Raw genomic sequence first — 50480 nt, 5'->3', positions numbered from 1 at the left:
CTGGTGATCGATTGAACGCTTGGCCCCCGTCGTGCGAACTACAGAGTGGCCAGGGCGGCAACGCCCAACACAGGCCGGATATACGAATGCAACCGCACTGACGACAGGGCTGGAAAAGCTATTGCTCACTGCTTGTGGGGAGAGTCCATATACCAATTGTTATACGGAAATCACTCGGGGTCTTTGGCGGTCGTTGATGCTTCTTGCTCTTGAAGTGGCATTTCCATTTGAGGCGTTTTGCTATCTTCGTAATTAGAGCTGTGCCAGTGATTATGGAGCTCAAGCTCAAGCCAGTCTGATATTTGAAGACACTGTTCATATGACTCCAAAAAATACTGAATGTCGGCTGGCAAGCTAACTCCCGATCTGGCTCTTGCATGGCTACCTGCCTTCCGAATGTAAACATCATTTGCCACGCCCTGATTGTGTATGAAGATATCTCGTGTGGCTTTTATTTCCATGTATCTATGGAATGCAGGGCATTCTAATAGATTTACTGACAGCAATTGATTCATTGCCTCTGAGAACTCTGCGGGTGACTTATAGGCAAGTTCATTCAGCAAGGTGTCTGTTGCTCGAAGATGAACTTCTTCTAGCGTAGTTAATTCTAGAACGGCTTGGATTGAAATGTTTCGTTTGCTACCTAGCTTTTGAGGGTAGCGAGCGACAACCGCACGTATAATATCGCCAAGCATGGTTTCGGTGATCGTTACTAGTTGAACGATGGCATTAATGCTTAGCTGGTGAAAGGCAAGAAATTGGTATTTCGATAGAAGCTGCTCTTTACGGTATTTTCGAGTGGTCTGCATCGCAGTTTTATCTGGATTGTAGCCAATCGGGAATACGACCTCTATTTCCTCTTGCTCCATGTTTTGCATGCTGGTGGCAGCAATATCAAAAGCCCCATATGTCAATTGAGCAAGCTCGCCCTGATCAAACATTCCCGCCCTTGCCATTCGGACAATTTGGTTAAGCTGATTTCCAAGGTTTGCGCTGCTCATTTTGTGCTTCCGTATAACTATAAATAGACACCAAATGGTGCGTTTAAACGCACCATTTGGTGCATAACATTCCCTGTCGCCTGGGGCGTTCCCCGTCTATCTCAAGGGTTCCAGCCAAAGGCTGGAGCTTTTCGGAGAGTTTTGCACCATGGACGGCAGGCCTTGAGGGCGAGTTCGCGCCCGGCCTTTTGCCGACCGACGCTACTGTTTTGCCATGATCCTGTCCAGCGACTGCTGCCGCTGGCTAGTCGCCTCAGCTGCTCGCGAATATCGGCCCATCAAAGCTGATCGGGCCCACACGCGCGGATCATCGGCGCCCTGCCCTAATGCTGGGCCGCTCGTTTCAGACGCCGCGCCAGCAGCACCAGGGTGAGCAGGAACAGCGGCGCCAGCAGGGCGAACAGCACCTTGCTGGAGAACGGCGAGCCGAGCGCCGACAAACCCTCGAGGGTCATCTTCAGCAGGCCGAGCAGGTAGTAGCTGATGGCGATCAGGGAGAAACCCTCCACCGCTTTCTGGATCTTCAGCTGGGCGCTGCTGCGCGCATTGAGGCTCTCGAGGATCTTCGAGTTCTGCTCCTCCACCTCGACCTGGGCCTTGGCCTGCAGCAGCTCGCCCAGGTTGGCGATGCCGGCCGCCAGGCGGTCGAGGCGCTGCTCGGTGGCCGCGCAGTAGCGCACGCTGGGCTTGAAGCGGCGCTCGATGAACACGCCCAGGCGCTGGTGGCCGTCGGCATGGCTTTCGCGCAGTTCGGCGATGCGCTCGAAGACGATCTGGGCGTAGGCCGCGGTGGCGCTGAAGCGCTGCCGGCAGCCGGCCGAGCAGCGCATCAGGCGGGCCGATAGCGAAGTCAGGCCGTCGAGCAGGGCCTTGGCCTGGCTGTTGTCGGACGCGGCGTTGCGTTCGGCCAGGCCGATCAGCTCGCGATCGAGCTCCTGCAGGGTGTTGCTCAGCTGCTGAGCGGCGGGTAGGCCCAGGGAGGCGAGCATGCGGTAGGTCTCGATTTCCACCAGGCGGCGGATCATCCGCCCCAGCCGGTAGGCGTTGAGGCCGCGGTTGACCAGCAGCAGGCGGTTGAAGCCCTGCGCCGACAGGCGAAAGTCGCCCCAGACCGTGGCGTCGCCGCCGCCGAGCTGGGAGCCGGCCGGGTCCTTGAAGCCGTAGCTGGACGGCTGGGCATCGGCGTCCTGCTCGTCCTCCACCAGGATCACCAGGGCGTTGATGATCAGTTCGCGGTGCTCGTCCATCAGGCCGCGCAGCGGCTGCGGAAGCTCGGCCCAGCGCGGGTCTTCGGCCTGGCGCGGCACCACCCAGGTCAGCGAGAGGAATTCGCTGTGGCGTTCCCACTTGAAGCCGCCGCCAGCGATGCGCAGCAATCCGTGACGCTGCACGCCGCGCCCCGGGTTGTCCGCCAGCTCATCGAGGCGACGGACGATGCCGTCGAGGGACTTGCCGTCGTCTAGCAGGGCGAAGTGGTAGACATGGGCCGGACCGTTGAAATAGATCGACGGACGCGCGTGCAGCTCATCGTGCAGGCTTTCTCTCAGCGGGTGCATCAAGGCTCTCCTGAAAACTCACCGGCAGGCCTATGCAAAAGCCCTGCCCCGAGTTTTCTAGACTGCCCTCGGCGCGGCGGGGGCACATCCCCCCGCCCTGCCCGGCTCAGGCCAACTCGGCCAGGCAGCGCTCGAGGATGTCGAAGCCCTCCTCCAGGCGCTGCACCTCGCAAGTCAGGGGCGCCAGCAGGCGGATGATGTGGCGCGCCTTGCCGCTGGGCATCAGCAGCAGGCCCTGCTCGCGGGCGCTGGCCAGCAGCGCGGCCAGGCGTTCGCTGCCTGGCCCGCCCGCGGCGCTGCGCAGCTCGATGCCGCGCATGGCGCCGACCCCGGTCAGGCGACCGAGCAGCGGCGCCCAGGCCTGCCCTTGCCAGTGCTGGTAGCGCGCCTCGATGGTGCTTTGCTGCAACTCGCCCCAGGTTGCCAGGTTGGCATCGCTCATCTCCGCCAGGCTGGCCAGGGCCGCCGCGCAGGCCAACGGATTGCCCGAATAGGTGCCGCCCAAGCCGCCCTTGGGCAGTGCGTCCATCAGCTCGCGGCGGCCAACCACCGCGCCCAGCGGCAGGCCGCCGGCGATGCTCTTGCCGAGCAGCAGCAGGTCCGGCTCGATGCCCAGGCGGCTGAAGGCGAAGCGCTGGCCGCTGCGGCCGAAGCCGGACTGGATCTCGTCGATGATCAGGACGATGCCGTGGGCATCGCAGAAACGCCGCAGGTCCTGGGCGAAGGCCGCGTCCAGGGCCTGGAAGCCGCCCTCGCCCTGGATCGGCTCGACGATGAAGCAGGCCACTTCTTCGCGGTCGATCTCCACGCTGAACAGCCGCTCCATGGCCGCCAGCGCCTGTTCGCGGCTGACGCCGTTGTCGGCGCTGGGGTACGGCAGGTGATAGACCGGCCCCGGCAGAACGCCGACCTTCTGTTTGTAGGGCGCCACCTTGCCGTTGAGGTTGAGGGTGGCCAGGGTGCGGCCGTGGAAGCCACCATCGAAGGCGATCACCGCGCTGCGCCCGGTGGCGGCGCGGACACACTTCAGGGCGTTCTCCGCCGCCTCGGCGCCGCTGTTGGTGAGCATGCCGGCCAGCGGATAGCTCACCGGCACGAAGCGCGCCAGCGCCTCCATCAGCTGGCCGTAGCCTTCATGGGGCACGGCATTGAACGCCGAATGGGTCAGGCGGCCGGCCTGTTCGCGCACCGCCTCGACGATGCGCGGGTGGCAGTGGCCGAGGTTGAGCACGCCGATACCGCCGACGAAGTCGATATAGCGCTTGCCCGCGGTATCCCAGACCTCGGCGTTACGCCCGTGGCTGAGGCTGATCGGATGGACGATGGCCAGGGAGTTGCTGATCGACGCGTGGCTCATGGGCGGGTCCTCGGGGCCTGGTGGAATAGGCCGCTATGAAAGCGAGAGAGCAACCCGGCGCACAAACGAAAAAAAGCGCGGCTGTTATTCCTTAATTTCCGAGATGACCGCCCTCAGCGCCCCGACTCGAGCCTGACCTGCTCCTCGATCCACCTGACGAAACTGCGAATCTTCGGCACCTCCGCGGCATGCTCGGCGTAGGCCAGGAAGTGCGCGCCCTTGCTGACCACCGGATGATTCCAGGGAACCACCAGCTTGCCCTCGGCCAGTTCGTCCTCGACCAGGAAACGCGGCACCAGCGCCACCCCGCAACCGGACTGGGCGGCGCGGATGCACATATAGAAGGTCTCGAAGCGCGGGCCGTGGTAGCTGTGCTCGGTCTGCAGGTCCTGGCCCTGGAACCACTCATGCCAGGCCTCGGGGCGCGAGGCGCATTGCAGCAGGAGCATCTCGGTCAGCTGCAACGGGCTGTCCAGCGGTGCATCCGGGAGGATGTCCGGCGCGCAGACTGGCACCACCTCCTCGCCGAACAGTTCGATGCACTCGGCCCCCGGCCAGGTGCCCTGGCCGAAGAAGAACACCACATCGGCGCGCGACTGCAGCAGGTCGAAGGGTTCCAGTTCGTTGCAGATGTCCAGGTGGATACCCGGGTTGGCCGCACCGAATCCCTTGAGGTGGGGGATCAGCCAGCGCGCGCCGAAGGTCGGCTGGGTCGCCACCTTGAGCACCTCGGTCTCGCCACCGTAGGAGAGGATGTAGCGGGTCGACATCTCCACCTGCTTGAGGATCTTGTTGACCTCGGTGAGGTAGAGCGCGCCGGCCGGGGTCAGCTGCAGGCGGCGGCGGATGCGGCGAAACAGCAGGTGCTGGAGCATTTCCTCCAGCTGGGCGACCTGCTTGCTCACCGCGCTCTGGGTCAGGAACAGCTCCTCGGCGGCACGGGTGAAGCTGAGATGCCGGGCCACGGCCTCGAAACACTGCAGGGCGGCCATCGACGGCATCAGGCGTTTGGACATGGAGTACTCGCGTAGGCCCATAGGGGCAAATAAATGAATCCTAGGAATGACATGGCGAATAATGGTCGCTTGTTGTCTTCCAGCCGGAAGATTAATACTGACCCGGATCGCAATTTTCAACCACCCGCATTAACAGGAGATAGCCATGGTTGACGGACTTCTGAGCCGCCTCGGGGTTAGCGCCCACGCAGTCGAGAATGGCAACCACCCGGTCTACACCCCCATCGATGGCAGCCAGATCGGTTCGGTCAGCCTCGAGGACCGCGCCGCGGTGCTGGCCAAGATCGAGCGCGCCGAGCAGGCCTTCCAGGCCTGGCGCACCGTGCCCGCCCCGCGCCGCGGCGAGCTGATCCGCCTGTTCGGCGAGGTGCTGCGCAAGCACAAGGCCGATCTCGGCGAGCTGGTCTCCTGGGAAGCCGGCAAGATCACCCAGGAAGGCCTGGGCGAAGTGCAGGAAATGATCGACATCTGCGACTTCGCCGTCGGCCTGTCGCGGCAGATCTACGGCCTGACCATCGCCTCCGAGCGCCCGGGCCACCACATGCGCGAGACCTGGCAGCCGCTCGGCGTGGTCGGGGTGATCAGCGCCTTCAACTTCCCGGTCGCGGTCTGGGCCTGGAACACCACACTGGCCCTGGTCTGCGGCGACTCGGTGATCTGGAAACCGTCGGAAAAGACCCCGCTGACCGCCCTCGCCTGTCAGGCCCTGTTCGAGCAGGCCCTGGCCGCCTTCGGCGACGCCCCGGAAGGCCTCAGCCAGCTGGTCATCGGTGACCGCGAGGCTGGCGAAGCCCTGGTAGAGGACCCGCGCGTGGCCCTGATCAGCGCCACCGGCAGCACCCGCATGGGCCGCGAGGTGGCGCCCAAGGTGGCCGCCCGCTTCGGCCGGACCATTCTGGAACTGGGCGGCAACAACGCCATGATCCTGGCCCCGAGTGCCGACCTGGACATGGCCGTGCGCGCCATCCTGTTCGGCGCCGTGGGCACCGCCGGCCAGCGCTGCACCACCCTGCGCCGGCTGATCGCCCACGAATCGGTCAAGGATGAGATCGTTGCCCGCCTCAAGGTGGCCTACGCCAAGGTACGCATCGGCAACCCGCTTGAAGGCAACCTGGTCGGCCCGCTGATCGACAAGGGCAGCTATGAGGCCATGCAGGCCGCACTGAACCAGGCGCGCGAGGAAGGCGGCCAGGTATTCGGTGGCGAGCGCCAGCTGGCCGAGCAGTTCCCCAATGCCTACTACGTGGCCCCGGCCATCGTCGAGATGCCGGGCCAGAGCGCGGTGGTGCGCCACGAGACCTTCGCGCCGATCCTCTACGTGATGACCTACAGCGACTTCGATGAGGCGCTGCGCCTGAACAACGAGGTGCCGCAGGGCTTGTCGTCGTGCATCTTCACCACCGACCTGCGCGAGGCCGAGCAGTTCCAGAGCGCCGCCGGCAGCGATTGCGGTATCGCCAACGTCAACATCGGCACCAGCGGTGCGGAAATCGGCGGCGCCTTCGGCGGCGAGAAGGAAACCGGCGGCGGTCGCGAGTCCGGCTCCGACTCCTGGAAGGCCTACATGCGCCGCCAGACCAACACGGTCAACTACTCCCGCGAGTTGCCGCTGGCCCAGGGTATCGTCTTCGACTGATACCCTGCTGCAACGAAAAAGCCCCGAGGCCTTGCGGTCTCGGGGCTTTTTCTATTGGAGAAGCCGTACAGGCAACCTTCTACGGCTACTGCGCCGGACCACCCTGCCACTCTCGGCGGCGCGCAGGCTTCAGCTGTCCGACTGCTCCATCTGCACCCACAGCGGCGGCGCGCCGGCGGACTTCTCGATCACCGCCAGGCGCGTGGCATGGGCGGCCAGTTCCTCGGCGCTGGCCTGGATGATCCGGGTCAGCGGCCGGTCGGCGGCCAGCCGGCGGATCGGGCTGGGCTGCTGGCGACCGCTGCTGTCACCCTCCGAGCCATCGCCGGCGAGCGACAGGTGGGTCTGCCCGCCGGTCATGGTCAGGTAGACGTCGGCGAGGATCTCGGCATCGAGCAAGGCGCCGTGCAGGTCGCGCCCGGAGTTGTCGACACCATAGCGTTTGCACAGCGCATCGAGGTTGTTGCGCTGCCCCGGATGACGCTCTCGGGCCATCGCCAGGGTGTCGAGGATCGAACAATGTTCGCTGATGTCGGCGCGGTCGGTCTGGCCGATCAGGGCGAACTCATTGTTGATGAAGCCCACGTCGAACGCCGCGTTGTGGATGATCAGCTGGGCGTCCTTGATGAACTCGAAGAACTCCTCGGCGACCTCCTTGAAGCGCGGTTTGTCCTGGACGAATTCGTTGGTGATGCCGTGCACCGCGATGGCGCCTTCATCGATCTCGCGATCCGGCTGCAGGTAGACATGAAAGTGGCGCCCGGTCAGGCGCCGGCCCATCAACTCGACGCAACCGATCTCGATGATCCGGTGGCCATCGGTGACCGGCATGCCGGTGGTTTCGGTATCCAGTACGACGCTACGCACGCTTCGATCCTCTCACTTCCTCGACGCCCCGATTGGCCAGCAGGTCGGCGCGCTCGTTGCCCGGATGACCGGTATGGCCACGCACCCATTGCCAGGTGACGTTGTGCCGGTTGACCTGCTCGTCCAGCTCGCGCCACAGATCGGCATTCTTCACCGGCTGCTTGGAGGCGGTTTTCCAGCCACGCTTCTTCCAGTTGGGCATCCAGTCCTGGATACCCTGCATGACGTACTGGGAGTCGGTGACCAGACGCACATCGCAGGCGCGCTTGAGCTCGGCCAGGCCACGAATCGCCGCGGTCAGCTCCATGCGGTTGTTGGTGGTCTCCGCCTCGCCGCCCCAGAGTTCTTTCTCCGCGCCCTTGAACACCAGCAACGCGCCCCAACCACCGATGCCGGGATTGCCCTTGCAGGCGCCATCGGTGTAAATCTCAACTTGATCACTCATGCAAAGCCTGTCTCTCAATATATTACGGCTGGCAGGCTCTATAACCGCTCGGAATTGCGCCGGCTGACCTTGGCCACCGGCATCGGCACCAGTTTGCCCATGGGTGCGCGCTGCGTCTGGCGCAGCGGGCGCAGCCCGACCACCAGCTTGCGTGCCACCAGCAGATAGAAGCCGCCGCCCGGCGATTGCCAGGCACCACCCCAGGTTTCCAGGGGGGCCAGACGGGCCTGCCAGGCACTCGAGGCAAGCGGCGGACGATAGCATCCGAAGCGACGTTTCTCCAGCGCGAAGCCGAGCAGGTGCAGCCAGTCGCTGACCCGACTGGGCGCAATGCAACGCGCCTGGCGCAAGCCGTCACGGGCGAACAGGCGACGAGCGCCCCAGGTGCTCACGGGGTTGATACCGACCACCAGCAGATGGCCGCCGGGCCGCACGCTACGCGCCGCCTCGCGCAGCAGGCCATGGGGCGACAGGCTGAAGTCCAGGCCATGCTGCAACAGCACCAGGTCGGCGGCGTGTTCGCCGAGTGGCCAGGCCTGCTCCTCGCAAACGATCTCCACCCCGCTGAACGGGGCGCCGACGCGCACGCTGCGCTGGATCTGCACGGCGCTCGGCACCTGCTGCGCCGAGGGCCCGTAGTGCACCAGGTAGCCGCCGAAGTAACGTGCCAGTTCATCTTCCAGCAGGCCCCGCTCCTGCTCCAGCAGCAAGCGACCGTGCGGGCCCTCGAACCAGCGGCGGGCCGTGGCGATCAGCTCGAGCCAATCGGCGTCGGCCTGGGCAAAGGGACGATCTGACATAAGGGTTACCTGCATAGCCAATGAGTCCTAAGATGCACCTTTAAGAACCGTTTGGCGACCCAGCACATGATAAAGATAGACGCGCTTCCGGCCTTCTCCGACAACTATATCTGGTTGCTGCAGGACCTCGACGCCCGCCGCTGCGCGGTGGTCGATCCGGGGGATGCGGCCCCGGTTCTGGCCTGGCTGGAGTCGAATCCCGGCTGGCAGCTGAGCGACATTCTGGTCACCCACCACCACCACGATCATGTCGGCGGCATCGCGCGCCTGAAGGCCGCGAGCGGCGCGCGCGTTCTCGGCCCCGCTCGGGAACAGATACCCCAGCGCGACCTGGCACTGAGCGAGGGCGATCGGGTTGAGGTGCTCGGCCACGACTTCGAGGTCTTCGAGGTTCCCGGACATACCCTCGGCCATATCGCCTACTACCAGCCCGAGCATCACTGGCTGTTCTGTGGCGACACCCTGTTCGCCGCCGGTTGTGGCCGGCTGTTCGAGGGCAGCCCGGAACAGATGCACCGCTCGCTCAGCCGTCTGGCCGCCCTGCCGTCGCAGACCCAGGTGTATTGCACCCACGAGTACACCCTGAGCAACCTGCGCTTCGCCCTGGCGGTCGAGCCGGGCAACCCTCAGCTTGCCGAGCGTTTCCAGCAGGTCAGCGCCTGGCGCAGCGAGGGACGGATCAGCCTGCCGTCCAATCTGGCCCTGGAGCGCGCCACCAACCCGTTCCTGCGGGTCGAGCAGCCCTCGGTCAGGGCCGCGCTCGACGCCCGAAGCGGTCAGGCCGAGCGCTCGCCGAGCGAGGTGTTTGCGCAGCTGCGTGCCTGGAAAGACAACTTCTGAAAAGGTCGACAGGGCCGCAAAAGCCTGGTTAAAACTTGACCATGCGGACATCGGTTCCTAGAATCGCCCGACCTTTTGCCCGCGAAGAACCCGCCAACCAATGCCTTCAGATCAACGTAACACATTGAATTTAAAGGCATTGGCGCAAGGCGCCCAAATACTCCTGGTGGTCCTGGGAGCCGCCCTGAGCGGCTGTCAAAGCCTCGACAACAGGGCCGCCAGCGACAGGGCGCGCGATACCGACCTGGCCCTGGGCCTTGAGCGCGAGCCGGTATGGTTGACCGACAGCGTCACGCCGGACAGTCACGAAGACATCTGGGAACGGATTCGCGCCGGCTATCAGTTACAGGATGCCATCGGCATCAACCCCCGCATCGAGCAGCAACGCCTGCGCTTCGTCAGCAACCCCTCCTTCGTCGAGAAGGCCGGCGAACGCAGCAGCCCCTATATCCACTACATCGTCGAGCGTCTGGAAGAGCGGGACATGCCCTCCGAGCTGGCGCTGCTGCCGATGATCGAAAGCGCCTACAACCCCTTCGCCTATTCCCACGCCAATGCCGTCGGCCTCTGGCAGTTCATTCCTTCCACCGGGCGCCATTTCAATCTGCGCCAGACCAGCTGGTACGACGGTCGCCGCGACGTCTTGGCCTCGACCCAGGCGGCGATGAACTACCTGTCGCGCCTGCACCAGATGTTCAACGGTGACTGGCTGCTCGCCCTGGCCGCCTACAATGCCGGCGAGGGTCGCGTCAGTCGGGCGATCGAGCGCAACCAGGCGCTGGGCCTGCCCACCGACTACTGGAACCTGACGCTGCCCAAGGAGACCCAGGACTACGTGCCCAGGCTGCTGGCCCTGTCGCAGGTGATCCTCTCACCCGAAGCCTACGGCGTCAGCCTCGCGCCTATCGCCAACGAGCCTTACTTCGAACAGGTCAAGCTCAAACAGCACATGGACCTGTCCCGTGTCGCCGCCATGGCCGACCTGGACGAGGACGAGCTGTATCAGCTGAATCCGGCTTTCAAGAAGCGCATCACCCTCGACGGCCCGCAGCGCTTGTTGGTGCCGACCGACAAGGCCGAGTTGCTCGCGGCCAACCTGGCACTGATGAAACCTCAGGATATGGTCGACTGGCAGCAGTACCGGGTGCGTGCCGGCGACAGCCTGAATGCCATCGCCAACCGCTATCACCTCACGGTCGCCACCCTCAAGGACATCAATCGGCTCAGCGGCAACCATCTGAGCATCGGCCAAGTGCTGAGCATACCGGCGCAGCCAGGGAAGCAGGCGCAGGAGCCACTGTTTCAGCGGCTCGCTGGCGCCGAGGCGACGCCACGCCGCTATAGGGTCAAGCATGGCGACAACCTCTGGCAGATCGCCAAGGCCCATCGGGTGTCGGTCAAGGATGTGCGGCGCTGGAACGGCCTCAAGGGCAACACCCTGCGTGTAGGCCAAACCCTCGCCCTGCATGATGTTCAGGGCTCCACGACCAAGGCGCGCGGTGATGTCACCTACTACAAGGTACGCAAGGGCGACTCGCTGTATATGATCGCCAAGCGCTTCAACGTGAAGATGAAGCACCTGCAGAACTGGAACCCGCGCAGCGGCAAGACGCTCAAGCCAGGGCAGACCCTGACCCTGCGCCTGGAGCGCTGATCAGCCGCGCTTGCTCAGTGCCTCCAGGCAGCGCCGGGTGAGCTGGCCGAAGCGCTGGAAGGCGACGAATTGCTCATGCTTGAGCGCCCGGCCAGAAATTCGATTATCGGCATAGATCACCCCGATCTCGCGATTGCCGGCCAGCAGCGGCGCAATGAAGAACATGCCCTGGCCGAGGCGCTGGCGAATCGGCTGGGTCACCAGCTCATTGAGGTTGTAGCTGGCAGGTACACCCATCCACAGCGCTTCCTTGTTGCGCAGCACGTAGCTGAAGATATGCGCCTGTTCGCGTGCCTCGACGGGCAGCAGGAAGTCCTCCATCCAGCCTTCGGTACCCTCGCCGATGACCCGCTTGGCACGAAAGCAGCTTTGCCCGTCGGCCAGCACCGCCAGCATGACCCGCTCCAGACCCGCGCCCTGGTGCAGGCCATGCAGCAGCTTGTCGAGAATCAGACCGAGATCGCCGCGGCGCGTCGCCAGCAGGCCGAGGTCTTGCAGCGCTTCCTGCAGCAGCAGCAGGTTGGGCTGCAACAGCCGCGCCTTGCGCTGCTCCTGCTGCCGGCGGATTTGCTCGGGGTCGGTATTGGGAATCCAGCTGGTCAGCTTGCTGGCGCCAAAGGTCGCGGCGACCTTGACCGCTTCATCGGCGCTGGCCAGCACCTGCTGCAAGGCTTCCTCGGGCGTCACCCCGATAAACTCGGCCATCTGCACAACCACGGCCTCCAGTGCCGGCGAGTCCCAGCCTTGCAGTGCGGCCTCGCTGATACGGGTGCCCAGGTGGACGGCGAACACGGCCGGGTCGTTGTGGCTGGCGCTGTTGTGCGCCAGGCTGGCCAGCTCGCCGATATTCCAGCTCTTCACCAGCCCCTGGGTCAGCTGACGAAAGCTGGTGCCGAGCACCGTGCGCACCGCGTCCTCCACCTCGACCCCCGGTTGCGCCAGGGCGCTGGCCAGCTCATCGGCCTGTTCGCCACCACAGCCCCAGAACGCCAGTTCGCCCAGGTGGTGAAGCAAGGCGGCGATGAACACCTCTTCCTCATGCCTGGAAATGACGTAGCCGGCGATATTGCGCGCCTGCACGGCGGCGTGGAAGGAGCGTGCCAGCAGTTCCTGCAACTGCTCACGCGGAGCGCGGGTGAGCAGGCCGTCGATCAGGCTGACCGACAGGCCGATCAGGCGCACGTTATCGAAGCCGATCAGGACGATGGCCCGCGAGATGGTTCGGATGGTTTCCTGCGACGGGTTGTAATAGGCGCTGTTGCCCACGCGCAGCACCTTGGAGGTCAAGGAGGCGTCGCGCAGCAGCACCTCGGCCAGCTCGCGCACCGATGACGATTCCTGCTGCGCCAGACGCTGCAGATCCTGCACCACAGAGGCCAGGGCCGGTAACTCGGCTTGGTTCAGGCGATCAATCCACGACTGCAGACCATGGCTACGTGTATCCAAAATCGAGGCCTCTCTGTGATTTGCGCCAGTATACCCAGGGGACGCCAAGTCTCGCCCACAGGCTTGGCCTTTTTCCAGCGGATACAAGCTGTTACTGTACCGGACACGCAGCCTATAAGCCGTCCCGGATCGGATATTTCACTTGATACGTCCCCTCCTTTCGCTATTGCTCAGTTTGGCCATCGGCTTTCCCGCCTGGGCGACCATTCGCGAGAGCCACGGCTATGCCCAGTTCGGCAGCCTCAAGTATCCCGCCAGCTTCTCCCACTTCGACTGGGTCAACCCGGATGCGCCCAAGGGCGGCACCGTGCGGATCATGGGCGCCGGCACCTTCGACACCCTCAATGCCTACACCCTGAAGGGTTCCAGCCCTATCGCCACGGCCAACTTCCTGCAATACGGCGTCACCGGGCTGAACGAAACCCTGATGGCCGGCACCGGCTCCTACGACCCCTCCGGCGACGAGCCGACCTCCAGCTACGGGCTGATCGCCAAGACCATCGAGTACAGCGATGACCGCAGCTGGGTGGTGTTCAACCTGCGTCCGCAGGCGCGCTTTCATGACGGCAAGCCGATCACCGCCTATGACGTGGCGTACTCCTACCGCCTGCTGCTCAAGCAAGGTCACCCGCAGTACCGAACCAGCCTGCAGGAGGTCAAGCGGGTCGACATCCTCAACCGCCACCGCATTCGCTTCGTGTTCAAGCGCGCCGGCAACCCCTTGCTGATTCTGCGTCTCGGTGAGCTGCCGGTGCTGCCGCAGCATTACTGGAAGGATCGTGACTTCAAGGCCACCACCTTCGAGCCGCCGCTGGGCAGCGGTCCCTACCGGATCGTCAAGGTCAGTCCTGGTCGCAGCCTGGTGTTCGAACGGGTGAACAACTGGTGGGGGGAAAAGCTGCCGGTCAATCGCGGCAAGTACAACTTCGACCGGGTCGAGGTGGAGTTCTATCGCGACAGCCACGTGGCCTTCGAGGCCTTCAAGGCCGGCGAATTCGATTTCTATATCGAGCAGCAGGCGAAGAACTGGGCCAACGGCTATAACTTTCCGGGGGTGGCCCGTGGCGAGGTGGTCCGCGCCGAGATTCCCCACCAGATTCCGACCCAGACCCAGGCCCTGTTCCTCAACAGCCGCCGCGCGGCATTCGCCGACCGCAGGGTGCGTGAAGCCCTGGGCATGATGTTCGATTTCGAGTGGACCAATCGCACCCTGTTCAACTCCTCCTACACCCGGGCCAAGAGCTTCTACCCGAACAGCGAGTTTTCCGCCGTCGGCAAGCCCGAGGGCGCCGAGTGGCTGCTGCTCTCGCCCTACCGCAAACAACTGCCGCCCGGGCTGTTCAGCGAGCCGGTGCAGATACCGCAGACCGATGGCCGTGGCATACCCCGAGCGACCCTGCGGCGCGCCCTGGGTCTGCTCGCCGAGGCGGGCTGGAAGCCCTCGGGACAGTACCTGCTGAACGGCCAGGGCCAGCCGCTGCAGTTCGAGATTCTGCTGGTCAATCCGAATCTGGAGCGCATTCTTCAGCCCTACACCGAGAACCTCGCGCGCATCGGCATCCAGGCCAATCTGCGCACAGTGGATCGCGCCCAGTACAAGCAGCGCCTGGATCAGTTCGATTTCGACATGATCCTGCTGACGCTGCCGCAGACCCTGAGCCCGGGCCTCGAGCAATGGCAGTACTTCCACTCCAGCCAGGCCAGTCTCAAGGGCAGCAAGAACTATGCGGGCATCGATCATCCGGTGGTCGATGCCATGCTCGAGAAGCTGCTCTCGGCCAAGACCCGCGGTGAGCAGGTCGCCGCCACCCGCGCCCTGGACCGGGTGCTGCTGTGGGAGCACTACACCATTCCCAACTGGTACATCGACTATCATCGCGTGGCCTACCGCAATCGGTTCGGCTTCGTTACCACGCCGCCCTACACCCTGGGCCTGCGCACCTGGTGGCTGAAATCCATGGAGAATCGCCAATGACGCATCGACTGCGCTCATTTCTGCTGCACGGTAGCGGCATCCTGCTGCTGGGTCTGGCCAGCCTGGTTCAGGCCGCGCCCAAGCACGCCCTGACCCTCTATGGCGAGGCGCCCAAGTACCCGGCCAATTTCCAGTATTTCGACTACGTCAATCCGCACGCGCCCAAGGGCGGAACCTTGCGCCAGGCCGGATTCGGCGGCTTCGACAGCCTCAACCCCTTTATCAACAAGGGCGTGGCGGTGGACGATATCGGCCTGATCTACGACACCCTGACCCGCCATAGCCTGGATGAGCCCTTCACCGAGTACGGCCTGCTCGCCGGCAAGATCGAGAAGGCCGCCGACAACGCCTGGGTGCGCTTCTACCTGCGCCCGGAGGCACGCTTCCATGACGGCCAGCCGGTCACCGCCGAAGACGTCAAGTTCAGCTTCGAGACCCTGATGAACCAGGGCGCCCCGCTTTATCGCGCCTACTACGGCGATGTCGAGCGGGTCGAGGTCGAGGGCCCGCGCCAGGTGCGCTTCCTGTTCAAGACCACCGGCAATCGCGAACTGCCGTTGATTCTCGGCCAGTTGCCGGTGCTGCCCAAGCACTGGTGGGCTGAGCGCGACTTCAGCAAGAGCAATCTGGAGATCCCCCTGGGCAGCGGCCCCTATCGGGTCAGCGACGTGCAGGCCGGTCGCTCGATTCGCTACGAGCGGGTCAAGGACTGGTGGGGCAAGGACCTGCCGGTCAATCGTGGTTTCTACAACTTCGACAACATGCAGATCGACTACTACCGCGACAACACCGTGGCCCTGGAGGCCCTCAAGGCCGGGCAATTCGATTACTGGCTGGAAACCAGCGCGAAGAACTGGGCGACCGCCTATGATGCCCCCGCCGTGGCCAGCGGCGAGCTGATCAAGGAAGAGATCGCCAACCACAACCCCACCGGCATGCAGGGCTTCATCTTCAATATCCGTCGGCCGCTGTTCCAGGACCGCCGGGTGCGTGAGGCACTCGGGCTGCTGTTCGACTTCGAGTGGACCAATCGACAGCTGTTCAACGGGGCCTACACGCGCACCACCAGCTATTTCGACAACTCCGAACTGGCCTCCAGCGGCCTGCCGGACGCCGCAGAACTGAAGCTGCTCGAGCCGCTACGCGACCAGGTGCCGCCGGAAGTGTTCGGCGACGAGTTCCAGGTGCCGGTCACCGATGGCAGTGGCATCATCCGCGAGCAGCAACGCCGCGCCTATCAATTGCTGCAGCAGGCCGGCTGGCGCATCGAAGGCGACCACATGCTCGACGCCACCGGCCAGCCGGTCAGTTTCGAGTTCCTCCTGGCCCAGACCGAGTTCGAACGCGTGCTGCTGCCATTCAAGCGCAACCTGGCGGACCTGGGCATGGAGCTGGTGATCCGCCGGGTCGATGTCTCCCAATACATCAATCGCTTGCGCTCGCGAGATTTCGACCTGATCGTCAGCGGCTTCGGCCAATCCAACTCGCCGGGCAACGAGCAGCGCGAGTACTGGCACTCCAGCAGCGCCGACAATCCCGGCAGCCGCAACTACATCGGCCTCAAGGACCCGGCGATCGACCGCCTGGTCGAGGGCCTGATCAAGGCCGACTCCCGCCAGAGCCTGATCACCCATACCCGCGCACTCGACCGGGTGCTGCTATGGGGCCACTACGTGATCCCCAACTGGCACATCAAGACCTGGCGCGTGGCCTACTGGCACAAGCTGCAGCACCCGAAGACCACCCCGCTGTACGACATCGGCCTGAACACCTGGTGGGTGCGCTCGCAGCCGACCACCGATGGCGCCGATTCGGCGAGTGCGGGGAACTGAGATGCTGGCGTATATCGTCCGTCGTCTGCTGCTGATCATCCCCACCCTGTTCGGCATCCTGCTGATCAACTTCATCATCATTCAGGCCGCCCCGGGCGGGCCCGTGGAGCAGATGATCGCCAAGCTGGAGGGCTTCGAGGGCGCCACCAGCCGCATCGCCGGTGGCGGCGCCGAAGTCGCCGTGGCCGGCGCCAACTACCGCGGCGCCCAGGGCCTCGACCCCGAGCTGATCGCCGAGATCGAGCGCCTCTACGGCTTCGACAAGCCGGCGCCGGAACGCTTCTGGATCATGCTGAAGAACTACGTCCACCTGGATTTCGGCGAGAGCTTCTTCCGCGATGCCAAGGTCATCGACCTGATTGTCGAAAAGATGCCGGTGTCGATCTCCCTGGGCCTGTGGAGCACCCTGATCATGTACTTGGTCTCGATCCCCCTGGGCATCGCCAAGGCGACGCGCCATGGCAGCGCCTTCGATGTCTGGACCAGCTCGGCGATCATCGTCGGCTACGCGATCCCGGCCTTCCTGTTCGCCATCCTGCTGATCGTGGTCTTCGCCGGCGGCAGCTACCTGGACTGGTTTCCGCTGCGCGGTCTGACCTCGAACAATTTCGACGAACTCAGCCTCAGCGGTAAGATTCTCGACTACTTCTGGCACCTGGCTCTGCCGATCACCGCCCTGGTGATCGGCAACTTCGCCACCCTGACCCTGCTGACCAAGAACAGCTTTCTCGACGAGATCAACAAGCAGTATGTGGTCACCGCCCGCGCCAAAGGGCTGAGCAACAACCGCGTGCTCTACGGCCACGTGTTCCGCAATGCCATGCTGCTGATCATCGCCGGCTTTCCCTCGGCGCTCATGGGCATCTTCTTCACCGGATCCCTGCTGGTCGAGGTGATCTTCTCCCTCGACGGCCTCGGCCTGATGAGTTTCGAGGCGGCAATCAACCGCGACTACCCGGTGGTGTTCGGCACCCTGTTCATCTTCACCCTGCTGGGACTGGCCGTGAAACTGATCGGCGACATCACCTATACCCTGGTCGATCCGCGTATCGACTTCGAAAGTCGGGAGGCTTGAGATGGCCCTTTCCCCGATCAATCAGCGGCGATTCGAGCGTTTCAAGGCACACAAGCGCGGCTGGTGGTCGCTATGGATCTTCCTCGTGCTGTTCACCCTCAGCCTGGGCGCCGAGCTGATCGCCAACGACAAACCCTTGCTCGTTGAGTACGACGGCCAGTGGTACTTCCCGGTGCTCAAGCGCTACCCGGAAACCACCTTCGGCGGCGAGTTTCCGCTGCAGGCCAACTACAAGAGCCCCTACATTCAGGAGCTGATCGCGCAGAAGAATGGCTGGATGCTCTGGCCGCCGATTCCCTTCAGCTATTCGAGCATCAACTACGACCTGCAGGTGCCGGCGCCGGCGCCGCCCTCGTCGGCCAACTGGCTGGGCACCGACGACCAGGCCCGCGATGTGCTGGCGCGGGTGATCTATGGCTTTCGTATCTCGGTGCTGTTCGCCCTGATCCTGACCCTGCTCAGCTCGGTCATCGGCGTGTTCGCAGGTGCCCTGCAGGGCTTCTACGGCGGCTGGGTCGACCTGGTCGGACAGCGCTTCCTGGAGGTGTGGTCGGGGCTGCCGGTACTCTACCTGCTGATCATCCTGGCCAGCTTCGTGCAACCGAACTTCTGGTGGCTGCTGGGCATCATGCTGCTGTTTTCCTGGATGAGCCTGGTCGACGTGGTGCGCGCCGAGTTCCTCCGCGGCCGCAACCTGGAGTACGTACGTGCCGCGCGCGCCCTGGGCATGGAGAATGGCGCCATCATGTTCCGTCATATCCTGCCCAACGCCATGGTCTCGACCATGACCTTCATGCCCTTCATTCTGACCGGTGCGATCGGCACCCTGACGGCCCTGGATTTCCTCGGGTTCGGCCTGCCGCCCGGCGCGCCGTCGCTGGGCGAGCTGGTGGCCCAGGGCAAGTCCAATCTGCAGGCGCCTTGGCTGGGGATCAGCGCCTTCGCCGTACTGGCGCTGATGCTCAGCTTGCTGGTGTTTATCGGCGAAGCGGCCCGTGACGCCTTCGACCCAAGGAAATGAGATGAACGAGCCCGATACCCTGATCGACGTTCGCGACCTGGCCGTCGAATTCGTCACCGGCAACAACGCACAGCGCGTGGTCGAGGGCGTCAGCTTCTCGATCCGCCGCGGCGAAACCCTGGCCCTGGTCGGCGAAAGCGGCTCAGGCAAATCGGTCACCGCCCACTCCATCCTGCGCCTGCTGCCCTACCCGATGGCTCGCCACCCGAGCGGCAGCATTCAGTATGCCGGGCAGGATCTGCTCCGGCTCGGCGAGGACCAGTTGCGGGGGATCCGCGGCAATCGCATTGCCATGGTCTTTCAGGAGCCGATGACCTCGCTCAATCCGCTGCACAGCATCGAGAAACAGATCAATGAGATCTTGGCGCTGCACAAGGGACTGACCGGCAAGGCGGCCAGCAAGCGGACCCTGGAGCTGCTGGAGCTGGTCGGCATTCCGGAGCCGGAGAAGCGCCTCAAGGCCTACCCCCACGAACTGTCCGGCGGCCAGCGGCAGCGGGTGATGATCGCCATGGCGCTGGCCAACGAACCCGAGCTGCTGATCGCCGACGAGCCGACGACCGCCCTGGACGTCACCGTGCAGCTGAAGATTCTCGAACTGCTCAAGGATCTGCAGGCACGCCTGGGCATGGCCATGCTGCTGATCAGCCATGATCTGAATCTGGTTCGACGAATTGCCCATCGCGTATGTGTCATGCAGCAGGGTTCGATCGTCGAACAAGCGTCGTGTGAGCAACTGTTCCAGGCGCCGCAGCACTCCTACACTCAGGAACTGCTGGGTGCCGAGCCCAGTGGCGATCCAGTGGCCAACCCGGCGGGCGAGCCGCTCTTGGAAGTCGAGGCGCTACGTGTCTGGTTTCCGATCAAGAAAGGCTTGCTGCGGCGCACCGTGGACTATGTGAAGGCGGTCGACGGCATCAGTTTCTGCCTGCCCCAGGGTCAAACCCTGGGCATAGTCGGCGAGAGTGGTTCCGGCAAATCCACGCTCGGGCTGGCAATTTTGCGTTTGCTCGGCAGCGAGGGCGCCATTCGCTTCGAGGGGCAGGCGTTGAATGGACTGTCACAACATCAGGTGCGGCCATTACGGCGGCAGATGCAGGTGGTATTCCAGGATCCGTTCGGCAGCCTCAGCCCGCGCATGTCCGTGGGCATGATCGTCGGCGAAGGGCTGCGCATTCACCACATGGGAAGCCAGGCGGAACAGGAACAAGCGATCATCGACGCACTTTTGGAGGTAGGTCTGGATCCGGAATCCCGGCACCGTTACCCCCACGAGTTTTCAGGCGGGCAACGGCAGCGGATCGCCATTGCCCGCGCATTGGTGCTTAAACCGGCGCTGATACTGTTGGATGAGCCAACTTCGGCTCTCGATCGGACAGTTCAGCGCCAAGTGGTGGAGTTGTTGCGAACCTTGCAGGCCAAGTACAACCTGACCTACCTGTTCATCAGCCATGATCTGGCAGTGGTAAAAGCCTTGAGCCACCACCTGATCGTGGTCAAGGAGGGAAAGGTGGTCGAGCAAGGCCCGGCGGAAGCCATCTTCACCGCCCCCAAGCACCTGTATACACAGCAGCTGCTGGAAGCCGCGTTCATGGCCCCAGCCGCTGCCGACTAATCCTTGATACCAGGAAGAGGAAGAACACACATGGGTTTTCTAAGCGGTAAGCGCGTACTGATCGTTGGCGTCGCCAGCAAACTGTCCATCGCCTCGGGCATCGCCGCGGCCATGCACCGCGAGGGCGCCGAACTGGCCTTCACCTATCAGAATGAGAAGCTCAAGGGCCGCGTCGAAGAGTTCGCCGCCGGCTGGGGCTCGGGCCCCGAGTTGTGCTTCCCCTGCGATGTCGCCAGCGATGACGAGATCGTCAGCGTATTCGAGGCCCTGAGCAAGAAGTGGGACGGCCTGGACTGCATCGTCCACTCGGTCGGTTTCGCCCCGGGTGATCAGCTGGACGGCGACTTCACCGAGGTCACCACCCGCGAAGGGTTTCGCATCGCCCACGACATCAGCGCCTATAGCTTCGTCGCCCTGGCCAAGGCCGGTCGCGAGATGATGCAGGGCCGTAATGGCAGCCTGCTCACCCTCTCCTACCTGGGGGCCGAACGCACCATGCCCAACTACAACGTGATGGGCATGGCCAAGGCCAGCCTGGAAGCCGGCGTCCGCTACCTGGCCGGCAGCCTCGGCCCGGAAGGCACCCGGGTCAATGCCATCTCCGCCGGCCCAATCCGCACCCTCGCGGCGTCCGGAATCAAGAGCTTCCGCAAGATGCTCGCCGCCAACGAGAAGCAGACCCCGCTGCGCCGCAACGTCACCATCGAGGAAGTCGGCAACGCCGGTGCCTTCCTCTGCTCCGACCTGGCCTCGGGCATCAGCGGTGAAATCATGTACGTCGACGGTGGCTTCAACACCACTGCGATGGGTGCCATGGAAGACTGACCGCAAGCATCAGGCAACAAAAAAGGCCGCTTGTTCAAGCGGCCTTTTTTTGTTCGAAGGGTTATCAGAAACGCTTGATATCCGCCTTGGCCTCCAGCTGACGACGGAATGCCGCGAAGTTCTGCTGCCCCAGGCGCGAGGCGAGAAAACGGCTGTACATCGCCTGGTCTTCCTCGCTCAGGGCCGCCTCCGGCTCGTTGACCCCATTCAGACGGACAACCACGTAGTCGCCATTGCTCAGGCTCAGCCCGGCGAAGGTCGGCTGGCCCTTGTCGGCCGGCTTGGGCATGCGGAACAGCGTCTGCAGCACCACGGGCTCGACACCCTCCTGACTGCGCGTAGCCGCCTCCACCACATTCCACTCCTGCTCCTGCTCGGCTGGCGTCTGCCCGCTACGCAACGCAGCCAACAATGCCTCGCCCTTGGCCTTGGCGGCTTCGTTGGCACGCACCTGGGTCAGATGATCGCGAATGCTATCGGCCACCTGCTCCAGGGACAGCTGCTCGGGCTTATGGTGTTCCTTGACGCGCACCACCACCACGGTGTTCGGGTCGAGCTCGATCACCGGGCTATTGCTGCCGTCCTCGAGCACTTCGCTGCTAAAGGCCGCCTTGATAACCTGGCGATTGGCGGTCAGGCCCTCTCCTCCTTCGCGCCCGAAAGCCTCGCTGGTCTTGACTTCCAGGCCGAGCTCCTGAGCTGGCTGGCCCAGGTCCGAGGCCTCGAACGCCGAGTCCTCCAGCTGCTTGCTTGCCTCGACGAAGCGCCGCTCGACCTGTTGCGCCTTCAACTCACGCTCCAGCTTGTCTTTCAGGCTGGCGAAAGTCGGTATCTCGGGGGCCTGCACGGCCAGCAGTTTGATCAGGTGCCAGCCAAACTCACTGCGCACAGGCGCCGACACCTGGCCCTTGTCCAGGGCGTACAGTGCTTCTTCGAAGGCCGGATCATAGACCCCCGGCCCGGCATAGCCGAGATCGCCGCCATTGGCCGCCGAACCCGGATCGTCGGAGAACTCCTTGGCCAACACCGCAAAGTCCTCGCCCTGCTGAATACGCCCCTGCAGCCCCTCGAGCTTGGCCTTGGCCTGCTTGTCGTCGACCTGATCATTCACCTCGATCAGGATGTGAGCGGCCTGACGCTGTTCGGCCAGGTTGGCGATTTCATTCTCATAAGCGCTTTGCAGGTCTTCATCGGCCACCTCGACCTGATCGAAGAATGCATCCTTGTTCAGCTCGAGATACTCGAGTACCACCTGCTCGGGGCTCATGAACTGGCCGGCTTGCGCCTCGTAGTAGGCCTTGATGTCATCATCGCTGAGCTGGACGGCTGCGGTGTCGGCCGGCAGCGTCAGAGTGGCGAAGTCGCGGGTCTGCTTCTCCAGACGGGCAAATGCCTCGACTTCGTCGTCGGTCACGAAGCTGCTGGCGGCGATACCGGCACGCAGTTGGCCGATAAGCATCTCTTCCTTGAGCATCTGACGGAACTGCAAACGGTTGTAACCGAGCTGGCGAATAACCTGATCAAAGCGGTCGGAGCTGAATTTACCGTCCACGAGGAACTCGGGCGTTTGCAGAATAAGCTGGTCGAGTGCCTGTTCGGACAGCGCAAAGTCGGCGTCCTGGGCGCCCTGGCGCAGCAGCGCCCGATCGATCAGCCCTTTCAATGCGGCATCACGCAGCATTTTCTCGTCGAGCAAGGATGCATCGAAGTCACGGCCGAGTTGCTGCAGCAATTGCCGGCGCTGCATCTCGACAGCCTGGGCTAGTTCGTTGCTGGTGATTTTCTCGCCGTTCACTTCGGCGGCATTCTGGCGGTTACTGGTACTGGTGAAGATGGCTTCGATGCCAGTCAGCGCCAGAAGCACGACGATGAGGCCGATGATGGTTTTGGCAATCCAACCCTGTGAATTGTCCCTGATGTTCTGCAGCATGCGTCCCCCAGAACGACCGCGCATAGTGGGCAGCCGTGCAGTGTGGGTAAAGTCCGGATAGAAGAAAGGCGCATCCGAGGATGCGCCTTCTCGTAACTGGCGGAGCGGACGGGACTCGAACCCGCGACCCCCGGCGTGACAGGCCGGTATTCTAACCGACTGAACTACCGCTCCGCTGCCAGATCAGGTTGAGTCTGATCTGGAGGCCAAGGCCTGAAAGGCGCTTAGTTAACGGCGTCTTTCAGGGCCTTACCAGCTTTGAAACCTGGGATCTTGGCAGCCGCGATGCTGATCGGCTTGCCAGTCTGCGGGTTACGGCCAGTGCGCGCAGCACGCTCTTTGACCGCGAAGGTACCGAAACCAACCAGCACTACAGAGTCACCAGCCTTCAGTGCGCCAGTGACAGATTCAATCACTGCATCCAGCGCGCGGCCAGCAACAGCTTTCGGGATATCAGCAGATGCAGCAATGGCATCGATCAGTTCCGACTTGTTCACTCTAAGTCCCCTTATTTCTGTTGAGTTTGTTTCTTGATTTTTAGTGTAAGCAATATGAGCGCTGGACGGCCTGCCGACACAATAAGAGCCGCTTTATATCAAGGGCTCTAAAAATGTGTCAAGGAAGCCTTCCGGCTAATGCGTGCTGATTCGCTCGTTGGAGTCAGTCTCGCGCTTTTCATCCTTAGCAACCATCTCCGGAGCCGCATCGGGCAAGGGCTCCGGGGCGTATTGCAGCGCAATTTGCAGGACCTCGTCAATCCATTTAACCGGTTTAATCTGCAGGTCTTGCTTAATGTTCTCGGGGATCTCTTTCAAATCCCGCACATTCTCTTCCGGAATGATAACGGTCTTGATTCCACCGCGATGCGCCGCCAGTAGTTTTTCTTTCAATCCGCCAATGGCCAAGACTTGACCGCGCAGAGTAATTTCCCCGGTCATCGCCACGTCCGCACGGACAGGGATCTGCGTCAACGCAGAGACCAGCGCGGTGCACATGCCAACCCCGGCACTGGGACCATCCTTGGGCGTTGCCCCCTCGGGCATGTGAATGTGGATATCACGCTTCTCATAGAAGTCCACGGCCACGCCCAGGCTCTTGGCGCGGCTGCGCACGACAGTCAGTGCGGCGGTGATGGACTCGACCATAACATCACCCAGGGAACCGGTCTTGATCAACTGCCCCTTGCCAGGCACTACGGCGGCCTCGATGGTCAGTAGCTCACCACCGACCTGGGTCCAGGCCAACCCTGTGACCTGGCCAATCTGATCCTGGGCTTCGGCCAGGCCATAGCGGTGCTTGCGCACCCCGAGAAAATGCTCCAGCGAATCGGCCGTAACCAACAGTTCGAAGCGCTTCTGACGCGCATTCTCCTTGACGGCCTTGCGGCAGACCTTGGCAATCTGCCGCTCCAGGCTGCGCACACCAGCCTCTCGCGTGTAGTAGCGGATCATGTCGCGAATCGCCGGCTCTTCGAACGTCAGCTCGCCCCTCTTCAGACCGTTGGCCTGGATCTGCTTGGGCGCCAGATACTTGATTGCGATATTGATCTTCTCGTCTTCCGTATAGCCGGGTAGGCGAATCACCTCCATGCGGTCCAGCAAAGGTGCCGGGATATTCATCGAGTTGGCGGTGCAGAGGAACATCACATCGGAAAGGTCGTAATCGACTTCCAGATAATGGTCGTTGAAGTTGTGATTCTGCTCCGGGTCAAGCACCTCCAGCAGGGCCGACGCCGGATCGCCGCGCATATCCTGGCCCAGCTTGTCGATTTCATCGAGCAGGAACAGGGGGTTGCGCACGCCGACCTTGGTCATCTTCTGAATCAGCCGGCCCGGCATCGAGCCGATATAGGTGCGCCTATGCCCGCGAATCTCGGCTTCGTCACGAACCCCGCCGAGAGCCATGCGCACGAATTTGCGGTTGGTGGCATGGGCAATAGACTCCGCCAGAGAGGTCTTACCCACCCCAGGCGGACCGACCAGACAAAGCACCGGGCCCTTGATCTTCTTCACCCGCTTCTGCACGGCGAGGTACTCGAGAATGCGCTCCTTGACCTCTTCCAGGCCGTAATGGTCAGCATCCAGGATGGCCTCGGCACGCGCCAGGTCCAGACGCACCTTGCTCTGCGCCGTCCACGGAACATTCACCAGCCAGTCGATATAGGAGCGCACCACCGTGGCTTCCGCCGACATGGGCGACATCTGCTTGAGCTTGTTCAGCTCGGTTTGGGCCTTGCCATAGGCTTCTTTGCTCAAGCCCGCGTTCTCGATGCGCTTTTTCAGCTCATCCAGTTCGTTGTGCCCTTCCTCGCTGTCGCCGAGTTCCTTTTGAATGGCCTTCATCTGCTCATTCAGGTAATACTCGCGCTGGCTGCGCTCCATCTGCTTCTTCACTCGGCCACGGATGCGCTTCTCGACCTGCAGCAGGTCGATTTCCGCATCCAGTAGCGCCAGCACGTGCTCTACGCGAGCCGACAGGTCGGTGATCTCCAGAATTTCCTGCTTCTGCTCGATTTTCAGCGCCATGTGCGCCGCCATGGTGTCGACCAGGCGACCAGGCTCATCGATGCTGTTGAGCGACGAAAGGACTTCGGCCGGAACCTTCTTGCCCAGCTGGACGTACTGTTCGAACTGGCTAAGCAAGCTGCGGGTGAAAACCTCAGACTCGCGCGCCGCCACCTCAGCCTCTTCGATCAGCCGAATCTCGGCGCGGCAATAGCCGTCAGCCTCGATGAAGCGCTCGACATCACCGCGCTGCTCGCCTTCGACCAGCACCTTTACGGTGCCATCGGGAAGCTTGAGCAATTGCAAGATGGTCGCAACGGTACCGACGCGATAAAGCCCATCTTCGCTCGGATCATCGTCTGCAGGATTCTTCTGGGCCAGCAGCAGTATCTGCTTTTCGCCCGTCATCGCGGCCTCGAGGGCCTCGATGGATTTCTCGCGCCCGACGAAAAGCGGGATGACCATGTGCGGATAGACCACGACATCGCGCAGCGGCAGGAGAGGCAATTCGATGGTTGTCTTCATGATTTTGGCTCTACGGCGGCCATATGGCCGTAAACAGATGGGATTACCCTTGGCCCTAAGATGGGGGTAGCCCATGTAAAAAACAAGCGCTGGAGCGGGAAAAGCAAAGGGGCCCGCAGGCCCCTTGCTTTCACGATGCTACACGTACGCTTAAGCGTCAGGCGCCGCCTTGGCAGCCGGCTCACTGTTTTCATAGATCATCAGCGGCTGAGACGAGCCATCGATCACGCCCTCGTCGATGACCACCTTGCTGACCTCGGACTGCGATGGAATCTCGTACATGGTATCGAGCAGGATTCCTTCCAGAATCGAACGCAACCCGCGCGCGCCAGTCTTGCGCTCCAGCGCCTTGCGCGCCACAGATCGCAAGGCATCGGGACGGAATTCGAGGTCCACTCCTTCCATCTCGAACAGCTTGGCATATTGCTTGGTCAGGGCGTTCTTCGGCTCGGTGAGGATCTGCATGAGCGCAGCCTCATCCAGCTCATCGAGGGTCGCAATGACCGGCAGGCGGCCGACAAACTCGGGAATCAGGCCGAACTTGACCAGATCATCGGGCTCCACTTCGCGCAGCGACTCGCCGATTTTCTTGCCCAGCTCCTTGCTGCGCACCTCGGCATTGAAGCCGATACCACCCCGGGTCGAGCGCCCCTGGATGACCTTCTCCAGACCCGAGAAGGCGCCACCGCAGATAAACAGGATATTGCGCGTATCGACTTGCAGGAACTCCTGCTGAGGATGCTTGCGCCCACCCTGCGGCGGCACCGAGGCGACAGTCCCCTCGATCAGCTTCAGCAGCGCCTGCTGGACGCCCTCGCCCGACACGTCGCGGGTAATCGACGGGTTATCGGACTTACGCGAAATCTTATCGATCTCGTCGATATAGACGATACCCATCTGTGCCTTTTCTACGTCGTAGTCGCACTTCTGCAACAACTTCTGGATGATGTTCTCGACATCCTCGCCGACGTAGCCGGCCTCGGTCAGCGTGGTCGCATCGGCGATGGTGAAGGGCACATTGAGCAGGCGCGCCAGGGTTTCAGCCAGCAGCGTCTTGCCCGAACCGGTAGGCCCGATCAGCAGGATATTGCTCTTGCCCAACTCGACGTCGTCTTTCTTCTCGCGCTGATTGAGGCGCTTGTAGTGGTTGTACACCGCTACCGCCAGAACCTTTTTCGCACGCTCCTGACCGATTACATACTGGTCCAGGATGGTGCTGATTTCCTTGGGCGCGGGCAGTTTGTGCGCGCTGCTCTCGGCCTGGGCTTCCTGCACCTCCTCACGGATGATGTCGTTGCACAGGTCGACGCACTCGTCGCAGATGAAGACGGAGGGTCCGGCAATCAATTTGCGCACTTCATGCTGGCTCTTGCCGCAGAAGGAGCAATAAAGCAACTTGCCGTTGTCCTCGCCGTTGCGGGTGTCAGTCATTCGATCAATCCAATACGGTAGGCTTGAAAAACAAGATGAAGGCAAATGCGGGCATTTTCAAGCCCGCAAAGCGACAGGCGACTCCTGTCGCGCGGTAAAGGGACGCATTTAGCCCGCCAATTGGCGCCGGCTCAGTACCTGGTCGATGAGACCGTACTTCACGGCATCCTCGCCGCTCATGAAGTTGTCACGATCGGTATCGCGGGCGATCACCTCGATCGGCTGGCCACAGTGGTCGGCGAGGATCTTGTTCAGGCGCTCACGAATAGTCAGGATTTCCCGCGCATGGATCTCGATATCCGAAGCCTGGCCCTGGAAGCCGCCCAGCGGCTGGTGAATCATCATCCGCGAATGTGGCAGGCAGTAACGCTTGCCGGCTGCCCCGCCCGCCAGAAGCAGAGCGCCCATGCTGCAAGCCTGGCCGATACAGATGGTCGAGACGTCGGGCTTGATGAATTGCATGGTGTCGTAGATCGACATCCCCGCGGTGACCGAGCCACCCGGAGAGTTGATATACAGGTGAATGTCCTTGTCCGGGTTCTCCGCCTCGAGGAACAGCAACTGGGCGGCAACCAGGTTGGCCATGTAGTCCTCTACCGGACCGATCAGGAAGATCACTCGCTCCTTCAGCAGGCGCGAATAGATGTCGTAGGCACGCTCGCCGCGGGCCGACTGCTCGATCACCATCGGCACCAGGCCACCGGCCGCTTGGATATCAGGCATTTGCTGCATAAAAGGATTGCGGGACATTTCTAGCACTCGCTCCCTAAATAGTCATGTCTCAAATACGCATAAGCCAGCACGGAGGCTGGCTTATGGTGTGCTCGAACGAGGTCAGGAAATCAGTCGGCCTGCGGAGCTTCCGCCGGCTTGACAGCTTCTTCGTAAGAGACCGCTTTATCGGTCACATTGGCCTTCTGCAAAACAGTATCTACAACTTGCTCTTCCAGCACAACCGAACGGACTTCGTTCATCTGCTGGTCGTTTTTGTAGTACCAGGCCACGACCTGCTCAGGCTCCTGATAGGCCGAGGCCATTTCCTGGATCATCTCGCGCACGCGCTCGTCATCGGGCTTGAGCTCGAACTGCTTGACCACCTCGGCCACGATCAGGCCCAGCACCACACGGCGCTTGGCTTGCTCTTCGAACAGCTCAGCCGGCAACTGGTCTGGCTTGATGTTGCCACCAAACTGCTGAACGGCCTGCACGCGCAGACGATTGACTTCATTGCCGATCAGGGCCTTGGGCACTTCGATCGGATTGGCAGCCAGCAGACCGTCCATGACCTGGTTCTTCACCTTAGACTTGATCGCCTGGCGCAGCTCGCGCTCCATGTTCTTGCGCACTTCGGCGCGGAAGCCTTCCAGGCCACCTTCCTTGACCCCAAACAGGGCGAAGAACTCGTCATTCAGCTCCGGCAGTTGCGGTGCGGAAACACTGTTGACGGTGACGGTGAACTCGGCAGTCTTGCCGGCCAGATCGAGGTTCTGGTAATCCTCGGGGAAAGTCGGGGTGATGACTCGCTCTTCGCCAGCCTTGACGCCCACCAGCGCATCTTCAAAGCCCGGAATCATACGACCGGAGCCCAGTACCAGCTGCGAACCCTTGGCGGAGCCGCCAGCGAAGGCTTCGCCGTCGATCTTGCCGACGAAGTCGATATTCAGCTGGTCGCCATTCTCGGCGGCGCGCTCGACTGCCTCGAAGCGGGTGTTCTGCTTGCGCAGAATCTCCAGCATGTTGTCCAGGTCCGCGTCGGAAACCTCGGCTTGCAGGCGCTCGATGGAGATGGACTCCAGGCCGGCGACCTGGAACTCCGGGAACACCTCGAAGGTCGCGACGTATTCCAGGTCCTTGCCCTTCTCGAAGGTTTTCGGCTCGACGGCCGGCGAACCCGCCGGATTGAGCTTCTGCTCGACAACGGCCTCGTAGAAGGTGGACTGAATCAAATCACCCAGGGCTTCCTGACGCGCGGCGTCTTCGTAGCGCTGGCGAATGACGCTCATCGGGACCTTGCCAGGACGGAAGCCAGGTACTTTGGCGCGACGGGCAGTCTGCTGCAGACGCTTGTTGACTTCAGTCTCGACGCGCTCGACGGGAACGCCGACGGTCATACGGCGCTCAAGAGCAGAAGTGCTTTCAACAGAAACTTGCATGGATATTCCTCGTTGCACAGACATAAGCCGGCCGTTTCCGGCCCCAGATCAAGGGCATGCATTCTAGAGGGTCGAATTACAGAAGTCACCCTAGATGCAGGCGGCAATCGGGAGGGAAGATAAAGATGGTGCGGACGGAGAGACTCGAACTCTCACACCTTGCGGCGCCAGAACCTAAATCTGGTGTGTCTACCAATTTCACCACGTCCGCGTGGTCTGACCTTAAAACAAAAACGCCAGGCTTTGGGCCTGGCGTTCTGGAATATGGGGTGGACGATGGGAATCGAACCCACGACACCAGGAGCCACAATCCTGTGCTCTACCAACTGAGCTACGCCCACCATATTACGTCTTGCATCTTGCTTGTGCCAAAGCTGCCAAATGGCACGCCCGGCAGGACTCGAACCTGCGACCATCCGCTTAGAAGGCGGATGCTCTATCCAGCTGAGCTACGGGCGCCTATCCATCTGCAAGCGCAGACTTAAAGCTTTCGGCTCCAGCAAGACTTCATCAGCCCTGCCTTTGCCGTCTTACCCAGCGACTGGCTGTGCTCGACAAGCGGGGCGCATGTTATAGAGGCTCCTGCAACTCGTCAACAGGGAAAGTTAAAAAAAATCAGCGATTTAAAGGAGTTACGCGAAAACCCTGGGGCGCGCCTTTGCCCGATGGCCCCGCCATGCGAGAATGTGCGTCCTTTTTCAATCATTTCCCATGGTTAACCAAGCGTAATGACCGCACAACTGATTGATGGCAAAGCGATAGCTGCCAGCCTCCGCCAGCAGATCGCTCAACGCGTAGCCGAAAGGCGCGAGCAAGGCCTGCGGGCGCCGGGCTTGGCAGTAATTCTGGTAGGCAGCGATCCAGCCTCCCAGGTCTACGTCTCACATAAGCGCAAGGACTGTGAAGAGGTCGGCTTCCTATCCCAGGCTTATGATCTACCTGCTAGCACCAGCCAGGCCGAACTGACGGCACTCATAGATCGACTCAACGACGACCCCAGCATCGACGGCATCCTCGTTCAACTGCCACTGCCCGAGCACCTCGATGCCTCGTTGCTGCTGGAACGGATTCGCCCCGACAAGGACGTCGATGGTTTCCACCCCTATAACATCGGTCGCCTGGCCCAGCGCATGCCGCTGCTGCGCCCCTGCACCCCCAAGGGCATCATGACCCTGCTGCACAGCACCGGCGTCGACTTGTACGGCCTGCACGCAGTAGTGGTCGGCGCCTCGAACATCGTCGGCCGTCCGATGGCCATGGAGCTGCTGCTGGCCGGCTGCACCGTAACCATTACCCACCGTTTCACCAAGGATCTCGCCACCCATGTCGGACAGGCCGATATCCTCGTAGTCGCAGCCGGCAAGCCGGGACTGGTCGAGGGTGAGTGGATCAAGCAAGGCGCGATCGTCATCGATGTCGGCATCAACCGCCAGGCTGACGGCAAGCTGGTCGGCGACGTCGAGTTCGACACTGCCCTGCCCCGCGCCAGCTGGATTACCCCGGTACCCGGCGGCGTTGGCCCCATGACGCGCGCAGGGCTACTGGAGAACACCCTGCATGCGGCCGAGCACCTGCACAGCTAGCGTCGTCCCGGACAGAAAAACGGCACCTGATCAGGTGCCGTTTTTTATTGCCGATCCAGCGATCAACCGCGCCCTTGCTCCCAGGACTTGAGCAACGCCTCATAGTCGATGGTCTCGCCCCTGGGCTTCTCGTTGGCCAACTTGGCCTTAGGTGCGCCAGGTTGGTCCAGCCAATACTGCGGATCGCGCGGCTCGTTGAGCTTCGGGCCACATTCGCCCAGGACTCCGGAGCGCTCCAAGCGCCCAAGCATGGTGTCCTGCGCGGCCGCCAGGCCATCGAGGGCCGCTTGCGGGGTCTTGTCGCCGCTGGCCGCCTCGGCGATGAACTGCCACCAGAGCTGCGCCAGGCGGGGGTAGTCCGGCACATTGGTACCCGTCGGCGTCCACTGCACGCGTGCCGGGCTCCGGTAGAACTCGACCAGGCCACCGAGTTTGGGCGCCGCCTCGGTCATGGCCTGGGAGTTGATGTCCGACTCGCGAATGGGCGTCAGGCCCACCAGGGTCTTCTTCAAGGACACCGTCTTCGAGGTCACGAACTGGGCATACAGCCATGCCGCCAGGCGCTGCTTGTCCGGAGTCGATTTTAGGAAGGTCCAGGAACCGGCATCCTGATAACCCAGCTTCATGCCGTTTTCCCAGTACGGCCCCTTCGGCGATGGCGCCATGCGCCATTTCGGCGTACCGTCCTCATTGACCACCGGCAAGCCGGCCTTGGTCATGTCTGCGGTAAAGGCGGTATACCAGAAGATCTGCTGGGCTATGTTGCCCTGTGCCGGCACCGGCCCAGCCTCGGAAAACGTCATGCCCTGTGCTTCCGGCGGCGCATACTGGCGCATCCAGTCGACGTACTTTGTGGTGGCATAGACGGCCGCCGGTCCGTTGGTGTCGCCGCCGCGGGCGACGCTGGAGCCAACCGGCCGGCAGCCGTCGACGCGAATGCCCCACTCGTCCACCGGCAGGCCGTTGGGCAACCCACTGTCGCCACCCCCTGCCATGGAGAACCAGGCATCGGTGAAGCGCCAGCCCAGCGATGGGTCTTTCTTGCCGTAATCCATATGACCGTAGATGCGCTGCCCGTCGATCTCCTTGACCTTCTCGGAGAAGAACTCGGCGATATCCTCATAGGCCGACCAGTTGACCGGAACCCCCAGCTCGTAGCCGTAGATCTCCTTGAACTTGGCCTTCAGATCGGGCCGCGCGAACCAGTCGGCGCGGAACCAGTAGAGATTGGCGAACTGCTGGTCGGGCAGCTGATAGAGTTTGCCATCCGGCCCGGTGGTGAACGACAGGCCGATAAAGTCCGGCAGGTCCAGGGTGGGCGAGGTGAAGTCCTTGCCGTCGCCGGCCATCATGTCGGTCAGCGCCACGGCCTTGCCATAGCGGAAGTGGGTACCGATCAGGTCCGAGTCGTTGATATAGCCGTCGTAGATGTTCTTGTCCGACTGCATCTGGGTCTGCAGTTTCTCGACCACATCACCTTCCTGCATCAGGTCGTGCTTGAGCTGAATGCCGGTGATCTCGCTGAAGGCGCGGGCCAGCACCTTGGACTCGTATTCATGGGTGGCGATGGTTTCCGAGGCGACGCTGATGCTCATGCCACGAAATGGCTCGGCCGCCTTGATGAACCACTTCAGCTCTTCGAGTTGTTGCTGCGGGGTCAGGGTCGAAGGGTTGAACTCTTCGGCGATCCATTTCTTGGCCGCCTCTTCATAGGCATCCGCCCAGGCCGCACCACTCAGTCCCGACATCGCCAGCAAGGCAGCCAGCGCCATGCCATGTCGGATTTTGTTGTTATTGTTGTACATAGAGACCTCCATCTCGGGTTTAGGGCGAGGCACAGCGAAAGAGCGCTCCGGGCCGGCAGACCGGCAAGAGTCTGGAGCGGCCCCTTTCAGCCCCAACGCATCACTGCAAACAGCCACAACAAGGACAGCAACGAGGCTATCCAGATACTCCAGTCGGTAACCCCTACCACCAACAGATGCAGGTAGGCGCTGCCCAACAGGCCAATGAACAGGCGGTCGCCGCGGGTTGTAGCGATCGGCAGAAAGCCGCTGCGCTCGAGGCAGGGCGAACGCAGCTCCCACAGGGCCATGCCTGCGAGCAGCGTGGCGATAGCGCCAAAAAACAACGCAGTCGGTAGAGTCCAGGCCATCCAATCCATCGTGAATCTCCTTATACCCGGCCCAGGGCAAAGCCCTTGGCCACATGGTTGCGCACGAACCAGATCACCAGCATGCCCGGCAGGATGGTCAGCACGCCGGCCGCGGCCAGCACCCCCCAATCGATTCCCGAGGCCGACACGGTACGGGTCATCACCGCGACTATGGGCTTGGCCTCCACCGAGGTCAGGGTGCGCGCCAGCAGCAGCTCGACCCAGGAGAACATGAAGCAGAAAAAGGCGGTGACGCCGATGCCCGAGCCGATCAGCGGGATAAAGATCTTCACGAAAAACTTCGGAAAGCTGTAGCCGTCGATGTAGGCTGTTTCATCGATCTCCTTGGGCACCCCGGACATGAAGCCCTCGAGGATCCACACCGCCAGCGGCACGTTGAACAGGCAATGGGCCAGGGCCACGGCGATATGGGTATCGAACAGGCCGATCGAGGAGTACAGCTGGAAGAACGGCAACAGGAACACCGCCGGTGGCGCCATGCGATTGGTCAACAACCAGAAGAAAAGGTGCTTGTCGCCGAGGAAGCGGTAGCGCGAGAAGGCGTAAGCCGCCGGTAGCGCCACGCTCAGGGAGATCAGGGTGTTGAGGCTGACGTAGTACAGCGAATTGAGGTAGCCCTGGTACCAGCTGGGGTCGGTGAAGATCACCCGGTAGTTGTCCAGGGTGAAGCGACTCGGCAGCAGGCTGAGGCCACCGAGAATCTCGGTATTGCTCTTGAACGACATGTTCAGCAGCCAGTAGATCGGCACCAGCAGGAACAGGATGTACAGCAGCAATGCCACGCGTTTGCGCTTGTTCATGCTAGGCCTCAGTGTTTTTTGTCGTCATGGGTCATGGCCGTGTAGAACAGCCAGGAAACCAGCAGGATGATCAGGAAGTACACCAGCGAGAACGCGGCCGCCGGCCCCAGGTCGAACTGGCCGATCGCCATCTGGGTCAGGGTCTGACTGAGGAAGGTGGTGGCGTTGCCCGGCCCGCCGCCGGTGAGCACGAAGGGCTCGGTGTAGATCATGAAGCTGTCCATGAAGCGCAGCATCACCGCGATCAGCAGCACACTCTTCATCTTCGGCAACTGGATGTGCCGGAACACCGACCAGGAGGAGGCGCGATCGATGCGTGCGGCCTGGTAGTAGACATCCGGAATCGCCCGCAGCCCCGAGTAGCACAGCAGCGCCACCAGCGAGGTCCAGTGCCAGACGTCCATCACCAGCACCGTGACCCAGGCATCGCGGGTGTTGGCGGCATAGTTGTAATCGACACCGGAGGCATTCAGGCTCCAGCCGAGCAGGCCGATGTCGGCACGACCGAATATCTGCCAGATGGTGCCCACCACGTTCCATGGGATCAGCAGCGGAATGGCCATGACGATCAGGCACAGCGATGCCCAGCGCCCCTTGGTCGGCATGCACAGGGCGATCCCTATCCCCAGGGGAATCTCGATCAGCAGCACGCAGGCCGAATAGATGAACTGACGCAGCAGCGAATCATGCAGGCGCGGGTCCTGCAGCACCTGACGGTACCAGTCGACCCCGACGAAGTAGCGGCTCGATTGATCGAAGATGTCCTGCACCGAATAGTTGACCACCGTCATCATCGGCACGATGGCACTGAAGGCCACCAGCAGAAACACCGGCAGCACCAACCACCAGGCCTTGTTGTTGTGCACCTTGCTCATGCCGGCACCTCCGGGTGCGTGACGTCGATCAGGAAGTCATCGGCGTAGAGCATCAGCCACTGTTCCGGGAAACTGATATGGGCCTGCTTGTGCGGCACCTGGTGGTCTTCCTGCAGGCGTACCTTGAGCAGCTGATCGCCCAGGCGCAGGCTGAGAATCTTGTAGGTGCCCAGATCCTCGAGGTGCACCACCTCGCAATTCAAAGCCCCCTCATAGGGGCCGTCCCAGACGTGCACGAACTCCGGCCGGATGCCCAGCTGCAGACGCTTGCCCGCCAAGCCGGCCAGGCGCCGCTTGAGGGCATCGCCGAGAGGTACCTGGATGTCGCCGAAGCGGACCCCGCCCGCGCAGGGCTCGACCTCGATCAGGTTCATCCCCGGGCTGCCGATGAAATAGCCGACGAAGGTATGGCTGGGGCGCTCGAACAGCTCGCGCGGGGTGCCGAACTGGACGATCTGGCCACCGTACATCACCGCGATCTTGTCGGCGAAGGTCGAGGCCTCCAGCTGATCGTGGGTGACATAGACCATGGTGATGTTGAACTGCTCATGGATCTGCTTGAGCTTGCGCCGCAGCTTCCACTTCAGGTGCGGGTCGATCACCGTCAACGGCTCGTCGAACAGGATCGCCGAGACGTCATCACGCACCAGGCCGCGACCCATGGAGACCTTCTGCTTCTCGTCGGCGGTCAGGTTGCGCGCCTTGCGCGCGAGCAACGGATGCAGGTCGAGTACCTCGGCGATCTCGTGCACCTTGCTCAGCACCTTGGCCTCGGCCATGCCCTGGTTACGTAGCGGAAAGGCCAGGTTGTCGAACACCGTCATGGTGTCGTAGACCACCGGAAACTGGAAAACCTGGGCGATATTGCGTTGCTCCGGCGGCAGCCGATTGACCTCCCGGGCATCGAACAGCACCTGCCCTTGCGACGGGCTGAGCAACCCGGAAATGATGTTCAGCAGGGTCGATTTGCCACATCCGGAAGGGCCCAGCAGCGCGTAGGCGCCACCCTGCTCCCAGACATGGGTCATCGCCCGGATGGCATAGTCAGCTGGCCCGGCCGGCTCACGGCTGTAGCTATGGGCCAGGTTCTGCAGGCGGATCTCGGCCATCAGGCACTCCTCATGAGACGCCGGCTCGGCGCGCGGGCCAGCCGGTCCTGGGGGTCGAAGACGAACAGCTTGTGGGTCGGGATATAGATGAGGATCGGCGCATCGACGTCGTACTCGTGCACCCCGGGCAGATGCAGCACCAGGGAAAAGTGCTCGTTGCGCACATGCAGGAAGGTTTCCGATCCGCTGATTTCCGCCAGGTCGACGGTCACCGCCAACTCCAGATCGTCATCATTGGACGGCACCAGGCCGATATGGCTGGGGCGCACGCCGAAGCGATAAGCGCCTTCGGCGAGCCCATGCAGATCGGGATTGAGGGGGAAATGCACCGCGTCCTCGAAACTGACCTCGGTGCCGCCGATGGTGCCGGCCAGCAGGTTGATCGGCGGCTCGGAGAACAGTTCGGCCGCCAGCACCTGCTGCGGCCGGTGATAGACCTCGGCGGTCTGTCCGCTCTGCACCACTCGCCCCTCGTGCACGATGGTGGTAGTGCCGCCGAGGGCCAGCGCCTCGTTCGGCTCGGTGGTCGCGTAGATGGCGATGCTGTGGCGCGCCTGGAACAGCTCGCGCATTTCCTGGCGCAGCTCTTCGCGCAGCTTGTAATCGAGGTTGACCAGCGGCTCGTCGAACAGCACCAGCTCGGCCTCCTTGACCAGCGCACGGGCCATGGCCGTGCGCTGCTGCTGACCGCCCGAGAGCTCCAGCGGATAACGCTGGAGCAGGTTCTCGATATGCAGCATGCAGGCGGTTTCCTCGACCTTGCGCACGATCTCGGCCTGGGCGACGCCGGCCTGACGCAGTGGCGAGGCAATATTCTCGAACACGGTCATGGTCGGGTAGTTGATGAACTGCTGGTAGACCATCGACACGTTGCGCTGGCGTACCGGCAGGCCGGTGACATCGGCGCCATTGATCAGGATGCGCCCGCCGGTCGGTCGGTCCAGGCCCGCCATCAGCCGCATCAGGCTGGTCTTGCCGGCCAGGGTGCGGCCAAGCAACACATTGAAGGATCCGGCTTCGAATTTCAGGCAGGCATCGTCGATGTAGACCTGGTTATCGACAACGCGACTGACGTGTTCGAGGGTTAACGACATGGCGTGACCTTGTTGTTGTTATGTACTGCGGTGCTAAACCGTTGCGCTATGAGTTAGCGATTTGCGTGCCACAGTTGCAGCACAGCCTATGAAGTCGGTAAACCTCTGAATAAAAAGAGATTTCAAATGCGCCCAGGAGACCAGCAGAAAGCCAGTGGCGCGAATGAACAGTGTTCAGGCTGAACAACTGAACAGCTCTGCCGTTGACAATGAACACCTCTGAACAACACTCTGTGGGCCGCGCACGACCACGGACAGAGCGTCGTCGCGCCATAACTACAAGAAAAGACACAGACCCCAGGTGAACGGAACACCTATGACGGAAGCTGCCCAAACCCTTGCCCACCAAGCCATCATCCAGGACTCCTGGTCGCGCTGCCGGCAATACGGCCTGACTCATCAAAGCGTTCCCCGCTTCGACCGCCCCGCCGAAAGCGAGGTGAGGACGCTGCTCGACAAGCAGCATTTCCTGGTGCAAACCACCCACCAGGAGGTGCTGCCGTTCTACGAGAACATCCTGGCCAACTCCAACTGCCTGATCATGCTGGCCGATAGCCAGGGCCGGCTGCTGCAGTCCTGGGGCGATCAGCGCTTTGTCGAACCGGCCCAGGCGTCGGGTTTCATCGCCGGGGCCAGCTGGCTGGAGCGCTATGCCGGGACCAACGCCATCGGCACGGCGCTGAGCTGCGCCCAGGCGGTGCACATTCAGCACGACGAGCACTTCCTCAAGGCCAACCGGTTCATGACCGGCTCGGCCTCGCCGATATTCGATGCCCAGCGGCAGATGATCGGCGTGCTGGATGTATCGAGCGACAGCTACCTGCCACCCTCCCACACCCTGGGCATGGTCAAGATGATGAGCCAGTCGGTGGAGAACCGCCTGATCCTCAACCTGTTCCAGGGCGACTACTTCCAGCTGGTCTTCAATACCGGCCTGAACAACCTCGGCAGCCAGTGGGCCGGCTTGCTGATCTTCGACGAGACCGGCCTGGTGGTCTCCGCCAACCGCCGGGCCGACAGCCTGCTGGGCATCAGCCTGTCGCGGGTGACGGTCGAGAGCCTGTTCGGCATCCCCCTGGCGCAGCTGCTCAGGCACCCCGAGGGACTGCCATTCGCCCTGCCCACCGCCGCCGGCTATCGCTTTCACGGGATGCTCAAGCGCCCGCAGCAGGCGCCGCCCATTCAGGCCCGCGACTTTCGCCCCGCGCCCCCCGACCGCAACACTGAACTCGGCAAGGGCTTCACCCTGGCCTCGATCAACCTGGGCGACCCGCGGGTCGACAAGGCCGTGCGCCAGGCCGAACGCCTGCTGGAAAAAGACATTCCGATCCTGGTGCACGGCGAGACCGGCGTGGGCAAGGAGGTCTTCGTCAAAGCCCTGCACCGGGCCAGCTCCCGTGCCGAGCAGGCGCTGGTGGCCGTGAACTGCGCAGCCATTCCCGCCGAATTGGTGGAGTCCGAATTGTTCGGCTATGAAAAAGGCGCCTTCACCGGCGCCAACCAGAAAGGCAGCATCGGCCTGATCCGCAAGGCTCACAAGGGCACCTTGTTTCTCGATGAGGTCGGCGACATGCCGCTGCGAGTGCAGGCGCGCCTGCTGCGCGTCCTGCAGGAGCGCTGCGTGCAACCGCTGGGCAGCAGCGAACTGCATGCGGTGGACATTCGCCTGATCTCTGCCACCAATCGCCCGCTGCGCCAGGATGTCGATGCCGGCCTGTTCCGCCAGGACCTCTACTACCGCATCAGTGGCCTCAACCTGGAGCTGCCGCCACTGCGCGAGCGCACCGACAAGACGGCGATGTTCCAGCGTATCTGGGACCATCACCGCGACCCGCAGCAAGACGCCGGCCTGAGTCCGGACGTCGTCCGCCTGTTCGAGCGGCATCCCTGGCCCGGCAATCTGCGCCAACTCAGCAGCGTGCTGCAGATCGCCCTGGCGATGGCCGACGAGCGGCCGATCGGGCCGGAGCACCTGCCGGATGATTTCTTTGCCGATCTGCAACCGGCCGCCGAACAGCCCCCAGCGCAAAGCCAGGACGGCGCAGCGCCGTCGCCGACGGTCGACGACGCCGAGCTGGCCAGCCAGTACCAGGCCTACGCCGGCAACATTTCCCGCCTGGCCCGCCGCCTGGGCGTCAGCCGCAACACCCTGTACAAACGCTTACGCGAGCAAGGGCTGAAGCCTTAGACGTGCGGCGGCAGAGGCAGGGCCGAGTCGATACCGCCGCCCCTGCAGCGCCCCATGAGCGCAGCCAGAGCTGGCTGCCGACAGGCCTCGCGTACCGCCGGGCCGCGCGGTAAGCGAGGACGCCCGGATTGGTCCGACGCCCTTCTGCGGGTAAGATGGCGCCATGACTAGAGATCACCCGGTTTTTTCCCTCGATCACCCCCGCCTGCTCGATTCCCTCCTCCGCACCGACAAGTTGCTGATCATTCAGGATCTCGACGGCGTGTGCATGGGCCTGGTCCGCGATCCACTGACCCGCACCATCGAGCGCCGCTACGTCGAGGCGGCGCGGCGGCTGGCGGGCAGCTTCTATGTGCTGACCAACGGCGAACACATCGGCAGCCGTGGAGTGAACGGCATCATCGAGCGGGCCCTGGATACGCCCAGCCAGGCCAAGGAGCAGGGCTTGTACCTGCCGGGGCTGGCCGCCGGCGGCGCGCAGCAACAGGATCACTACGGCAAGGTCTTTCACCCAGGCGTAAGCGAGGCGGAGCTGGCCTTTCTAAAGGCGGTTCCAGGCAAGGCCAGGCAATTTCTCGGCGAGCTGCTGGGCGCCCCGCCGTTTGGCCTCGCCGCGGCGGACATCGCCGCACTGGTTGCCGCGAGCGTACTGGACAACCTCGCCTCGCCGACCCTCAACATCAACAGCTGCTACCAGCACTTGCATGGGCGCCCAGACCTCTATCGGCGCCTGCAGGACGCTTGTGCCGCCTTCCTGCAGCGCCTGCTGCAGGACGCCGCGGGCGCGAACCTGCAACACGCCTTCTTCGTACATTTCGCACCAAACCTGGGGAGCGACACCCAGGGCCAGGAGCGGCTCAGGTACGCCGATGTGCAGAACGCCGGCACCACCGACTTCCAATTCATGCTCAAGGGTGCAATCAAGGAAGTCGGCGTGCTGGTGATCCTCAATCACTATTACCACCAGCGCACCGGCCGCTACCCGCTGGGCCCGGACTTCAACGCCCGCCAGGCGCCTCGCGATCATGCTGCGTTGCTGCGACTGGCCCGCGAGCATTTCGACCCGGCGCAGATGCCGCGTATCGTCGGGGTGGGCGACACGGTGACCTCCTCTTCCCGGCAGGTCGACGGCCGCGCCGAGCAGCTGCGCGGTGGCAGCGACCGCGGCTTCCTGACCCTGGTCCAGGCGCTGGGCGAGGCCTTCGACAGCGACAACCGGGTGGTCTATGTCGACAGCAGCGCCGGCGAAGTGGCGCGCCCGGGCATCGATGCGGCGCAGCTGCAATGCGGGGAACTCGAGCCCTGGGCGGCAGCCGTGGGCATCAGCGACCCCGCCGATTCCCTACGGCTGGACGTGGTCTTTACCGGCGGCCATAGCCAGTACGTGGCGTTTTTCTGCGACCTGGCCGAGCGCTATGCGGGCGGGCGCGAATAGACCGCCCCGGTTCGCCGATCGCCCTAGCCCTCTGCGGCAAGGCTCAGCAACAGAAAGGCCGCTCGAAAGCGGCCCCGGACAAGCCTGGCAAGCGGACTATTCGGCCAGACGCCAGGTGGTGCCGCCCTTGCCGTCTTCCAGTACCACGCCCATGGCGCCGAGCTGGTCGCGGATGCGGTCGGATTCGGCCCAGTTCTTCTCCGCACGCGCCCGCAGGCGCGCGGCGATCAGGGCCTCGACCTCGGCGGCCTCGACCTTGCCCTCGGCACCCGCGCGCAGGAAGGCGTCCGGCTCCAGCTGCAGTACCCCGAGCACCGCGGCCAGCGACTTCAGGCGCGCCGCCAGGCCGGCGGCGGCTTGCGGGTCGGTTTCGCGCAGGCGATTGACCTCGCGGGCCAGCTCGAACAGCACGGCGCAGGCTTCCGGCGTGTTGAAGTCGTCGTCCATGGCCGCGCCGAAACGCTCGACAAAGGCCTCGCCCCCCGCCGCCTGCACTTCCGGCAGGCCCTTGAGCGCGTTGTAGAAACGCTCCAGGGCGCCCTTGGCTTCCTTGAGGCTGTCTTCGGAGTAGTTGATCGGGCTGCGGTAGTGGCTGGACACCAGCAGGTAGCGCACCACTTCCGGATGGTATTTCTCCAGCACCTCGCGAATGGTGAAGAAGTTGCCCAGGCTCTTGGACATCTTCTCACCGTCCACCCGCACTGCGCCTGCGTGCATCCAGGCGTTGGCGTAGAGCTTGCCGGTGGCCGCCTCGCTTTGGGCGATCTCGTTCTCGTGATGGGGGAACACCAGGTCCGGGCCGCCGCCGTGGATGTCGAAGGTCTCGCCCAGGCAGCAGGTCGACATCACCGAGCACTCGATATGCCAGCCCGGCCGGCCCTTGCCCCAGGGCGAATCCCAACTCGGCTCGCCCGGCTTGGCGCCCTTCCACAGGACGAAATCCAGCGGATCTTCCTTGGCCTCGTCGACCTCGATTCGCGAACCGACCTTCAGGTCCTCGATCTTCTTGCGCGAGAGCTTGCCGTAGCCGACGAACTTGCCGACCCGGTAGTAGACGTCGCCATTGCCCGGCGCATAGGCGAAGCCTTTGTCGATCAGGGTCTGGATCATCTGGTGCATGCCGGGGATATGGCCGGTTGCGCGCGGCTCGATATCCGGACGCAGCACGCTCAGGCGCGCTTCGTCCTCGTGCATGGCTTTGATCATGCGCTCGACCAGGGCCTCGAAGGGCTCGACGTTCTCCTGGGCGCGCTTGATGATCTTGTCATCGATGTCGGTGATATTGCGCACATAGGTCACTTCATAGCCGCGCTGACGCAGCCAGCGGGTGACCACGTCGAAGGCCACCATCACCCGGGCGTGGCCGATGTGGCAGAAGTCGTAGACCGTCATGCCACAGACGTACAGGCGCACCTGGTTGTCCACCAGCGGCGTGAAGGCTTCCTTGGTCTTGCTCAGGGTGTTGTAGATCGACAGCGCCATTTACTGGCCTCCCCAGGAGTCGCGCAGGGTCACGGTGCGGTTGAACACCGGCGCGCCTGGCTTGCTGTCCTTGATGTCGGCGCAGAAGTAGCCCTCGCGTTCGAACTGGAAGCGTTCCTCCGGCTGGGCCTGGGCCAGCGACGGCTCGGCGCGGCAACCGCTGAGCACCACCAGCGACTCGGGGTTGATGTTGTCGAGGAAGCTGCAGCCCTCCTCGGCCTTCTCCGGATTGGCCGAGCGGAACAGGCGATCGTACAGGCGCACTTCGCACTCAACGCTCTCGGCCGCCGGCACCCAATGGATCACGCCCTTGACCTTGCGCCCTTCCGGGTTCTTGCCCAGGGTGTTCTCGTCGTAGCTGCAGCGCAGCTCGACGATATTGCCGTCGGCATCCTTGATCGCCTCGTCGGCGCGGATCACGTAGCTGCCGCGCAGGCGCGCCTCACCACCGGGAACCAGGCGCTTGAAGCCTGCCGGCGGGACTTCCTCGAAGTCGCCGGCGTCGATGTAGATCTCGCGGCTGAACGGCAGCACGCGAACGCCCATGTCCTGCTTGGGGTGGCGCGGCAGCTCGAGGTTTTCCACCTGACCTTCCGGGTAGTTGGTGATCACCACCTTGAGCGGCTTGAGCACGCACATGGCGCGAGCGGCATTGGCGTCGAGGTCCTCGCGGATGGCGAACTCGAGCATGCCGATGTCCACCACGCCGCCGGCACGGTTGACCCCGACCATGTCGCAGAAGGTGCGGATCGAGGCCGGAGTGTAGCCGCGGCGGCGATAGCCGGACAGCGTCGACATGCGTGGGTCGTCCCAGCCGTGCACGTGCTGCTCGTCGACCAGCTGCTTGAGCTTGCGCTTGCTGGTGATGGTGTAGTTCAGGTTGAGCCGGGCGAATTCATACTGGCGCGGCTTGGCCGGCACCGGCAGGTTGTCGAGGAACCACTCGTAGAGCGGGCGGTGATCCTCGAACTCCAGGGTGCAGATCGAGTGGGTGATGCCCTCGATGGCATCGGACTGGCCATGGGTGAAGTCGTAGCTGGGGTAGATGCACCACTTGTCGCCGGTCTGGTGGTGGTGCGCATGACGAATACGGTAGAGGATCGGGTCGCGCAGGTTCATGTTCGGCGAGGCCATGTCGATCTTGGCGCGCAACGCACGGGCGCCATCGGCGAACTCGCCGGCCTTCATGCGGGCGAACAGGTCGAGGTTCTCTTCGACGCTGCGCTCGCGGAAGGGGCTGTTCTTGCCCGGCTCGGTCAGGTTGCCGCGGTATTCGCGGGCCTGGTCCGGCGACAGGTCACAGACGTAGGCCTTGCCTGCCTTGATCAGGTGCACCGCCCAGTCGTGCAGCTGGTCGAAGTAATCGGAGGCGTAGTGCTCCTCGCCCGCCCACTGAAAACCCAGCCAGCGCACGTCGCTCTTGATCGCGTCGATGTATTCCTGATCTTCCTTGGCCGGGTTGGTGTCATCGAAGCGCAGGTTGCACTCGCCGCCAAACTCCTTGGCCAGGCCAAAGTTCAGGCAGATCGACTTGGCATGACCGATATGCAGGTAGCCGTTGGGCTCCGGCGGGAAGCGGGTGATGACCTTCGCGTGCTTTCCGGACGCCAGGTCAGCCTGGACGATGGGGCGAAGAAAGTTCGAAGCGGCGGGAGTCTCTGGCTTGCTCATGGGGTCCTTAGATCATGCTGGCGCGCGGCGCAGGGTAGGCCGACTAAAACAAAGCGCTTATCATAGCCGAAGCTGTCAACCCCCTGACAGGCCCAGCAGCCCGTTCGATGGCCAATAGGCGACGCAACCACAGGATATCGACCCGGCCGCTGGAATTCCCGACAGAGCGATTAACCCTATGATCAAGCTGCACACCAACTACGGCGTCATCACCCTCAACCTGTTCGACGACAAGGCCCCGGAAACCGTGGCCAACTTCAAGGAATACGTCAAAGCCGGGCACTACGACAACACCATTTTCCATCGCGTGATCAGCAACTTCATGATTCAGGGCGGCGGCTTCGAGCCAGGCATGAAGCAGAAGAGCACCCGCGCGCCGATCAAGAACGAAGCCAACAACGGCGTCTCCAACAAGGTCGGCACCGTGGCCATGGCGCGGACCATGGAGCCGCACTCGGCTTCGGCACAATTCTTCATCAACGTCGCCGACAACAACTTCCTCGACCACAGCGCACCGACCGTACAGGGCTGGGGCTATGCGGTGTTCGGCGAAGTGGTCGAAGGCATGGACGTGGTCGAGAAGATCAAGGGCGTTGCCACCACCATGAAATCCGGCCACCAGGATGTACCGGTCGATGACGTGATCATCGAGAAGGCCGAGATCGTCGAGTGATCCTGCTGATCTCCGACCTGCATCTCGAAGAACAACGCCCGGACATCAGCCGGGCGTTTCTGCACTTTCTCAAGACCCGCGCCAGCCAGGCCGAGGCGCTGTATATCCTCGGCGACTTCTTCGAAGCCTGGATCGGCGACGATGCGATCAGTCCGTTCCAGCGCTCGATCGCCCAGGCCCTGCGCCAGCTCAGCGACAGCGGCACGCGCATCTACCTGATGCATGGCAATCGCGACTTCCTGCTCGGGCAGGCCTTTTGCCGCGAGGCTGGCTGCAGCCTGCTGAGCGATCCCAGCCTGGTGGAGCTCGACGGTGAGCGGGTGCTGCTGATGCATGGTGACAGCCTGTGCACCCAGGATGAGGCCTACATGCGCCTGCGTCGCTGGCTGCGCCACCCGTTTACCCTGTTCGTGCTGCGCCATCTGCCATTGACTGCACGGCAGAAGCTGGCGCGCAAACTGCGCCAGGAAAGCCGTACGCAAACCTCGATGAAGGCCAGCGAGATCGTCGACGTCACCCCGGCCGAGGTGCCAAGGGTGATGGCCGCCCACGGCGTCCACACGCTGATTCACGGGCATACCCATCGTCCGGCGACCCATCGACTGCAGGTCGGCGGCCAGGCCGCTCGGCGCATCGTCCTGGGCGACTGGGACAAGCAGGGCTGGGCCCTGCAGATCGACGGGCCGGACTGGCAACTGGCGCCCTTCCCGCTCGGCTGATCGGCTGATCGGCGCCGGCTAGCGGTATTGCGGGCTGGCCTCGACGGTCTGGGCCAGGCGCCGGGTCGCCTCGTTGACCCGCTCGCCGACAAACAAGGTGATATCGGTGCCCGGCAAACGCGGCAATCCCTCTTCGATCACCCGCAGGCCCGGCTCCAGGGTCGAGCGGGGGATGATTCCCACCCCGATCCCGGCGCGCACCGCCGCCAGGACCCCGGCGCGACTCTGGCTGGTGAAGGCGATCCGGTAGGGAAGCTGCGCCTCGCTCAGAACCTTGTGCGCCGAGTCGCGGTGGTAGCAGCCCTCGACGAAGACCGCCAGCGGCAGCGGGTCGCGCTCGTGAGTCGAATGCATCTCGCTGCACACCCAGACCAATTCGTCACGAAACAGGCGCTGCCCGCCATCCGAGAAAGCCGGCATTTCCACCAGGGCCAGGTCCAGCTTCCCCTCGGCCACCAGCGTGGCCAGGTGATAGGGACGGTGATCGCAGACCACTTCCAGGCTGGCCTCCGGATAGCTCACCACGAAACTCTCCAGCAGCGGGACGAGGCTGCGGGTGGCGTACTGGTCATGGGTGCCGAAGCGCACCTGGCCGCCCACGTCGGCATGCTGAAAGGTGCCGAGAATACGGTCATGCAGGTTGAGCAGCTGCTGGGCACAGGACTTCAGCTGCTCCCCGACCGGCGTCAGCCTGACTCCGTACTGACCGCGCTGCAGCAGTTCGGCCGCCACCAGCGCCTCCAGCCGAGTGAGCTGCATGCTGATGGTCGAGGGCGCGCGATGCAGACGCTGAGCTGCGGTAGTCAGGTTAAGCGTCTCGGCGACCATGACGAAGGTGCGCAGCAAGACAATCGGCAGATCGCGCATGGCAGAGTTCAATCTTATTGAAAGAGGCGCTCAATATTTATCGTTTTTCCGAACTCTAGCAAGTGGATATGTTACGCCGCATCCAACCGCCCCCCTGCGCCACCGCACCATCACGGAGTTCGAATGATGCGAATGCCCACCACCTTCGGCATGAACCAGATCGTCAGCCACGGCTTCGGCATGTTCCTGTTTGCCGCCCTGATGCCGTTCATGCGCGAATCCATCGAGATCAGCGCCTGGCAGCTGGCGACCATCGGCGCCTTGACCCAAGTGGCCTATCTGGCCGGGGCCATGCTCCTCGGCACGCTCGGCCACCGCCTGGGCACCGGTCGCCTGGCCCTGCTGACCGGCATCACCACCAGCAGCCTGCTGTTCGCCATGGCGCAATTGCGCGATCCACTGTTGATCACCCTGACCCTGACCTGTCTGGCCGCCAGTGCGGCGATCAGCTGGGGCTGCATTGTCGAGATCGTCAGCCGCTGCGCCCGCCCGGAGCTGCGCTCGACCTATCTGTCCTGCGCTTCCAGCGGCACGGCCTGGGGCTATGCCCTCAACGGCCTGCTGATCCTGGTGGTGGTACCACTGCTTGGCTGGCAGGCCAGCTGGCAGGTTGCCGGGCTGTTCGGCCTGTTGGTGGTCGCCCTGACCTGGCACATGCTGCGTGACCTCAAGGCCGCTTCCCTGACTCCGGTCGTCGGCGGCCCGGTCGACACGGCGATTCCCACCTCGAAACTGTTTGCCACCATCATTGGCGAGCGCACGGCACTGTTCGCCTGCCTGATCTGCCTGCTGGTGGGCTTCACCACCATGCCCTTCTCCTACTGGCTCAACACCTACCTGGCCGAGCTCAGCCTGCCGCCGGCGCTGGGCGGCTACACCTGGTCGACGGTCGGCGCCACCGGCATGGTGGCGGGCTTCGTCACCGGCAAACTGGCCGACCGCCGTGGTCACGGCACCGCCCTGATGCTGATCTTCAGTGGCTTTGCCCTGGGCCTGCTGGCCTTCGTTTTCGATCCGGGCAGGTGCGCCCTGGTCGCCGGCTTCGGCTATGGCCTGATGTACTTCCCGATGTGGGGCATCGTCGCCGGCTGGGTCAACCAGCACTATTCATCGACCGCGACCATGCAGATCAGCGGCATCTGCATGGTGACCTTCGGCCTGGGCGGGACCCTGGGTAACTTGCTGGCCGGCTATATCCGCGAAACCACCGGCTCATTGCACGACGTGTTCTTCGTGCTGACGGGCGCATCGCTGCTGCTGGTGGCCCTGGCCATCGTCATCCTGCGCGGCGATCGCAAGGCAGCACTGGCGGCGCAACCGGCGGCCGCCGAGGCCTGCTGAGAACGGCAAGGATGAAATTTGCCAGAACCCCTAAGCGGCTGCGCCGCTGTGGAAGCGAAACTCCTTGTCCGGCGTGAGGATCGCCTCGCGCTCGATTTCGGCGAAGAAGGCCACCCGCTCATCGATGGGCTGCGCGGCATAATCGCGGGCCATTTTCAGGTAGCCCTGATAGTGCCGCGCCTCGGACTTGAGCAAGGACCGATAGAACTGGCCCAACTCCTCATCCAGGTGCGGCGCCAGGCGATAAAAGCGCTCGCAGGAGCGCGCCTCGATAAAGGCCCCGATAATCAGGGTATCCACCAGTTTGTGCGGCTCCGAGGTGCGCATGTGCTTGTGCAGTCGCTGTGCGTAGAGGGCCGCGCTGACCGGGCGGTAGGCGATGCCACGCTTCTTCATCAGGGCCGCGACCTGCTCGAAATGACGCAACTCCTCGCGTGCCAAACGTGACAGGTTGTACTGCAAATCGGCCTTTTCGATGTAGCGAAACAGCAGGGTAAGGGCCGTAGAAGCAGCCTTTTTCTCGCAATTGGCGTGATCGATCAGCATCACGTCCTGATTTTCCAATGCCTGGGCAATCCAGGCATCAGGCGTCGGGCACAGCAGAAAGGCTTCGATTTCAGGTAACAGTTGCATAAGCTCACGAATGTGGAGGGCGACTCGGGCCGACCATTATACGAGCCCGGCCGGCGGCGACCAGCCGGTCAGTTGATACCAGTCAAGAACACGGCTCACGCCCTGCATCTATAGTTGTTAAAAGCAGAATCGATCAGCAAAAAACCTTCGAATGGAGACGAACATGCAAGCTATTCGCAACCTCTTAGTGGTCATGGAGCCAGAGCGGCCGGAAGGTTTGGCGCTGAAGCGGGCCAAACTGATCGCCGGCGTCACTCAATCGCAGTTGCATCTGCTGGTCTGCGACAAGAAGCATGATCATTCGGCCTATCTCAAGGATCTCTGCGCCACGCTCAACCGCGAGGGCTACAACGCCTCCGGCCAGCAGGCCTGGCATGAAAACCTGCACCAGACCATCATCAGCGTGCAACAGGCCGAGGGCTGCGGCCTGGTGATCAAGCAGCACTTTCCCGACAACCCGCTGAAGAAGGCGCTGCTGACGCCGGATGACTGGAAGCTGTTGCGCTACTGCCCAAGCCCCGTGCTGATGGTAAAGACCGACAAACCATGGACCGGCGGTACCGTGCTGGCCGCGGTTGATGTGGGCAATGCCGACGACGAGCACCGCACGCTGCACGCCAGCATCATCAACCATGGCTATGAGATCGCCAATCTGGCCAAGGCCAAGCTGCATGTGATCAGCGCGCATCCCGCACCCATGCTGTCGGCAGGCGATCCTACCTTCCAGCTGAAGGAGACCATCGAGGCGCGCTATCGCGATGAATGCAAGTCGTTCCAGGCCGAGTACGACATCGCCGACGAGTGCCTGCACATTGTCGAGGGCCCGGCCGACTCGCTGATCCCCAAGGTGGCCCATCAGCTCAATGCCGCGGTCACGGTGATCGGTACGGTCGCACGGACCGGCATCTCCGGCGCGCTGATCGGCAATACCGCCGAGGTGGTCCTCGACTCGCTGGAAAGCGATGTCCTGGTGCTCAAGCCCGAGGAAATCATTGCCCACCTGGAGGAGCTGGTCGCCAATCACTGATCGCATAGAACAAAGCCGCCGCAGGGCGGCTTTTTCCGTTTCGCAAGCACCAAGGGCGATCAAGCGGACGGATCGAGCCCTGCCGACAGGAATTTCGGCGCCACATAGCGCTCGTAGTGCGCCTCGGACAACAGGAAAAACTCGCGATCGATGGCATCGCGCAGTTGCGGCAGGCTCCAGCCGCGAAACTCCGGCAGCAACACCACGCCGTAGGCCTCCAGCTGATTGATCGCCCGGGCGCCGCGGGCGATCAACTGGTAGGCCCAGCAATAGGGCGATTGATTTGCGACGTAGCGGATCTGTCGCTGCTCCAGCTGGCCACGCAGGCAGACCGGATCGAACACCTCCAGCTTGGCGGCCATCACCTGTACCAGCAGCACCTCCAGGCGCCGCCAGACAGCGTGCTTCTGCTCTTCGCTGTAGCCGTTCCAATTGATCACTTCATGGTGGAAGCGCTTGCAACCACGACATACCAGGTCGCCGTAGACCGTCGAGCAAAGACCGACACAGGGTGTTTTGATGCGCTGATTGGACATAGAAGGGATAACTACGGGCAAGCTGACGGCGGCCCATATTAGCCCTTTGTCTATGACAGATCACCCGCTTGTGCCGGCCGCTTACTTAACTTTATCAAAGCTTTCCAGTAGAATCGGCCCGCCTTTTAAAGGCGCCAATGTCCGTTGGAAGCTGTTTTCAAAGCGTCACGAGCACAGTCGATCCTGCAGGTACGATGTTGGCGCCGGCTCATGGAGTCCCCCCAGGAGCCGGTGTCAGCCCTCATCTCGCCCGTCCTGCCGGCGTAAAACTTTGAAAGCAGCTTCTGGAAGAAATCCCTGAAACCTTGGCTGAGTGGCCCATAAAGCCACGAAGCGCCTGGTTCGGTGTTTTCTGGATCGCGTCCCGGACAACCCTTTGGGACCACTGATGAGGGTAATAACTGTGCTTGAAGCCTATCGCAACCACGTAGCAGAGCGTGCCGCTCAGGGTATCGTGCCCCAGCCGCTGAACGCCGAACAAACCGCAGGCCTGGTCGAGCTGCTGAAAAACCCGCCGGCTGGCGAAGAAGAATTTCTCGTTGACCTGATCACCAATCGCGTACCGCCAGGCGTGGACGAAGCCGCCTACGTCAAGGCCGGTTTCCTCTCTGCCGTTGCCAAGGGCGAAGCCAACTCCCCACTGATCAACAAGCAGCGCGCCGTCGAACTGCTGGGCACCATGCAGGGCGGCTACAACATCGCCACCCTGGTCGAACTGCTCGACGATGCCGAGCTGGGCAGCGTCGCCGCCGAACAGCTCAAGCACA

Annotated in this window: 42 protein-coding genes and 4 tRNA genes; 17 read left to right on the top strand and 29 right to left on the bottom strand. The window is 62.8% G+C overall.

What is annotated here, in order from left to right; genetic code table 11:
• Positions 1-170 precede the first annotated feature (170 nt).
• From AB5S05_RS20220 to AB5S05_RS20205, 4 genes are all read right to left on the bottom strand, one after another.
• On the bottom strand, positions 171-1001 hold the full coding sequence (locus AB5S05_RS20220) for a hypothetical protein (protein WP_369289323.1): 831 nt from the start codon (positions 999-1001) through the stop codon (positions 171-173).
• Positions 1002-1324: 323 nt separating this feature from the next.
• Positions 1325-2557: a DUF3422 domain-containing protein gene (locus AB5S05_RS20215; RefSeq protein ID WP_369289322.1), complete on the bottom strand. Its 1233-nt coding sequence runs from the start codon at positions 2555-2557 to the stop codon at positions 1325-1327.
• 106 nt (positions 2558-2663) lie between these two features.
• A complete protein-coding gene (locus AB5S05_RS20210) occupies positions 2664-3914 on the bottom strand; it encodes a 2-aminoadipate transaminase (RefSeq protein ID WP_369289321.1) in 1251 nt (416 codons plus the stop codon).
• Between the two features lie 113 nt (positions 3915-4027).
• Complete coding sequence (locus AB5S05_RS20205; protein ID WP_369289320.1) at positions 4028-4930, bottom strand: LysR family transcriptional regulator; 903 nt, start codon at positions 4928-4930, stop codon at positions 4028-4030.
• A gap of 145 nt (positions 4931-5075) precedes the next feature.
• On the opposite strand from AB5S05_RS20205, the gene amaB reads away from it, so the two are divergent.
• Entirely contained in the window at positions 5076-6566 is a 1491-nt protein-coding gene (gene amaB, locus AB5S05_RS20200) for an L-piperidine-6-carboxylate dehydrogenase (RefSeq protein ID WP_369289319.1), read from the top strand.
• A gap of 129 nt (positions 6567-6695) precedes the next feature.
• Here the strand turns inward: amaB and dnaQ are convergent, their stop codons facing one another.
• The 3 genes from dnaQ to AB5S05_RS20185 are packed head-to-tail and all read right to left on the bottom strand — an operon-like array spanning position 6696 to position 8678.
• Positions 6696-7433 (bottom strand): DNA polymerase III subunit epsilon, encoded by a 738-nt coding sequence (gene dnaQ, locus AB5S05_RS20195; RefSeq protein ID WP_369289318.1) that lies wholly within the window; start codon positions 7431-7433, stop codon positions 6696-6698.
• Positions 7426-7878: a ribonuclease HI gene (rnhA, locus tag AB5S05_RS20190; RefSeq protein WP_369289317.1), complete on the bottom strand. Its 453-nt coding sequence runs from the start codon at positions 7876-7878 to the stop codon at positions 7426-7428. Before rnhA ends, dnaQ begins: the two co-directional genes overlap by 8 nt.
• Before the next feature lie 38 nt (positions 7879-7916).
• Positions 7917-8678, bottom strand: a complete 762-nt coding sequence (locus tag AB5S05_RS20185) for a class I SAM-dependent methyltransferase (RefSeq protein ID WP_369289316.1) — start codon at positions 8676-8678, stop codon at positions 7917-7919.
• A 66-nt stretch (positions 8679-8744) separates the two neighbouring features.
• Between AB5S05_RS20185 and gloB the strand changes: the two genes are divergently transcribed.
• The gene (gene gloB / locus AB5S05_RS20180) at positions 8745-9518 is read left to right on the top strand and encodes a hydroxyacylglutathione hydrolase (protein WP_369289315.1); all 774 of its coding nucleotides are present in this window, start codon (positions 8745-8747) and stop codon (positions 9516-9518) included.
• 100 nt (positions 9519-9618) lie between these two features.
• Positions 9619-11172, top strand: coding sequence for a lytic transglycosylase domain-containing protein (locus tag AB5S05_RS20175; protein ID WP_369289314.1), 1554 nt, complete (start codon positions 9619-9621; stop codon positions 11170-11172).
• On the opposite strand, the gene AB5S05_RS20170 is transcribed toward AB5S05_RS20175, so the two are convergent.
• Positions 11173-12618 carry an HDOD domain-containing protein gene (locus AB5S05_RS20170; RefSeq protein ID WP_369289313.1) on the bottom strand — a complete coding sequence of 482 codons (1446 nt, stop codon included), beginning with the start codon at positions 12616-12618 and terminating at the stop codon, positions 11173-11175.
• 145 nt (positions 12619-12763) lie between these two features.
• On the opposite strand from AB5S05_RS20170, the gene AB5S05_RS20165 reads away from it, so the two are divergent.
• The 6 genes from AB5S05_RS20165 to fabI are packed head-to-tail and all read left to right on the top strand — an operon-like array spanning position 12764 to position 20961.
• Complete coding sequence (locus tag AB5S05_RS20165; protein WP_369289324.1) at positions 12764-14593, top strand: extracellular solute-binding protein; 1830 nt, start codon at positions 12764-12766, stop codon at positions 14591-14593.
• On the top strand, positions 14590-16425 hold the full coding sequence (locus tag AB5S05_RS20160) for an extracellular solute-binding protein (RefSeq protein ID WP_369289312.1): 1836 nt from the start codon (positions 14590-14592) through the stop codon (positions 16423-16425). The genes AB5S05_RS20165 and AB5S05_RS20160 overlap by 4 nt, the downstream gene beginning before the upstream one ends.
• 1 nt (position 16426) lies before the next feature.
• A complete protein-coding gene (locus tag AB5S05_RS20155; RefSeq protein WP_369289311.1) occupies positions 16427-17500 on the top strand; it encodes a microcin C ABC transporter permease YejB in 1074 nt (357 codons plus the stop codon).
• 1 nt (position 17501) lies between these two features.
• On the top strand, positions 17502-18521 hold the full coding sequence (locus tag AB5S05_RS20150) for an ABC transporter permease (RefSeq protein WP_369289310.1): 1020 nt from the start codon (positions 17502-17504) through the stop codon (positions 18519-18521).
• Between the two features lies 1 nt (position 18522).
• On the top strand, positions 18523-20136 hold the full coding sequence (locus AB5S05_RS20145) for an ABC transporter ATP-binding protein (protein ID WP_369289309.1): 1614 nt from the start codon (positions 18523-18525) through the stop codon (positions 20134-20136).
• Between the two features lie 30 nt (positions 20137-20166).
• The gene (gene fabI / locus AB5S05_RS20140; RefSeq protein ID WP_369289308.1) at positions 20167-20961 is read left to right on the top strand and encodes an enoyl-ACP reductase FabI; all 795 of its coding nucleotides are present in this window, start codon (positions 20167-20169) and stop codon (positions 20959-20961) included.
• Positions 20962-21025: 64 nt separating this feature from the next.
• On the opposite strand, the gene AB5S05_RS20135 is transcribed toward fabI, so the two are convergent.
• From AB5S05_RS20135 to AB5S05_RS20090, 10 genes are all read right to left on the bottom strand, one after another.
• Positions 21026-22891 (bottom strand): SurA N-terminal domain-containing protein, encoded by a 1866-nt coding sequence (locus tag AB5S05_RS20135; protein WP_369289307.1) that lies wholly within the window; start codon positions 22889-22891, stop codon positions 21026-21028.
• 97 nt (positions 22892-22988) lie between these two features.
• A tRNA-Asp gene (locus AB5S05_RS20130) sits at positions 22989-23065 on the bottom strand.
• A gap of 50 nt (positions 23066-23115) precedes the next feature.
• Complete coding sequence (gene hupB, locus AB5S05_RS20125) at positions 23116-23388, bottom strand: nucleoid-associated protein HU-beta (protein ID WP_003239952.1); 273 nt, start codon at positions 23386-23388, stop codon at positions 23116-23118.
• A gap of 135 nt (positions 23389-23523) precedes the next feature.
• On the bottom strand, positions 23524-25920 hold the full coding sequence (gene lon, locus AB5S05_RS20120; RefSeq protein WP_369289306.1) for an endopeptidase La: 2397 nt from the start codon (positions 25918-25920) through the stop codon (positions 23524-23526).
• Between the two features lie 150 nt (positions 25921-26070).
• Positions 26071-27351, bottom strand: a complete 1281-nt coding sequence (gene clpX, locus AB5S05_RS20115) for an ATP-dependent Clp protease ATP-binding subunit ClpX (protein WP_369289305.1) — start codon at positions 27349-27351, stop codon at positions 26071-26073.
• 108 nt (positions 27352-27459) lie between these two features.
• Positions 27460-28101, bottom strand: coding sequence for an ATP-dependent Clp endopeptidase proteolytic subunit ClpP (clpP, locus tag AB5S05_RS20110; protein ID WP_369289304.1), 642 nt, complete (start codon positions 28099-28101; stop codon positions 27460-27462).
• 92 nt (positions 28102-28193) lie between these two features.
• A complete protein-coding gene (gene tig, locus AB5S05_RS20105) occupies positions 28194-29504 on the bottom strand; it encodes a trigger factor (protein WP_369289303.1) in 1311 nt (436 codons plus the stop codon).
• Between the two features lie 126 nt (positions 29505-29630).
• Positions 29631-29715 (bottom strand) — tRNA-Leu (locus AB5S05_RS20100).
• A gap of 54 nt (positions 29716-29769) precedes the next feature.
• A tRNA-His gene (locus AB5S05_RS20095) sits at positions 29770-29845 on the bottom strand.
• A gap of 41 nt (positions 29846-29886) precedes the next feature.
• Positions 29887-29963 (bottom strand) — tRNA-Arg (locus AB5S05_RS20090).
• A 269-nt stretch (positions 29964-30232) separates the two neighbouring features.
• Between AB5S05_RS20090 and folD the strand changes: the two genes are divergently transcribed.
• Positions 30233-31087, top strand: coding sequence for a bifunctional methylenetetrahydrofolate dehydrogenase/methenyltetrahydrofolate cyclohydrolase FolD (gene folD / locus AB5S05_RS20085; protein WP_369289302.1), 855 nt, complete (start codon positions 30233-30235; stop codon positions 31085-31087).
• 62 nt (positions 31088-31149) lie between these two features.
• Here folD and AB5S05_RS20080 read toward each other — a convergent pair whose 3' ends face one another.
• The 6 genes from AB5S05_RS20080 to AB5S05_RS20055 all read right to left on the bottom strand — a co-directional run bounded on the left by AB5S05_RS20080 (position 31150) and on the right by AB5S05_RS20055 (position 37141).
• Positions 31150-32892 (bottom strand): ABC transporter substrate-binding protein, encoded by a 1743-nt coding sequence (locus tag AB5S05_RS20080; RefSeq protein WP_369289301.1) that lies wholly within the window; start codon positions 32890-32892, stop codon positions 31150-31152.
• An 86-nt stretch (positions 32893-32978) separates the two neighbouring features.
• Entirely contained in the window at positions 32979-33251 is a 273-nt protein-coding gene (locus tag AB5S05_RS20075) for a DUF2160 domain-containing protein (RefSeq protein WP_369289300.1), read from the bottom strand.
• Between the two features lie 11 nt (positions 33252-33262).
• A complete protein-coding gene (locus AB5S05_RS20070) occupies positions 33263-34063 on the bottom strand; it encodes a carbohydrate ABC transporter permease (RefSeq protein ID WP_369289299.1) in 801 nt (266 codons plus the stop codon).
• A gap of 8 nt (positions 34064-34071) precedes the next feature.
• A complete protein-coding gene (locus tag AB5S05_RS20065) occupies positions 34072-34938 on the bottom strand; it encodes a carbohydrate ABC transporter permease (RefSeq protein ID WP_369289298.1) in 867 nt (288 codons plus the stop codon).
• Entirely contained in the window at positions 34935-36047 is a 1113-nt protein-coding gene (locus tag AB5S05_RS20060; protein ID WP_369289297.1) for an ABC transporter ATP-binding protein, read from the bottom strand. The genes AB5S05_RS20065 and AB5S05_RS20060 overlap by 4 nt, the downstream gene beginning before the upstream one ends.
• The gene (locus AB5S05_RS20055; RefSeq protein ID WP_369289296.1) at positions 36047-37141 is read right to left on the bottom strand and encodes an ABC transporter ATP-binding protein; all 1095 of its coding nucleotides are present in this window, start codon (positions 37139-37141) and stop codon (positions 36047-36049) included. The genes AB5S05_RS20060 and AB5S05_RS20055 overlap by 1 nt, the downstream gene beginning before the upstream one ends.
• A 316-nt stretch (positions 37142-37457) precedes the next feature.
• On the opposite strand from AB5S05_RS20055, the gene AB5S05_RS20050 reads away from it, so the two are divergent.
• Both AB5S05_RS20050 and stpA read left to right on the top strand, forming a co-directional pair.
• Positions 37458-39329: a sigma-54-dependent Fis family transcriptional regulator gene (locus AB5S05_RS20050; RefSeq protein WP_369289295.1), complete on the top strand. Its 1872-nt coding sequence runs from the start codon at positions 37458-37460 to the stop codon at positions 39327-39329.
• A gap of 163 nt (positions 39330-39492) precedes the next feature.
• On the top strand, positions 39493-40764 hold the full coding sequence (gene stpA / locus AB5S05_RS20045; RefSeq protein WP_369289294.1) for a glucosylglycerol 3-phosphatase: 1272 nt from the start codon (positions 39493-39495) through the stop codon (positions 40762-40764).
• Between the two features lie 96 nt (positions 40765-40860).
• On the opposite strand, the gene cysS is transcribed toward stpA, so the two are convergent.
• On the bottom strand, positions 40861-42246 hold the full coding sequence (cysS, locus tag AB5S05_RS20040) for a cysteine--tRNA ligase (protein ID WP_369289293.1): 1386 nt from the start codon (positions 42244-42246) through the stop codon (positions 40861-40863).
• The gene (locus AB5S05_RS20035) at positions 42247-43917 is read right to left on the bottom strand and encodes a glutamine--tRNA ligase/YqeY domain fusion protein (RefSeq protein ID WP_369289292.1); all 1671 of its coding nucleotides are present in this window, start codon (positions 43915-43917) and stop codon (positions 42247-42249) included. It lies immediately after the preceding gene.
• A 178-nt stretch (positions 43918-44095) separates the two neighbouring features.
• Between AB5S05_RS20035 and AB5S05_RS20030 the strand changes: the two genes are divergently transcribed.
• Positions 44096-44590, top strand: coding sequence for a peptidylprolyl isomerase (locus AB5S05_RS20030; RefSeq protein WP_369289291.1), 495 nt, complete (start codon positions 44096-44098; stop codon positions 44588-44590).
• Entirely contained in the window at positions 44587-45309 is a 723-nt protein-coding gene (gene lpxH / locus AB5S05_RS20025; RefSeq protein WP_369289290.1) for a UDP-2,3-diacylglucosamine diphosphatase, read from the top strand. The genes AB5S05_RS20030 and lpxH overlap by 4 nt, the downstream gene beginning before the upstream one ends.
• Positions 45310-45327: 18 nt before the next feature.
• Here the strand turns inward: lpxH and AB5S05_RS20020 are convergent, their stop codons facing one another.
• Positions 45328-46176: a LysR substrate-binding domain-containing protein gene (locus AB5S05_RS20020; protein WP_369289289.1), complete on the bottom strand. Its 849-nt coding sequence runs from the start codon at positions 46174-46176 to the stop codon at positions 45328-45330.
• A gap of 123 nt (positions 46177-46299) precedes the next feature.
• On the opposite strand from AB5S05_RS20020, the gene AB5S05_RS20015 reads away from it, so the two are divergent.
• Entirely contained in the window at positions 46300-47517 is a 1218-nt protein-coding gene (locus tag AB5S05_RS20015) for an MFS transporter (protein ID WP_369289288.1), read from the top strand.
• A 30-nt stretch (positions 47518-47547) separates the two neighbouring features.
• Here AB5S05_RS20015 and AB5S05_RS20010 read toward each other — a convergent pair whose 3' ends face one another.
• Positions 47548-48150 carry a MiaE family protein gene (locus tag AB5S05_RS20010; protein ID WP_369289287.1) on the bottom strand — a complete coding sequence of 201 codons (603 nt, stop codon included), beginning with the start codon at positions 48148-48150 and terminating at the stop codon, positions 47548-47550.
• A 163-nt stretch (positions 48151-48313) separates the two neighbouring features.
• Here AB5S05_RS20010 and uspL point away from each other — a divergent pair, with 163 nt between their 5' ends.
• A complete protein-coding gene (uspL, locus tag AB5S05_RS20005; protein WP_369289286.1) occupies positions 48314-49177 on the top strand; it encodes a universal stress protein UspL in 864 nt (287 codons plus the stop codon).
• Between the two features lie 59 nt (positions 49178-49236).
• Here the strand turns inward: uspL and AB5S05_RS20000 are convergent, their stop codons facing one another.
• Positions 49237-49713 carry a DUF1289 domain-containing protein gene (locus AB5S05_RS20000; protein WP_369289285.1) on the bottom strand — a complete coding sequence of 159 codons (477 nt, stop codon included), beginning with the start codon at positions 49711-49713 and terminating at the stop codon, positions 49237-49239.
• Between the two features lie 403 nt (positions 49714-50116).
• Here AB5S05_RS20000 and AB5S05_RS19995 point away from each other — a divergent pair.
• Positions 50117-50480 (top strand): aconitate B (locus AB5S05_RS19995; RefSeq protein WP_500181171.1); only part of this gene is annotated, 364 nt, incomplete at its 3' end.

The sequence above is a fragment of the Pseudomonas zhanjiangensis genome, from assembly GCF_041027545.1.
Classification (GTDB): Bacteria; Pseudomonadota; Gammaproteobacteria; order Pseudomonadales; family Pseudomonadaceae; genus Aquipseudomonas; species Aquipseudomonas zhanjiangensis.
The sequence above is the reverse complement of the archived record's forward strand: the minus strand, read 5'-3'. Positions and strand labels throughout refer to the sequence as shown.

Bases quoted from the DNA above. Each gene is read 5' to 3' on its own strand.
- AB5S05_RS20220 (WP_369289323.1), bottom strand. From the start codon at position 1,001: ATGAGCAGCGCAAACCTTGGAAATCAGCTTAACCAAATTGTCCGAATG.
- AB5S05_RS20215 (WP_369289322.1), bottom strand. From the start codon at position 2,557: ATGCACCCGCTGAGAGAAAGCCTGCACGATGAGCTGCACGCGCGTCCG.
- AB5S05_RS20210 (WP_369289321.1), bottom strand. From the start codon at position 3,914: ATGAGCCACGCGTCGATCAGCAACTCCCTGGCCATCGTCCATCCGATC.
- AB5S05_RS20205 (WP_369289320.1), bottom strand. From the start codon at position 4,930: ATGTCCAAACGCCTGATGCCGTCGATGGCCGCCCTGCAGTGTTTCGAG.
- amaB (WP_369289319.1), top strand. From the start codon at position 5,076: ATGGTTGACGGACTTCTGAGCCGCCTCGGGGTTAGCGCCCACGCAGTC.
- rnhA (WP_369289317.1), bottom strand. From the start codon at position 7,878: ATGAGTGATCAAGTTGAGATTTACACCGATGGCGCCTGCAAGGGCAAT.
- AB5S05_RS20185 (WP_369289316.1), bottom strand. From the start codon at position 8,678: ATGTCAGATCGTCCCTTTGCCCAGGCCGACGCCGATTGGCTCGAGCTG.
- gloB (WP_369289315.1), top strand. From the start codon at position 8,745: ATGATAAAGATAGACGCGCTTCCGGCCTTCTCCGACAACTATATCTGG.
- AB5S05_RS20175 (WP_369289314.1), top strand. From the start codon at position 9,619: ATGCCTTCAGATCAACGTAACACATTGAATTTAAAGGCATTGGCGCAA.
- AB5S05_RS20160 (WP_369289312.1), top strand. From the start codon at position 14,590: ATGACGCATCGACTGCGCTCATTTCTGCTGCACGGTAGCGGCATCCTG.
- AB5S05_RS20155 (WP_369289311.1), top strand. From the start codon at position 16,427: ATGCTGGCGTATATCGTCCGTCGTCTGCTGCTGATCATCCCCACCCTG.
- AB5S05_RS20150 (WP_369289310.1), top strand. From the start codon at position 17,502: ATGGCCCTTTCCCCGATCAATCAGCGGCGATTCGAGCGTTTCAAGGCA.
- AB5S05_RS20145 (WP_369289309.1), top strand. From the start codon at position 18,523: ATGAACGAGCCCGATACCCTGATCGACGTTCGCGACCTGGCCGTCGAA.
- fabI (WP_369289308.1), top strand. From the start codon at position 20,167: ATGGGTTTTCTAAGCGGTAAGCGCGTACTGATCGTTGGCGTCGCCAGC.
- AB5S05_RS20135 (WP_369289307.1), bottom strand. From the start codon at position 22,891: ATGCTGCAGAACATCAGGGACAATTCACAGGGTTGGATTGCCAAAACC.
- lon (WP_369289306.1), bottom strand. From the start codon at position 25,920: ATGAAGACAACCATCGAATTGCCTCTCCTGCCGCTGCGCGATGTCGTG.
- clpX (WP_369289305.1), bottom strand. From the start codon at position 27,351: ATGACTGACACCCGCAACGGCGAGGACAACGGCAAGTTGCTTTATTGC.
- clpP (WP_369289304.1), bottom strand. From the start codon at position 28,101: ATGTCCCGCAATCCTTTTATGCAGCAAATGCCTGATATCCAAGCGGCC.
- tig (WP_369289303.1), bottom strand. From the start codon at position 29,504: ATGCAAGTTTCTGTTGAAAGCACTTCTGCTCTTGAGCGCCGTATGACC.
- folD (WP_369289302.1), top strand. From the start codon at position 30,233: ATGACCGCACAACTGATTGATGGCAAAGCGATAGCTGCCAGCCTCCGC.
- AB5S05_RS20080 (WP_369289301.1), bottom strand. From the start codon at position 32,892: ATGTACAACAATAACAACAAAATCCGACATGGCATGGCGCTGGCTGCC.
- AB5S05_RS20075 (WP_369289300.1), bottom strand. From the start codon at position 33,251: ATGGATTGGATGGCCTGGACTCTACCGACTGCGTTGTTTTTTGGCGCT.
- AB5S05_RS20070 (WP_369289299.1), bottom strand. From the start codon at position 34,063: ATGAACAAGCGCAAACGCGTGGCATTGCTGCTGTACATCCTGTTCCTG.
- AB5S05_RS20065 (WP_369289298.1), bottom strand. From the start codon at position 34,938: ATGAGCAAGGTGCACAACAACAAGGCCTGGTGGTTGGTGCTGCCGGTG.
- AB5S05_RS20060 (WP_369289297.1), bottom strand. From the start codon at position 36,047: ATGGCCGAGATCCGCCTGCAGAACCTGGCCCATAGCTACAGCCGTGAG.
- AB5S05_RS20055 (WP_369289296.1), bottom strand. From the start codon at position 37,141: ATGTCGTTAACCCTCGAACACGTCAGTCGCGTTGTCGATAACCAGGTC.
- AB5S05_RS20050 (WP_369289295.1), top strand. From the start codon at position 37,458: ATGACGGAAGCTGCCCAAACCCTTGCCCACCAAGCCATCATCCAGGAC.
- stpA (WP_369289294.1), top strand. From the start codon at position 39,493: ATGACTAGAGATCACCCGGTTTTTTCCCTCGATCACCCCCGCCTGCTC.
- cysS (WP_369289293.1), bottom strand. From the start codon at position 42,246: ATGGCGCTGTCGATCTACAACACCCTGAGCAAGACCAAGGAAGCCTTC.
- AB5S05_RS20035 (WP_369289292.1), bottom strand. From the start codon at position 43,917: ATGAGCAAGCCAGAGACTCCCGCCGCTTCGAACTTTCTTCGCCCCATC.
- AB5S05_RS20030 (WP_369289291.1), top strand. From the start codon at position 44,096: ATGATCAAGCTGCACACCAACTACGGCGTCATCACCCTCAACCTGTTC.
- AB5S05_RS20020 (WP_369289289.1), bottom strand. From the start codon at position 46,176: ATGCGCGATCTGCCGATTGTCTTGCTGCGCACCTTCGTCATGGTCGCC.
- AB5S05_RS20015 (WP_369289288.1), top strand. From the start codon at position 46,300: ATGATGCGAATGCCCACCACCTTCGGCATGAACCAGATCGTCAGCCAC.
- AB5S05_RS20010 (WP_369289287.1), bottom strand. From the start codon at position 48,150: ATGCAACTGTTACCTGAAATCGAAGCCTTTCTGCTGTGCCCGACGCCT.
- uspL (WP_369289286.1), top strand. From the start codon at position 48,314: ATGCAAGCTATTCGCAACCTCTTAGTGGTCATGGAGCCAGAGCGGCCG.
- AB5S05_RS20000 (WP_369289285.1), bottom strand. From the start codon at position 49,713: ATGTCCAATCAGCGCATCAAAACACCCTGTGTCGGTCTTTGCTCGACG.